The organism is Klebsiella terrigena (assembly GCF_012029655.1).
GTDB classification, from domain to species: Bacteria; Pseudomonadota; Gammaproteobacteria; order Enterobacterales; family Enterobacteriaceae; genus Klebsiella; species Klebsiella terrigena.
On record NZ_CP050508.1, the window covers coordinates 4401062 to 4458447 of the forward strand.

A 57386-nucleotide genomic window follows, 5' to 3' on the forward strand; every position below is an offset into this window, starting at 1 on the left:
TCGTTTCACCGGATGGATATCTAAATCGGCGATAACGTTATCTGGAATTTCTTCAAGGTCACGTTTGTTTTCGTCAGGAATCAGAACAGTCTTAATGCCGCCGCGGTGCGCCGCCAGCAGTTTTTCCTTCAGACCACCGATTGGCAGCACCTGGCCACGCAGGGTAATTTCCCCGGTCATCGCGACATCGGCGCGTACCGGATTGCCCGTCAGACAGGATACCAGCGCGGTACACATCGCAATACCGGCGCTTGGGCCATCTTTCGGCGTTGCCCCTTCCGGTACGTGGACGTGGATATCACGTTTTTCGTAGAAATCTGAGTTAATACCCAGCTTATCCGCACGAGAACGCACCACGGTCAGCGCAGCCTGAATGGACTCCTGCATCACTTCACCGAGCGAACCGGTGTAGGTGAGCTTGCCTTTACCCGGAACGCAGGCGGTTTCGATGGTCAGCAGATCGCCGCCCACTTCCGTCCACGCCAGGCCGGTCACCTGACCTACGCGGTTTTCGCTATCCGCACGACCGTAGTCAAAGCGCTGAACGCCAAGGAAGTCGTGCAGGTTATCGCCGTTGATGGTGATGTGCTTGAGCGATTTATCCAGCAGCAGCTGTTTAACCGCTTTACGGCACAGTTTGGAGATTTCACGCTCCAGGCCACGCACGCCCGCTTCACGGGTGTAATAGCGAATGATGCCGACGATCGCGCTGTCTTCAACGGTCAACTCGCCTTTTTTCAGCGCGTTACGCTCAATTTGCTTCGACAGCAGATGCTGTTTAGCGATGTTCAGCTTTTCATCTTCGGTATAGCCGGAGAGACGAATCACTTCCATACGGTCCAGCAGCGGCGCTGGAATATTCATGGAGTTAGAGGTCGCCACGAACATCACGTCGCTCAGATCGTAGTCCACTTCCAGATAGTGGTCGTTAAAGGCCACGTTCTGTTCAGGATCCAGCACTTCCAGCAGAGCTGACGCCGGATCGCCGCGCATGTCGGAGGACATTTTGTCGATCTCATCGAGCAGGAACAGCGGGTTTTTAACCCCCACTTTCGCCATTTTCTGGATCAGTTTACCCGGCATTGAGCCGATGTAGGTCCGGCGGTGACCGCGGATTTCCGCTTCATCACGCACGCCGCCCAGCGCCATACGCACGTATTTACGTCCGGTAGCTTTGGCGATGGATTGACCCAGAGAGGTTTTACCCACCCCCGGCGGCCCAACCAGGCACAGGATCGGCCCTTTGAGCTTGTTCACGCGGCTCTGCACTGCGAGGTACTCAAGGATGCGATCCTTCACGCGTTCCAGACCGTAGTGGTCGGTATCGAGGATCTCCTGAGCCTGGCGCAGATCTTTTTTGACCTTGCTGCGGGCGCTCCACGGCACCTGCACCATCCAGTCGATGTAGCCGCGCACGACGGTGGCTTCCGCCGACATCGGCGACATCATCTTCAGCTTTTGCAGTTCCGCTTCGGTTTTTTCTTTCGCCTCTTTCGGCATTTTCGCCGCGTCGATTTTACGCTTCAACGCTTCGTTTTCGTCCGGGGCGTCGTCCATCTCGCCGAGCTCTTTCTGGATGGCCTTCATCTGCTCATTCAGATAGTACTCACGCTGGGACTTTTCCATCTGCTTTTTAACGCGGTTGCGAATGCGCTTCTCAACCTGCAGCAGATCGATTTCTGACTCCATCATCGCCATCAGATACTCCAGACGTTCGTTAACGTCTGACATCTCCAGCACGGACTGTTTGTCCGCCAGCTTCAGCGGCATGTGCGCCGCGATGGTATCCGCCAGACGCGCGGGATCGTCGATGCTATTCAGCGACGTCAGCACTTCTGGTGGGATTTTTTTGTTCAGCTTGATGTAGCCTTCAAACTGACCGATAGCCGTGCGAACCAGTACTTCCTGCTCGCGCTCTTCAATAGCAGGCGATTCGAGGTACTCCGCTTTCGCTGAAAAATGCTCGCCGTCGTCGGATAACGCGGAAATACGCGCCCGCTGCAGGCCTTCAACCAGCACTTTTACCGTGCCATCAGGCAGCTTCAGCATCTGTAAAATTGACGCCACGGTCCCGACGGTGAAAAGATCATTTACACCCGGCTCATCCGTTGAAGCTTCTTTCTGCGCAACCAGCATGATTTTTTTATCATGGTCCATAGCCGCTTCAAGACAACGGATAGATTTTTCCCGCCCTACAAACAGGGGTATGACCATGTGCGGATAAACCACCACATCGCGCAATGGCAATACGGGGATTTCAATGCGTTCAGAACGCTCAGGATTCATAGAGCTCTCTCTTAGTTTAAAGTCCGCCAGGTAGCCGGCGGCACGACTCTTGATCGCGTCGCCGTTAATATGTAATCCAGTATATGGGGATGTAATCCACACATTCAACGGCAGGAATGCAGGAAAAACAAAAGGGGAGATAAAATCCCCCCTTTTTGGTTAACTGCTTGAGCGAGTTGGCTAATTATTCACCAGACGCCTGCTGCGCTTCCGGTTTCCCGTAAATCAGCAGCGGCTTGCTTTGTCCGTCGATAACCGAGGCGTCGATAACCACTTTTTCGACGTCTTCCATCGAAGGAAGATCGTACATGGTATCGAGCAGCGCCGCTTCTACGATAGAACGCAGGCCGCGGGCGCCGGTTTTACGCGCCATCGCTTTTTTGGCGATAGCATCCAGCGCTTCATCACGGAACTCCAGCTCAGCACCTTCCAGATTGAACAGCGCCTGATACTGCTTGGTCAGGGCGTTTTTCGGCTCTTTCAGGATTTGAATCAGCGCGTCTTCGCTCAGCTCGTTGAGGGTCGCCACCACCGGCAGACGGCCGATAAACTCGGGGATCAGACCAAACTTGATCAGATCTTCCGGCTCAACCTGAGAGAGCAGCTCGCCTTCGCTGGCCTTGTCGGATTTCGCTTTTACCGTCGCGCCGAAACCAATTCCGGAACCGGTCTCTACACGATGAGAAATCACTTTATCCAGGCCGGCAAACGCACCGCCGCATATAAACAGAATCTTGGAGGTATCAACCTGCAAGAACTCCTGCTGCGGATGCTTGCGCCCGCCCTGAGGCGGAACGGCGGCGATGGTGCCTTCGATAAGCTTCAGCAGCGCCTGCTGCACGCCTTCACCAGAAACATCGCGGGTAATCGACGGGTTATCCGATTTACGGGAAATTTTGTCGATTTCATCGATATAAACGATGCCGCGCTGCGCTTTCTGCACGTCGTAGTCGCATTTTTGCAGCAGTTTCTGAATGATGTTCTCGACGTCCTCACCCACATAACCGGCTTCGGTCAGGGTGGTGGCGTCAGCCATGGTGAACGGTACATCCAGCAGGCGAGCCAGCGTTTCCGCCAGCAGAGTCTTACCGGAGCCCGTCGGCCCAATCAGCAGAATGTTGCTTTTACCCAGCTCTACGCCGTTGCTGGTGTCGCCATTGCGCAGGCGCTTGTAGTGGTTGTATACCGCAACTGCCAGCACTTTTTTCGCCGGTTCCTGGCCGATAACGTAATCGTCAAGATGGTGGCGAATCTCGTGCGGAGTCGGCAGTGCACTGCGCTCGCGATGCGGCGCCACTTCTTTAATCTCTTCGCGAATGATGTCGTTACATAAATCAACGCATTCGTCGCAGATATACACGGATGGCCCGGCGATCAGCTTACGCACTTCATGCTGGCTTTTGCCGCAAAAAGAGCAATACAACAATTTGCCCGATCCATCTTTGCGTTTATCTGTCATGAGTCCAAACCTCTTATTAAGTTCTTTGTGCCGCACACGACGACGCAAATGCCATTCTCAGGCGCAAGCCGCTGGTAAGCGTTGTGCCGCCCTACTTCAGACAAGTATAGCGGCACCCTTGCGCCAGGGGCATCAATTACGATGGGTCAAAATGGAATCGACCAGGCCGTATTCCACCGCTTCTGATGCAGACAGGAAGCGGTCACGCTCGGTGTCGCGCTCAATCTGCTCAAGGGATTGACCCGTATGGTGTGCCATCAGTTCATTCATGCGCCCCTTCACTTTCAGGATTTCACGGGCGTGAATTTCGATATCCGTTGCCTGACCCTGATAGCCGCCCAGCGGCTGGTGGATCATCACGCGGGAATTCGGCAGGCAGAAACGCTTGCCTTTCGCCCCTGCGGTCAGCAGGAACGCGCCCATAGACGCCGCCTGGCCCATACAAATGGTGCTCACGTCAGGCTTGATGAACTGCATGGTGTCATAAATCGACATCCCGGCGGTAATCACCCCGCCCGGAGAGTTAATGTACAGGTAAATGTCTTTTTCCGGGTTTTCTGCTTCCAGAAAAAGCATCTGCGCCACGATCAGGTTCGCCATGTGGTCTTCCACCTGGCCGGTCAGAAAAATGACGCGCTCCTTGAGCAGACGGGAATAGATATCAAAAGAACGTTCACCGCGCGAGGTCTGTTCGATGACCATCGGCACCAGGGCCATATGGGGTGCAAAGTTATCTCGTTCGCCACTGTATGACATTTCCGTCTCCTGGATTAATTTTGAATAAACCTGCTGCACTGATTGTAACCTTATGGACGGATTATCAGCCAGAGTCTTCTGCCCGTCATCATTCGAATTACCGCTGCTTAAGCTGAATTCCTGCGTCCTCAATGATGGCGGCCAGACACGCTTCGTCATTATGCATGATTTCACGCGTGCAGTTACGTTCCCCGGTAATGGGGGCGTTGTCGCCATAATTCAAGCATAACAATCTTTTGTCGTAACGCTATCACTGAAATCGGCTTTTCGCACTCGTCCTAACGCCATCATTGTTCTAAAAAAAAACCCGCAGCCTCTCGGCAACGGGTTTTGCTCGAACCTTAAACCGCCGGGCGAAATTACGCCTGCTGGTTCATCAGCTCGCTGAAGGAGGTCGCTTTCTCGGAAACTTTAGCTTTCGCCAGTACCGCTTCAACAGCCTGCTCTTCCAGAGCTACGTTACGCATGTTGTCCATCAGTTCGTTGTTTTTGCTGTAGAACTCAACAACTTCAGTCGGATCTTCGTAAGCAGAAGCCATCTCTTCGATCAGGCCTTTCACGCGGTCTTCGTCAGCTTTCAGCTCGTTGGTACGAATCACTTCGCCCAGCAGCAGGCCAACAACAACGCGGCGTTTAGCCTGCTCTTCGAACAGCTCACGCGGCAGTTCCAGAGCCTGGTTTTCGTTACCACCAAAGCGCTGAGCAGCCTGACGACGCAGAACGTCGATTTCGCTGTCGATCAGTGCCGCAGGAACGTCGATTTCGTTAGCCTTCACCAGACCTTCGATAGCCTGAGTCTTCACGCGGTTACGCACGGCGCCTTTCAGCTCGCGATCCATGTTTTTACGCACTTCAGCGCGCAGACCTTCTACGGAACCATCTTCAACGCCGAAACGTTTGATGAATTCTGCAGTCAGTTCCGGCAGCTCACGCTCTTCAACTTTCTTCAGGTTAATAACGAACTTAGCCGCTTTACCTTTCAGAGTTTCTGCGTGGTACTCTTCCGGGAAGGTCACTTCGATAGTGAACTCTTCGCCAGCTTTGTGGCCTTTGATACCGTCTTCAAAGCCCGGGATCATACGACCCTGGCCCATCGCCAGTACGAAGTCAGACGCTTTGCCGCCTTCGAACTCTTCGCCGTCAACAGAACCGCTGAAGTCGATGGTTACGCGGTCTTCTGCATCAACAGCGCCGTCTTTGTCTTTCCAGTTCGCCTGCTGCTTACGCAGGGTGTCCAGCATGGTGTCGACGTCAGCTTCGGTCACTTCAACAACCGGTTTTTCAACTTCGATCGCGTCCAGACCCTGCAGCTCAACTTCCGGATAAACTTCGAATTCTACCGCGTAGGTGAAGTCTTCACCCAGCTTGTATTCGCCCGGAACATAGTTCGGTGCGCCAGCCGGATTGATTTTCTCTTTGATGATGGCGTCAACGAAGTGACGGCTCATCAGGTCACCCAGCACGTCCTGGCGAACGGATGCGCCATAACGCTGAGCGACAACATTCATCGGCACTTTACCCTTGCGGAAGCCGTCAATGCGAACTTTTTTCGCTACGTTGACCAGCTCGCTTTTGACAGCATTCTCGATGCTGTCAGCAGCGATAGTAATCGTTACACGGCGCCCAAGGCCCTGAGTGGTTTCAACTGAAACTTGCATCTTGTTACCTCAAAAAAATCACAGTGCTCGGTCAACTCTGGAAGCGCGTGTAGGTTGCTTCGCAGAACCGGGATGCCCTCTTCACTTCAGAAACACATTCCCTGTCGTCAGAATCATCCCGAAGACATTCATATAAGACGCGGCATTATAGCGGCATCACTTTTGTGAGTCGAGAACGGTTGTCGCCCACTGCTGCGGCATTTTTCACATTTCTCGTGCAAATTTACCTGTAAAAGTGTCCATAGCGCACATTTTCCAGGCAAAATAAAACGGCCCGTAGGCCGTTTTCTGATAAATCTTCACGCAACATACTGGAAAAGCTCCGGCGGTTGCAAATAGGATTTCTACGCGATGCTTCCAGCCCCGCGACAGGCAGGGGAGGCAAAGACGGTGTCCTGGAGTCCTTCCCACTCTTTTATCGTATAGGTATGCAGCGCCAGCGCGTGCACGGGGCCAGACAGCTCCTCGGTCAACGTACCGTAAATCATACGGTGACGGCTGAGAAAACGCTCGCCGGTGAAACGATCGCTCACCAACACCACTTTAAAATGACTTTCGGAGCCCGCGGGAACATTGTGGCGATAACTTTCATCCACGACTTCGAGATACACGGGGTCGAACGCTGCCCTAAGTTTTGCTTCGATCTGTTCACGTATCATCATGAATTTTCTCCTCCGACAACGCTGAGATGCCGCCATTCCTTTTAAATGTTAGCCGCTTTTACCGTTTCCATTACCGGAAAACAACAAAAAATTAGCATTTCTCTGATATTTTCATTCAAAAGTATCAAGTTTACTGACTCTGCCTGGCGTAATGTCCGTGCGGATCGCCATAAAAATGGGAAGACGGCCAGAAAACGCACAGCGCGATGAATTTACATACGTTGCCACTTCCCCTCGCCGTTGGCGATGTTATGATGACGGCAATTTTCCTCATAACAACACCATGCCTTGAGACCCCTGAACATGTTTAAGAAAATTCTTTTCCCGCTGGTCGCAATGTTTATGCTGGCAGGATGTGCCACACCGCCGACCACTATTGATGTCTCGCCGAAAATGTCCCTGCCTCAGCAGGACCCAAGCCTGATGGGCGTTACCGTCAGCATTAACGGCGCCGATCAGCGTCCGGACCAGGCCCTGGCCAAAGTGACCCGCGATAATCAGCAGGTCACCCTGACCGCCTCCCGCGATCTCCGCTTCCTGCTGCAGGAAGTGCTGGAGAAACAGATGACCGCTCGCGGCTATATGATTGGGCCGAACGGCGCCGTCGATCTGCAAATCATCGTGAATAAACTGTACGCCGACGTTTCCCAGGGCAACGTGCGTTACAACATCGCCACCAAGGCGGATATCGCCATCATCGCCACCGCGGCGAACGGCACGAAGATGACCAAAAACTACCGCGCCAGCTATTCCGTGGAAGGCGCATTCCAGGCTAGCAATAAGAATATCGCCAATGCGGTGAACAGCGTTCTGACCGATACTATCGCCGACATGGCGCAGGACACCAGCATCCACGACTTCATCAAGCAAAACGCGCGTTAATAAAACCACGAACCCGGCCAGCGGTCGGGTTCGTGCTACAGGCCCATGTCCAGTCACTACTTACGTATTTTTCAGCAGCCTAAATCAGCTATTTTGCTGATCCTTGGCTTTGCTTCCGGTTTGCCTCTCGCCCTCACCTCCGGCACGCTGCAGGCGTGGATGACCGTCGAGAATATCGATCTGAAAACCATCGGTTTCTTTTCGCTTGTCGGCCAGGCCTACGTCTTCAAGTTCCTGTGGTCACCGGTGATGGACCGCTACACGCCGCCGTTTCTCGGCAGGCGCCGCGGCTGGCTGCTGCTGACGCAGTTTTTGCTGCTTATCGCCATCGCGGCCATGGGCTTCCTTGAACCCTCGACGCAGCTGCGCTGGATGGCGGCGCTGGCGGTGGTTATTGCCTTCTGTTCTGCATCGCAGGATATCGTCTTCGACGCGTGGAAAACCGACATTCTGGCCGCCGAGGAGCGCGGAGCCGGCGCCGCGGTTAGCGTGCTGGGCTACCGCCTGGGCATGCTGGTTTCCGGCGGACTGGCGCTGTGGCTGGCCGACCGCTGGCTCGGCTGGCAGGGCATGTACTGGCTGATGGCCGCGCTGCTGGTTCCGTGCATTATCGCCACCCTGCTGGCGCCGGAGCCCAGCGACGCGATCCCGGTACCGAAAAGCCTTGAGCAGGCCGTCGCGGAACCGCTTCGCGATTTCTTCGGCCGCAACAACGCCTGGCTGATCCTGCTGTTAATCGTCCTTTATAAGCTCGGCGACGCTTTCGCGATGAGCCTGACGACCACTTTTCTGATCCGCGGCGTCGGTTTTGACGCCGGTGAGGTGGGAATGGTGAATAAAACGCTGGGGCTGTTTGCCACGATCGTCGGCGCCCTGTACGGCGGCGTATTGATGCAGCGCCTGACCCTGTTTCGCGCCCTGCTGATTTTCGGCCTGCTGCAGGGGGTCTCCAACGCCGGCTACTGGCTGCTGTCAATTACCGATAAGCATATCTACTCGATGGCCACGGCGGTATTTTTTGAAAACCTGTGCGGCGGGATGGGGACCGCGGCGTTTGTCGCGCTATTAATGACGCTGTGCAATAAATCGTTCTCCGCCACCCAGTTTGCGCTGCTGTCGGCGCTCTCTGCCGTCGGGCGCGTGTACGTTGGGCCGATTGCCGGCTGGTTTGTTGAAGCCCACGGCTGGCCGACGTTTTATCTCTTCTCGGTCGTGGCGGCCGTTCCCGGCATCGTGCTGCTGCTTATTTGTCGGCGTACCCTGGAACATACCCAGCGCACGGAGACGTTTATGCCGCGCACGCACTATCGGCAGGCCTATTCCCTGGCCCTGATGGTGTTGGCTATCGGCTGCGCCATGCTGGCGGTCTGGCTGCTGCTGCTGGTGCTGAACGCCCTCGATTACACCGCGTTCTCCTTCTTAACCGGCCTGCTGGAGATTGCGGCGCTGACCGCCATTAGCGGCATTTTGCTCGGCAGCCTGCTGGACTACCTGGCGCTGCGCAAAACGGAGCTGGCTTAGGGCTGCCGCGTTCTGCGGGGCCCAGCGCGCCTGGACCCGCGTCTGTCGGCGGCGGGAATAAGCCGTTTTAATCACTAAACGTAATTATAACGGCTTATTAACGATTTTATATTTTCCTTTTTTCATTTGTTGTTTTGTGCGTTTTACATTTTGGGAAATTATTGACAACTTTTATTCAATTCATTAAATAATTTAAACGATTCAGCAAAGGCCATTTATTTCCTCTCGCCGTCGATGTCTTTTATTTGATAATTAAATGTTAATTAGTTGTGCTATTTTATCGATAGTTATACTCATTACCCCATAAGCAACTTCATTCTTATCCCTTTCGTTATAGATCCAGCGCAAATCAGGCTTTGCAAGCGACAGCGTCACACTCGGTTACATATGTGACAAAGCAAGCAGAACCCACTAACACGGAACTGACACAGCTCCAATCATGTTTACAGTAATGCAACCTTCCCGTAAAATGCCCGCACACTTTAAGCGCCACCAGATTCCGTGGAATTGAGGTCGTTCAATGAGACTTAGGAAATACAATAAAAGTTTGGGATGGATGTCATTAATCGCAGGTACTGTATTACTCAGTGGTTGTGATTCTGCGCTCCTTGACCCAAAAGGACAGATTGGACTGGAGCAACGTTCTTTGATACTGACGGCCTTTGGCCTGATGATGATTGTCGTTATTCCCGCCGTCTTAATGGCAGTAGGATTTGCCTGGAAGTATCGCGCGAGCAATAAAGATGCGAAGTATAGCCCGAACTGGTCACACTCCAACAAAGTTGAAGCTGTGGTCTGGACGGTTCCTATCCTGATCATCCTGTTCCTGGCCGTTCTGACCTGGAAAACCACTCACGCATTAGAGCCAAGCAAACCGCTAGCTCACGAAGAGAATCCGATCGTCATCGAAGTTGTTTCGATGGACTGGAAGTGGTTCTTTATTTATCCGGAACAGGGTATTGCTACCGTCAACGAAATCGCCTTCCCGGCGAACGTACCGGTACACTTCAAAGTGACCTCTAACTCCGTGATGAACTCGTTCTTTATCCCACGTTTAGGCAGCCAGATTTACGCAATGGCCGGGATGCAGACTCAGCTGCACCTCATCGCGAACGAAACTGGTACTTATGACGGTATCTCCGCAAGCTATAGCGGCCCGGGCTTCTCAGGAATGAAGTTCAAAGCTCTCGCCACGCCGGATCGTGCATCTTTCGATCAGTGGGTAGCGAAAGTAAAACAGTCTTCGAACACCATGGACTCCATGGCTGCCTTCGAAAAAGTGGCTGCGCCTAGCGAATACAACAAAGTGGAATACTTCTCTAACGTGAAGCCAGATTTGTTTAAAGACGTTATCGGCAAATTCATGTCTCACGGCAAGAGCATGGACATGTCCCAACCTGAAGGCGAGCACGCAGCGCACGAAGGAATGGAAGGCATGGACATGAGCCACGCGGAAACCGCTCACTAAGGGACCGAGGAAGAAAACGATGTTCGGAAAACTAACACTGGATGCAGTGCCCTATCACGAACCTATTATCGTGATTACGGTAGCTGCAATCATCATCGGGGGACTGGCGCTTCTGGCGGCAATCACTTACTTCGGTAAGTGGTCCTACCTGTGGAAAGAGTGGCTGACTTCGGTTGACCACAAACGACTCGGTATCATGTACGTCATCGTAGCAATCGTTATGCTGCTGCGTGGCTTTGCTGACGCCGTCATGATGCGTAGCCAGCAGGTGCTGGCCTCGGCCGGGGATGCGGGCTTCCTGCCTCCTCACCACTACGATCAGATCTTTACCGCCCACGGCGTTATCATGATCTTCTTCGTAGCGATGCCGTTTGTTATCGGTCTGATGAACCTCGTTGTTCCGCTGCAGCTCGGCGCGCGCGACGTGGCGTTCCCGTTCCTTAACAACCTGAGCTTCTGGTTCACCGTTGTTGGCGTTATTCTGGTTAACCTCTCTCTGGGCGTCGGTGAGTTCGCGCAGACCGGTTGGCTGGCCTACCCGCCGCTATCGGGAATCGAGTACAGCCCGGGCGTTGGGGTCGATTACTGGATCTGGGCTCTCCAGCTGTCCGGTATCGGGACAACCTTAACCGGTATTAACTTCTTTGTGACCATTATCAAGATGCGTGCCCCTGGCATGACGATGTTCAAGATGCCCGTGTTCGCCTGGGCTTCTCTGTGCGCCAACATCCTGATTATTGCTTCCTTCCCAATTCTGACCGTCACCGTCGCGCTGCTGACCCTGGACCGCTACCTGGGCACCCATTTCTTTACCAACGATATGGGTGGCAACATGATGATGTACATCAACCTGATTTGGGCCTGGGGTCACCCGGAAGTGTACATTCTGGTTCTGCCAGTATTCGGCGTGTTCTCCGAAATCGCGGCAACCTTCTCGCGTAAGCGTCTGTTCGGCTATACCTCGCTGGTATGGGCAACCATTTGTATTACCGTTCTGTCGTTCATCGTTTGGCTGCACCACTTCTTCACCATGGGTGCCGGTGCGAACGTCAACGCCTTCTTCGGTATTACAACCATGATTATCGCCATCCCGACCGGGGTGAAGATCTTCAACTGGCTGTTCACTATGTACCAGGGACGTATCGTCCTGAACTCTGCCATGCTGTGGACTATCGGCTTCATCGTCACCTTCTCCGTAGGCGGCATGACCGGTGTACTGCTGGCGGTTCCGGGCGCGGACTTCGTTCTGCACAACAGCCTGTTCCTGATTGCCCACTTCCATAACGTTATTATCGGTGGTGTGGTCTTCGGCTGCTTCGCAGGTCTGACCTACTGGTGGCCAAAAGCCTTCGGCTTCACGCTGAACGAAACCTGGGGCGTACGCGCGTTCTGGTTCTGGATCATCGGCTTCTTCGTAGCGTTTATGCCGCTGTACGTGCTGGGCTTCATGGGGATGACCCGTCGTCTGAGCCAGCAAATCGATCCGCAGTTCCACCCGATGCTGGTTGTTGCAGCATGCGGCGCGGCGCTGATCGCTTGCGGTATCCTCTGCCAGCTGATTCAGTTCTACGTCTCCATCCGCGATCGTGAGCAAAACCGCGACCTGACCGGTGACCCGTGGGGCGGCCGTACTCTGGAGTGGGCAACCTCTTCACCTCCGCCGTTCTATAACTTTGCTATCGTTCCGAACGTCCACGAGCGCGATGCGTTCTGGGAAATGAAAGAAAAAGGCGAAGCGTACAAGAAACCTGCAGGCTATGAAGAGATTCATATGCCGAAAAACAGCGGCGCCGGCATCGTTATTGCTGCCTTCGCTACGGTGTTTGGTTTCGCGATGATCTGGCATATCTGGTGGATGGCGATTGTTGGCTTTGTCGGCATCGTTGTCACCTGGATTATTAAGAGCTTTGACGAAGACGTGGATTACTACGTGCCTGTTGCAGAAGTCGAAAAACTGGAAGGTCAGCATTTCGATGAAATTAACAAAGCGGGGCTGAAAAATGGCAACTGATACTCTTGCGCATAACGCCCACGGACACGACCACGGGCATCACGATACAGGGCCGATGAAGGTATTCGGCTTCTGGATCTACCTGATGAGCGACTGCATTATCTTCGCCACCCTGTTCGCTACCTATGCCGTTCTGGTGAACGGCACGGCGGGCGGCCCGACCGGTAAAGATATTTTCGAACTGCCGTTCGTTCTGGTTGAAACTGCTCTGCTGCTGTTCAGCTCCATCACCTACGGCATGGCGGCTATCGCCATGTACAAAAACAACAAGAGCCAGGTCGTTTCCTGGCTGGCGCTGACCTTCCTCTTCGGGGCAGGGTTCATCGCGATGGAACTCTATGAATTCCATCACCTGATTGTTGAAGGTATGGGCCCGGATCGCAGCGGCTTCCTGTCAGCGTTCTTCGCGCTGGTCGGCACGCACGGTCTGCACGTCACCTCCGGTCTGATCTGGATGGCGGTGCTGATGTTCCAGGTTTCGCGTCGCGGCCTGACACCAACTAACCGTACCCGTATCATGTGCCTGAGCCTGTTCTGGCACTTCCTGGACGTGGTGTGGATCTGCGTGTTCTCTGTTGTTTATCTGATGGGGGCAATGTAATGAGTCATTCTACCGATCATAACGGCGCTTCTCACGGCAGCGTTAAGAGCTACATGACAGGGTTTATCCTGTCGATCATTCTGACGGTCATTCCGTTTGCTATGGTGATGAGTGGCTCCGCATCGCATGCGGCTATTCTGGGAACTATCCTGGTCACTGCTGTTGTGCAGATCGTGGTACACCTGGTGTACTTCCTGCACATGAACAGCAAATCTGACGAAGGTTGGAACCTGACCGCGTTTATCTTCACCGTAATCATCATTGCTATCGTTGTTATCGGCTCCATCTGGATTATGTGGAACCTGAACTACAACATGATGATGCACTAAGAGCGGCGAGTATGTTTAAGCAATACCTGCAAGTAACGAAACCTGGCATCATTTTCGGCAACCTGATCTCGGTGATCGGCGGTTTCCTGCTGGCCTCTAAGGGCCACATCGACTATCCGCTGTTCGCCTGGACGCTCCTTGGCGTGTCCCTGGTGGTCGCCTCGGGTTGTGTATTCAACAACTACATCGACCGTGATATCGATCGCAAGATGGAACGGACGAAAAACCGGGTGCTGGTCAAAGGGCTGATCTCGCCAGAAGCTTCGCTGGTATACGCCACCTTGCTGGGTATTGCTGGCTTCATGCTCCTGTGGTTTGGCGCTAATCCCCTGGCCTGCTGGCTGGGGGTGATGGGGTTCGTGGTTTATGTCGGCGTCTACAGCCTGTACATGAAGCGCCACTCCGTTTACGGCACGCTGATTGGTTCTCTCTCCGGCGCTGCGCCGCCGGTGATTGGCTACTGTGCGGTTACCGGTAATTTCGATAGCGGTGCCGCCATTCTGCTGGCTATCTTTAGCCTGTGGCAGATGCCTCACTCCTATGCCATCGCGATTTTCCGCTTCAAGGATTATCAGGCGGCAAATATTCCGGTTCTGCCGGTAGTGAAAGGTATCTCGGTTGCCAAGAACCATATCACCGTCTACATCATTGCTTTCGCCGTCGCGACGCTGATGCTCTCTCTGGGTGGCTACGCCGGGTATAAATACCTGGTCGTGGCGGCCGCGGTGAGCGTCTGGTGGCTGGGTATGGCGCTGCGCGGTTACAAAGTGGCCGATGATAAAGTCTGGGCGCGCAAGCTGTTCGTCTTTTCCATCGTCGCCATTACCGCGCTGTCGGTGATGATGTCCGTCGACTTTATGGTGCCGAACTCGCACAATCTGCTGGCCTACGTCGGATAAGATTGGCTCTGTGACAAACCCCGCTTCGGCGGGGTTTTTTATTTGTACCGCTAGCTAATCAACATCGCCTGCGCGCTGTAGAGTAAATCAAGATGATCGCGGCACAGGGCATCAAGCGAGGTCCGCGACAGATGACTGGTCAAGCTCAGCGCCCCCCAGTACACCCCTTCCCTGTCCGCCAGCGGCACTGCCAGCACTAACATCCCAATTTCAAACTCCTGCTCAATCGCGGCGTATCCCTGCCGACGGATCTGGGCAATCTTTTCCATTAGCGGAGCAATATCGGTCACCGTATAAGGGGTGCGCTGTTCGCGCCTGATGCGCTGCAGGACCGCTTCGCACTCAGCCTCAGCCAACGATGCCAGCCACAGACGTCCGCCGGCTGTGCAGTAAATCGGTACCCTCTCACCCAGCCGAACCGAGGTGGAGTTAAACGGCGTATGTTTGCTGCGGGCGATATAAACCAACTCGTCATCATCAATCACCCCAACCGAGGCGTGCTCCTCCGTGCGGCTGGCAATGTACTCAACAATCGGCCGCACCATCCGCGGGAACTGGGCCGAATCAACATAGGCCTGCCCCAGGCGCAGCGCTTTTGGCGTCAGCCAGTAGTAGCGTCCGTCGGTCTGCAGGTAGCGCTCATGCAGCAGAGTGAGAAAGAACCGCCGCGCCGCGCTTTGCGTCAGCCCGCTCATTTTTGCCGCCTGCGGGACGGAGAGACGGGGATACTCTCTTGAAAAAAGCTGGATCAGCGCCAGCCCTTTTTGCAGTCCGACGATCAAATCGCGTGGATGTATTTGGTTTTGCATAGTTGTTCACACTTTTGCAACAAGACACTCAGTTTAGTGCGATTATCGCAGTGATGGTGCGATTAACAACCAACACGTCCGAATTCTGCGTTGCCGCTCCCAGCGTCCACTGAAATACTTTCACAACATTCATTTAACAAGTGAGGTTTGAAATGGTCAGTGGATTCACTCAGGTTGTTGCCGTTATCGGCCACCCTATTACACAGGTTAAATCACCGGAGAATTTCAACCGTTACTTTGCCGGGCAGGGCCAGGACAGCGTGATGATCCCGGTTGATATCGTGCCGGAAGCGGTGGCTGACTACCTGAACGCGTTACGTGGATGGCAGAATATGAGCGGCGTGCTGGTTACCGTTCCGCACAAGCAGCGCGTCGCCTCCCTGGTCGATGAGCTCACCCCGCGAGCGCGCCACCTCAACGCGGTAAACGTAGTGCGTAAGCTGCCGGACGGCCGCTTACAGGGCGATATGCTGGACGGTGTCGGCTTTCTGCTTGCCGCAAAAATGCGGGGATTTCAGGCCTGCGGAAAAAAAGCGCTGCTGTCAGGCTGCGGCGGCGTAGGGAGCGCCATCGCATGGGGCCTGTGCGAAGCGGGTATCAGCCACCTGACTCTCCACGACCAGAATTCGGCCACTCTGCAGCTGCTGCATAACCGCCTGGCCACTCGCTTTCCAGAGCTGCACCTCGCCACGCTGCCGGACACCCTTAACGGCTTTGATTTGCTGGTCAACGGCTCCCCCGCCGGAATGAGCGGCTTTGACGCGCTGCCGCTGCCGCAAACCCTGCTGGATACGCTGGAGGCCACCACCTATGTCGCTGATGTCGTCACCGCGCCGGTGATGACTCCCCTGCTGACCTTCGCTCAAGCCCGGGGCTGCGTGGTGCAAACCGGGCCTGAAATGGCCTTAGCGCAGATGAAGCTGATGGGGCAGTTCATTGGCGCCATCGCTCATGAAGAAGGGGTGGTCGCATGAAAAGCTGGGACGTTATTGTTATCGGCAGCGGCGCGGCAGGTTTTGCCGCAGCGGTGACGGCGTGCTGTAAAGGGCTCTCGGTGCTGATGCTGGAGAAAGCGCCTCAGTTTGGCGGCACCTCGGCTATTTCAGGCGGAGCCGTATGGATCAACGATAGCGATCAGGCGCGCCAGCAGGGAAAAAGCGGCCCGGAACAAACCATAAAAACCTACCTGAAGACGATTATCGGCGAGCAGCACTACCGCCCGGAGATGGTGGATGCCTTCGTCAGCTCAGGGCGCGAAGCGCTGGCCTTTCTGGAAAAAGAGGGCGCGGTGAAATACAGCCTGCGCCCGCTCTCTCCCGACTATTACCCGGATGAGCCCGGCGCCGTTGACGTTGGCCGCGCGCTTGAGGTCGTCGAATACGACGGCCGCAGGCTTGGCGACCGGTTTCGTGAACTGCGATCGCCTCCACCGGGGATGCTGCTATTCGGCGGCATGATGGTCAACCGCGTCGATATTCAGCATTTTCTCGATATGCGCCGCTCGCTACGCTCATTCACCCACTGCACAAAGCTGCTGCTGCGCTATGGCCGCGATCGCCTGAAATATCCTCGGGGAACCCGGCTGGCGATGGGCAATGCCTTAATTGCGCGGATGGCCACCCTCGCCTTTCGCAAGGGTATGAGCCTGCAGCTGAACGTCAACGTAACGTCGCTCATCGAAAGCAACGGTGAAGTCACCGGCGTCGAGATTGAGCATGCGGGCCAGAAAAGCGTACTCCATGCGCACCAGGGCGTGGTGCTGGCCGCCGGGGGATTTGCCGCCGGTCGACTGGCCGCACAATACCGGCCGAAAACGCGCCAGCACTACACCATGTCACCCGACGCCAATGACGGCGCGGCTTTTCGCCTGACGGCGCCCCTGAACGCCCGGCAGGGGGCCGATTTACCGTCAAACTTTTTCTGGGCGCCGGTCTCCGTCCTGCGTCATGCGGATGGCAGCGAAGAGCGTTTCCCGCACCTCGTCACCGACCGCGCCAAGCCCGGCGTCATTGCCGTTAACCAGCGCGCCGTACGTTTCGTGAATGAATCTAACTCCTACCACCATTTCGCCAGCGCGATGCAAAGTCTCGAGGAAAATGCGCCCTGCTATCTGATTTGCGATGCGCTGGCCATGAAGCGCTATGGACTCGGGCTGGCGCGTCCCGCCCCGGTCAATAACGACGCGCTGATAAAGGCCGGCTATCTGCACAAAGCGGATTCTCTTGCCCAGCTCGCGCAGGCGCTAGGGATCGATGGACAAACCCTGACCGCTACCGTCAGCCGATATAACCACGATGCCGCCAGCGGCAGCGATACGGAATTTGCCAGAGGGGGTAACAGCTATAACCGCGTAATGGGCGATCCCGGCCACCAGCCTAACCCCTGTAACGCCCCGCTCACCGCGGCACCCTTTTACGCCATCACGCTCTATACCGGTGATTTGGGCACCTCACACGGGCTGGTCACCACCGCCGATGCTCAGGTCATTAATCAACAAGGTCAGCCCATTAAAGGGCTGTATGCCGTAGGCAATGATATGGATTCACTGATGGCCGGGACCTACCCCGGCCCCGGAATCACTCTCGGCCCGGCGCTCACCTTCGGCTATCTCTGCGCCACCCACATGGCGCAACAACCCGCACTTTAATCAGGAGAATGTCATGATCTACGAAAAACGTACCTACACCATCAACCCATTAAAAATGGCCGACTGGCTGGCGCTCTATAAAAGCGATGCCTACGCAGTACAAACCGAACATCTCGGCAAGTTGATTGGCTTCTTCTTTACCGAGATTGGCGTCGTTAATCAGGTGGTGCATATCTGGGCTTATGAAAGTCTTGACGATCGCCTGGTGCGCCGCGCGCGCATGGCGCAGGACGAACGCTGGCTCACCTTCTCTCGCAAAAACCGCGAGCTGGCGGCCGTCGAGCGCCTGGAGTCCGTTCTGCTGCGCCCTACCGATTTTTCACCGCTGCAATAAGGAGTCATAGATGAGCAGGCATGTGAAAGTAGATGTGCTGGTTGTCGGTTCCGGTGCGGCGGGTCTCTCAGCCGCCGTCACCGCCGCCCTCAACGGCGCCAGCGTGCTGGTGGCGGAAAAAGAGTCGGTGATTGGCGGCACCAGCGCCTGGTCCGGCGGCTGGCTGTGGATCCCCCGCAATCCGCTGGCCCGCGAGGAGGGCATCGAAGAGGACGCCAGCGTGCCGCTCACCTATCTTCAACACGAAATGGCGGGGCAACCCGCCGATGCCCGCCTGCTCACTTTTCTGCGCTACGGCCCGGAAATGATCGATTTCTTTCGCCACAACACGGTAGTGCAGTTTATTTCCGGCAGCCGGATGCCTGATTTTCACGACTCGCCAGGCTACGCGCAGGGCGGACGTTCCGTCACCGCCCAGCCGTTTGATGGCCGCCTGCTCGGTGACTGGCTGCATCGACTGAGGCCGCCGCTCGAGACAATCAGCCTTGCGGGAATGGGGATTGCTGGCGGCGCCGACATGGCGCATTTCTTTAACGCCACGCGCTCTCCGCGTTCTGCGCTGTATGCCGCACGGCGCCTGCTGCGCCACGTCTGGCAGCGCTTACGCCACGGTCGCGGACGGCATCTGGTCAACGGTAACGCGCTGGTGGCGCGCCTGCTGCGCGCGGCTCTGGATGCCGGCGTTAACTTCCAGCTGAATGCGCCGGTAGAACGCCTCTTAACGTCAGCAGCCGGCGTGACCGGCGCGGTATTACGCAGCGATGAGGGTCAGGTTCAGGTCAGCGCCAATGCGGTTATTCTCGCCTGCGGCGGCTTCCCCCACGATAAGCAGCGCCTGGCTCAGCATGTCGCCCACGCGGCAAGCGGCTACGGCCACTTCTCGGCCGCCCCGCCGGGCAATGAAGGGGATGGGATCCGCCTGGGAGAGTCGGTCGGCGGCCAGTTTGACGACTCGCTCAGACACGCGATGGCCTGGGCGCCGGTTTCCCGCGTCACCCTCGCCAGCGGCCTGCAGCTGCCGTTCCCGCACCTGGTTGAACGTGCTAAGCCGGGGTTTGTCGCCGTACTGCCCAACGGCAAGCGCTTCACCAACGAAGCTGACTCCTATCACGACTTTATTGCCGCCCTGCTGGAAGCCACGCCGCCTGGAGAAACTCCGCAGGCGTGGCTGCTTGCCGACAGCCTGGCACTGCGCCGCTATGGACTAGGCCAGGCTCGTCCAGCCCCTTTCTCAGCCAGGGCATGGCTGCGCACCGGCTACCTGCAGTCAGGCGAGACGCTGGAGGCGCTGGCAGAAAAATGCGCTATCGATAGCGCCCAGTTGAAGGAGACCATCAGCCGCTTTAATACCTTCGCCGCCTGCGGCAGGGACGATGAATTCCAGCGCGGAGCCTCGGCCTATAACCAGGCCCAGGGCGACGCTGCCAATCCTCACCACCCGACCTTAGGCGCGCTGAGTCGCCCTCCTTTCTATGCGGTTCGCATCCTGCCGGGTTCACTCGGATCCTTTAGCGGCTTGAAAACCGATGAACAGGCTCGCGTGCTGGACGCACAGCAGCAGCCCATCGCCGGCCTGTACGCCATCGGTAACGATATGTCGAGCGTGATGCGGGGATACTATCCCAGCGGCGGTATTACGCTCGGTCCGGCGATGACCTTTGGTTATATTGTGGGTAAACATTTGACAGAAAATATAGATAAAACAATGCAGTAAATTAAAACTAACCCGGGAAGGTCGTCTACATAACTACAACCGCCTGCCACTGTACTGGAGTCTTTATGAACATGCGTACCCTGTCACTCGCCGCCCTGACCGTGCTGGATGTTTCGCCGCCGGAACAGGTGCGGATTGCCGCTCAAACCGGCTTTACTCACGTCGGACTGCGGCTACTTCCCGCCACGCCATCCGACCCAAACTACGACATGCTCGGCGATACCGCCACCGTTCGCGAAACCTTAGCCGCGCTGCGCGATACCGGTATTCATGTTTCCGATGTTGAAATTGTTCGCCTGACGCCAGACTTTGCTCTGGATGCGCAGCTGCATCTGTTTATGCAGACCGCCGAGCGCCTGGGGGCAAAACAGGTGCTGGTCGCCGGCAATGATAGCCATCTGAACCGCAGCGCGGAGAGCCTCGCGGCGCTGGCGCAGGCGGGTAAAGAGTATGGCTTAACGATGAATCTCGAACCCATGCCCTGGACCTGCCTGCGTACTATTGCCGACGCCCGCAGCGTGATTGGCGCCAGCGGCAGATCGGATGTGGGTATTCTGATCGACGCCATCCATTTCTGGCGAGCAGGCGAATCGCTCGAGACGCTCTCCAGCCTTCCGCACCATTACCTGAACTATATGCAGCTGTGTGACGCTCCGTCAGCACTCCCAAACAATGAGCAGGAGCTTATCCATCAGGCCCGCGCCGCGCGTAACGTTCCCGGCGAGGGCGGCCTCGATCTATCGGGTCTGATGGCAGCCCTTCCCGCGACGCTCGCCGTCTCGCTCGAGGTGCCGTTAAGCGGTGAGCGGGGCGCCTTACCCGCACTTGAGCGCGCGCAGCTGCTGTTCAATGCCGCGCAGTCCTATCTGCAGCCATCCGTCTGAGGGACGCGCTATGACACAGACTCAACGCCTGGATGTCAGAGAGTTAATTAACCATAACCCCTTAAGCCGCTATCAGAAGCTGGTGGTTTTCTTAGGTTTCTGCGTGATCGCGCTGGATGGTTTTGATATCGCGATTATGGGTTTTATCGCCCCTACCTTGAAGCAGGAGTGGGGAGTAACCAACCATGAGCTCGGCTTTGTCATTAGCGCCGCGCTGATTGGCCTGGCGCTGGGCGCTATTTTTTCCGGCCCGCTTGCCGACTGGCTGGGGCGGAAAAAAATCATCGTTAACAGCGTCTTTTTCTTTGGCTTCTGGACCATCGCTACCGCATTTTCGCAAAATATCGATCAGATGATCTTCTTCCGCTTTATGACCGGGCTCGGGCTGGGGGCTGCGATGCCGAATATGGGTACTCTGGTCTCAGAATATGCGCCGGAGCGGCGGCGATCGTTCATTATTACGATTATCTTTTGCGGCTTCACCTTCGGCGCGGCGGCAGGAGGATTTTCCGCCTCGTGGTTGATTCCACGCTTTGGCTGGCACTCCTTAATGGCCTTAGGCGGCGTGCTGCCTATTTTGTTTGCGCCGGTGCTTATCTGGAAGCTGCCGGAATCGGTGCGTTTTCTGGTGATTAAGGGCGCTCCTGCCGCGCGGGTCCGCACGATTTTGCGGCGGCTTTATCCCGGGCAAATCGCCGATGACGCGGAGTTTACCCTGCCAGCGCAGCCCGTCAGCGGCAGCGCAATGCGCATCGTGCTCTCCCGCCGGTATCGCTTCGGCTCGCTGATGCTGTGGCTGGTCTATTTTATGGGACTTTTTCTGGTTTATCTGCTGGGTAGCTGGCTGCCGACGCTGGTTAAAGAGGTCGGCATGACGGTAAGCCAGGCGGCAATAATGACCGCCATCTATCAGGCCGGCGGGACCCTCGGCTCGCTGTTTGCCGGCTGGCTGATGGACCGCATTAACCCGCACCGTGCGCTGGCGGTTATTTTTGCCGTTGGCGGATTGTTTACCATGGCAATGGGCTATGCCGCGGCCAGCTTTACTCTTCTGTGCCTGCTGGCCTTTATTAGCGGGGCCTGTCTGAACGGCGGCAATACCGGAATGAACGCGCTCTCTGCGCGTTTTTATCCGACCCAGGCGCGGGCCACCGGCTCCAGCTGGATGCACGGCATCGGCCGCGTCGGGGCTATTATCAGCGCCTTTGCCGGTGCCGAAATGATGGCGCTAAACCTCAGCTTCGAAAGCGTCTTTTTGATCCTCGGTATTCCGGCGGCCCTGACCGTGGCTGGACTGATTGCCAAAGAGCTGTTTGCCGATTCTCCCCACGCCGACGATAGCGCATCACCCGCCGCAGCCGGGAGCGCATCGTGAATAAAACAGCTACGCCCGCTATTGCCGTCGGAGCCGCTGCCTCCTGGCATACTGCGGCCCTCCATCAGCCCGCCATGCGTACGGTCTGAGAAGCAGGCGGTGCGGCAGCAAGCCGCACCGCCTTACGTAACACCTCACACTATCTCCTGTCCGTATCTCACCGGAGTGCGGCCATTTTTCGATCGGCCTCGCACAAACGAAAAATAAATTTCAAATTAACAATAAAGTGAAATAAACAATTCCATAATGTGGAGGCCGAAATATGCCCGTCGACGGCGCAAGCGGCAGGAATCACTCAACGTCCCCTCTGACACCCGTGTTTTTGAAAGGAGAGCTCCATGTTAAACGGCATGAAACCCCTGCCCCGTTCCCTGCGCTGGGGGATGGTCGGCGGCGGCGGCACCAGCCAGATTGGCTACAGCCACCGCTCTGCGGCGCTGCGCGACGACGTCTTTACCCTGCTGGCGGGCGCGCTTGATATCGATGCCGAACGCGGACGCCGGTTTGGCCAGCAGCTCGGCATCGCGCCAGAGCGCTGCTACGCCGATTATCAAACCCTGTTCCGCGAGGAGGCGCTGCGTCCCGATGGCGTCGAGGCAGTGTCGGTCACCACGCCAAACAATACCCACTTTGCGATCGCCAAAGCCGCGCTGGAAGCCGGGCTGCACGTTATCTGCGAAAAACCGCTGTGCTTTACCGCCGCCGAAGCCAACGAGCTGCTGGCGCTGAGCCGCCGGCAAAACAAAATCGTCGGCGTCACCTACGGCTATGCCGGATATCAGATGGTCCAGCAGGCGCGGCAGATGATCGCCGAAGGGCTGCTCGGCCAGATTCGGGTGATCACCATGCAGTTCGCCCACGGTTTTCACAACGAAGCGGTCGAGCTGCAGGCGGAATCGACCCGCTGGCGGGTGACGCCGGAGTACGCGGGCCCGAGCTACGTGCTGGGCGATCTCGCAACGCATCCGCTGTTTATCGCCGAAACTATGGTGCCGCAGATCAGCATTAAGCGCCTAATGTGCGCCCGCCAGAGCTTCGTTAAGTCCAGGGCGCCGCTGGAAGATAACGCCTTCGTGCTGATGGAGTACGACAACGGCGCGGTCGGTTCGATGTGGACCAGCGCGATCAACAGCGGCGCCATGCATTCGCAAAAGGTACGCGTGGTCGGTGAAAAAGCCAGTATCGAATGGTGGGATGAGCGCCCCAACCAGCTCAGCTACGAGGTGCAGGGCGAACCGGCACGGGTCCTTGAGCGCGGAATGCCCTACCTCAGCCGAGAGGCGCTGGCGGACGATCGCATCGGCGGCGGCCATCCTGAGGGCCTGTTCGAAGCCTGGGCAAACCTCTACCGCCGCTTCGCTATCGCCATGGATGCGACGGATCGCGGCGACGCTGAGCTGCTGGCAGACTTCTGGTACCCGAACGTCGAGGCCGGCCTGCACGGCGTCTACTGGGTTGAACAATGCGTGAAATCCGCCGACGCCGGCGGCCAGTGGGTTGACTTTAATTTACAATAAATGCTGCATCCCGGTGGGGCTTCCTCCACCGGTTTCTTTATTTCTACCGCACTTACCTCGCCGCGCAACAGACCGGTAATATCTGTTAAACAAACATTTATTTACGCTTCCGGCTCCCCCCACTACACTATGCGCAGTTTTTAGATTGAGGTGGTAATGAACGATAACAAAATGACGCCAGGCGAACTGCGCGCGACCTGGGGTTTGGGAACCGTATTCTCGCTGCGTATGCTCGGCATGTTTATGGTTCTGCCGGTTCTCACCACCTACGGTATGGCATTACAGGGCGCCAGCGAGGCGCTTATCGGTCTGGCGATTGGTATTTATGGACTGGCCCAGGCCCTGTTTCAGATCCCGTTTGGCCTGCTTTCCGACCGCATCGGCCGCAAGCCGCTGATCGTAGGCGGACTGCTGATCTTCGTTATTGGCAGCATTATCGCCGCGCTCAGCGACTCCATCTGGGGCATTATTCTCGGCCGGGCGCTGCAGGGCTCCGGGGCGATTGCCGCTGCGGTCATGGCGCTCCTTTCCGATTTAACCCGCGAGCAGAACCGCACCAAAGCGATGGCCTTTATTGGCGTCAGCTTCGGCGTAACCTTTGCTATCGCCATGGTACTGGGGCCGATAGTCACCCACCAGCTGGGCCTGCACGCCCTGTTCTGGATGATCACCGGACTGGCGTCAATAGGCATTCTGCTCACCCTGTGGGTGGTGCCCAACAGCCATAATCACGTGCTGAACCGCGAATCAGGCATGGTAAAAGGCTGCTTTAGCAAAGTGCTCGCCGAGCCAAAGCTGCTGAAGCTCAATTTCGGCATTATGTGCCTGCACATCATGCTGATGTCGACATTCGTCGCCCTTCCCGGCCAGCTGGAGGCCGCAGGCTTCCCCGCCGCTGAGCACTGGAAGATTTATCTGGTGACCATGCTTATCTCTTTTGTCTCGGTCGTGCCGTTTATCATCTATGCCGAAGTGAAGCGCAAGATGAAGCAGGTCTTTGTGTTCTGCGTTGCGCTGCTGCTGGTCGCCGAAATCGTCCTGTGGGGCGCGGGCGGATACTTCTGGGAGCTGGTAGCGGGGGTTCAGCTGTTCTTCCTCGCCTTTAACCTGCTGGAAGCGCTGCTGCCGTCGTTGATTAGCAAAGAGTCGCCGGCCGGGTACAAAGGCACCGCGATGGGCATCTACTCCACCAGCCAGTTTCTCGGCGTGGCGATTGGCGGCGCGCTCGGCGGCTGGGTTGACGGCTTCTTCGATTCGCAGACCGTGTTCCTGCTCGGCGCGCTGCTGGCGATGCTGTGGCTACTGGTGGCCGGAACGATGAGCGAGCCGCCGTACGTCAGCAGCCTGAGAATTGAAATCCCGGGTGAGGTGGCCGTAGATGATTCGCTGCAGACGCGTCTGCTGACACTCGACGGGGTGAAACAGGCGCTGGTGGTTGCCGAAGAGCGTTCGGTCTACGTCAAAATCGACAGCAAGCTGACCAATCGCTTCGAGGTTGAGCAGGCGATAAAAGGAAGTTAAAAAAAGCGGGGATAACCCGCTTTTTTATTAGTCGCGGAAGTTCTTGAACTGGAACGGCTGGCCTAAATCGCCGCCGCGCACCAGCGCCATTACCGCCTGCAGATCGTCACGCGCCTTGCCGGTCACGCGGATCTCTTCGCCCTGAATCTGCGCCTGCACCTTCAGCTTGCTGTCTTTGATGAGCTTAACGATTTTTTTCTGCATCGTGCTCTCAATGCCCTGCTTCAGTTTGGCATCGACAAACCAGGTTTTACCGCTGTGCACGAACTCTTCCGGCACCTCGAGAGAGCTGCCCTCAATGCCGCGCTTCAGCAGCTTAGCGCGCAGAATATCCAGCAGCTGGTTAATCTGGAAATCAGACTCGCTGAGAACCTTGATGGTCTCATTTTTTTCGTTCAGCTCAAAACTGGCTTCCACGTTACGAAAATCAAAACGCGATTCAACTTCACGGGTCGCATTCTCTACGGCGTTTCGAACTTCCTGAAGATCGACTTCAGAGACAATATCGAAAGATGGCATCTTTTCCTCTCCTTTCGTTTCTTTTGCGTTGCATAATACCTGCAACACGGCATAACTCAACTGGTTATCCCGCAAGCATAGCTAACGGCGCTATGCTCCAGGTTTTTCCAGCCGCGGCGGCATTGGCTGCAGCAGGAAGGACAACGAGTATATACTTTAGTTATGAGTGCCTGGGATTGTCGCAGGTGAGGAGGATTAATGAAGGTAACCGTACTCGGATGCGGTGCGCTTGGGCAGCTCTGGCTGACCGCGCTGTGTAAACATGGACACGAAGTCCAGGGGTGGTTGCGCGTCCCACAGCCTTTCTGCAGCGTCAATCTGGTCGAGAGTGACGGCAGCATTTTCAACGAATCGTTAACCGCTAACGATCCCGATTTTCTCGCCAGCAGCGACCTGCTGCTGGTTACCCTGAAGGCCTGGCAGGTCTCTACGGCGGTAAAGAACCTCGCCGAGCGCCTGCCCGCCTCCTCCCCGATACTGCTTATCCATAACGGAATGGGCACCGTCGACGAGCTCAAAGGCGTCACCCAGCCCCTGCTGCTGGCGTCGACCACCCAGGCCGCGCGGCGCGACGGCAACGTTATCGTTCACGTCGCTAACGGGACCACCCATATTGGCCCGGCGAAGGGCTATCCGCAGGATTACAGCGTGCTTGCCGATACGCTGCAAAACATCCTGCCCGACGTGGCCTGGCACAATAATATTCAGCCGGCGCTCTGGAGCAAGCTGGCGGTCAACTGCGTGATTAATCCGCTGACGGCGCTACGAAACTGTAAAAACGGCGACCTGCACGATGCGGCGGGGGAAGTAGAGACTATCTGCCGGGAAGTCGCCGCGGTGATGGAGCGCGAAGGCATACATACATCGCCGGAAAACCTGCTATTTTATGTCCATCAGGTAATTGAAAGTACGGCAGAAAATATCTCTTCGATGTTGCAGGATATCCGCGCTCAGCGTCATACGGAAATCGACTATATCACCGGTTTTCTGCTCAAGCGCGCCCGCGCCCACGGCCTTGCCGTACCGGAAAACGCCCGCATGTTTGAACTGGTCAAGCGTAAGGAGAATGAATATGAGCGCGTCGGCACTGATTTGCCTCGCCCCTGGTAGCGAAGAGACGGAAGCGGTCACCGCTATCGATTTATTAGTACGCGGCGGCGTGCAGGTTACCACCGCCAGCGTCGCCGGCGACGGCAGCCTGACCGTTGTCTGCTCGCGCGGCGTTAAGCTGCTGGCCGATGCGCCGCTGGTCGAAGTTGCCGACGGCGACTATGACATTATCGTTCTGCCCGGCGGCATCAAAGGCGCGGAATACTTTCGCGATAGCCCGCTGCTGGTCGAAACGGTCCGGCAGTTTCACCTCTCCGGGCGGATCGTCGCCGCCATCTGCGCCGCTGCCGCCACGGTGCTGGTTCCGCACAACCTTTTCCCCATCGGCAACATGACCGGCTTTCCGGCGCTGAAAGAGCAAATTCCCGTCGGGCAGTGGCAGGATAAGCGCGTCGTCTGGGACCCACGGGTTAACCTGCTCACCAGCCAGGGGCCGGGAACGGCGATTGATTTTGCGCTCAAGATGATCGATCTGCTGGTCAGTCGTGAAAAGGCGCACGAGGTCGCTTCACAGCTGATAATACCGGCGGGAATATATAACTACTACGAAGCCTGATCCGCGACGGGTCAGGCTCGGTCGCCCGGATAAGGCATCGCTGCCGCTATCCGGGATTTCCCCCGCTCGCGCCGGGCGGCGCTTGACGGGGTGACCGTCACGCTTCGCGGGCTACGGGCGATAGACCTTCACGTTCTCAAAGCCCTGTTCGCGCAGATAGAGCGCCTGCAGGCGACTCATTACGCCACGCTCGCACCACAGCAGCCAGGTTTTGCTCTGGTCGAGGTCACCAAACTGGGTGCTCAGCTTGTAGAACGGCAGCGAAACCACCTCGACGCCTTCGACCTTCAGCGGTTTCTCATCCTGCTCGTCAACCGAACGAATATCCAGAATCACGTCGTTGGGGCCAAAACCGCTGACGGTTTCAACTTCCACCACTTCCTGCTGAGTCTGCTGAGCGATATCGCGAATATCGACGTTGTTGGCTTCCGCCACCACCTTCTCAAGGATGCTGAAATCGAAGTTCTGCTCTTCCGCTTCAATCTTCGCCTTCACCGCCTTCACGGTCGGGCTCTTCGAGATCACGCCGCAGTATTCCGGCATGGTGCGGGCAAAATCTTCGGTACCGATTTCGCGCGCCAGGTTGATGATGTGCTCTTTATCGTGAGAGATCAGCGGACGCAGAATCAGCGTATCGGAGACGTTATCGATCAGCCGCAGGTTGGTCAGCGTCTGGCTGGATACCTGGCCCAGCGCTTCGCCGGTCACCAGCGCCTGCACGCCGTAGCGTTCGGCTACCTGCGAGGCCGCGCGAACCATCATGCGCTTGAGCACGACGCCCATCTGGCCATCGTCAACTTTTTCGAGGATCTCACCGACTACCGGCTCGAAGTTAATCGCCACAAAACGCACGCGATGGGAGCTGCCAAAGCGGTTCCACAGGTAGTGCGCAACCTGACGAACGCCGATTTCGTGCGCCGCGCCGCCGAGGTTAAAGAAGCAGTAGTGCACGCGACAGCCGCGACGCATCAGCATGTAGCTGGAAACGCCGGAGTCGAAGCCGCCGGAAATCAGCGACAGCACGTCTTCCTGGGTGCCGATAGGGAAACCGCCGATGCCTTCATAGCGCCCTTTCACCAGCAGCAGGCGATCGTTTTCGATCTCCAGATTGACGGTGATATCCGGGTTAGTCAGCTTAACGCGGGCGGTCTCGATATGCTGGTTGAGGCCGCCGCCGACGTAGCGTTCCACTTCGATAGAGGTAAACTCATGCTTACCGCGACGCTTCACGCGCACGCAGAAGGTTTTGCCTTCCAGCGTCTCACGCCACAGCGGCAGCGTTTTCTCGAAAATATCGTGCAGCGAAGTGAAGGGGACGTCTTCGACTTCGAGAATATGGTGAATACCGGGAATTCGGGTCAGCGCATCGCGAATAGCCGGACGCTGATTTTCGTCTTTCGCGCGAACTTCGATATGATCCCAATGACGAACGACGGCGAGCGTCTCATCATAGTTTTTGAGAACGTTACGAATGTTCCCGGTTAAGATTTTAATGAAGCGCAATCGCACAGATTGGCTTTTGATGGTGATTTCCGGGAACAATTTAATGATAAACTTCATGGCGACAATAGTTCGTTGGCAAGCCCGACAGGGCTTTAAGCAAAAGATGTACTGCAGTGCACCGCGGTGCCTGCATCCAGGGCGCGAAGTATACCACTAATGGAAGCTTTTCACCTGGCATTGCGTGTTTTACGCTAAATCATCAGCCGCAGTCGGGACGATACGTTCGCCGGGAGCGCATCAGGCTTAGGCCAGGCCGCTTGCCGGATAAGGCGCATATTTGCTTAACCACGTGACTTCGTTACCATACTGCTGTCGCGACATAACAAGAGTCTATATTCACTATGCCAAAGAAAAATGAGGCCCCTGCCAGCTTTGAAACCGCCCTGAGCGAGCTGGAGCAGATCGTCAATCGTCTGGAAAGCGGCGCTCTGCCGTTAGAAGAAGCGCTCGGCGAGTTTGAGCGCGGCGTGCAGCTGGCACGTCAGGGACAGGCAAAGCTGCAGCAGGCCGAGCAGCGCGTACAAATTCTGCTGGCAGAGAGCGAAGATACGCCGCTGACGCCTTTTACACCGGACGCTGAATAGATGGATTTCCCGCAACAGCTTCAGGCCTGCGTTGAGCAGGCCAACGACGCGCTGCGCCGTTTTCTCGCGCCGCTGCCGTTTCAGAACACTCCGCTGGTAGAAGCCATGCAGTACGGCGCATTATTAGGCGGCAAGCGCCTGCGCCCCTTCCTGGTGTACGCCACCGGTGACATGTTTGGCGTCAGCCGTGCAACCCTGGACGCGCCGGCCGCGGCCGTTGAATGCATCCACGCCTATTCGCTGATGCATGACGATCTGCCGGCCATGGACGATGACGATCTGCGTCGCGGCCTGCCTACCTGCCATATTAAATTTGGCGAAGCCAACGCAATTCTTGCCGGAGATGCCCTACAAACGCTGGCGTTTTCTATACTCAGTGATGCGGCGATGCCGGAAGTACCGGATCGCGACCGGCTGGCGATGGTTTCCGAGCTGGCGCAGGCCAGCGGCGTTGCCGGGATGTGCGGTGGTCAGGCGCTGGATCTCGAAGCCGAAGGCCATCAGGTTGACCTTGAGGCGCTCAAGCGCATTCATCGCCATAAGACCGGGGCGCTGATTCGCGCGGCGGTACGCATGGGCGCCCTGAGCGCCGGCGAACGCGGCCGTGCGGCGCTTCCGGCGCTCGATCGCTATGCGGAAAATATCGGCCTCGCCTTCCAGGTCCAGGATGACATTCTTGACGTGGTAGGGGATACTGCGACCCTTGGCAAACGTCAGGGAGCCGATCAGCAGCTGGGCAAAAGTACCTACCCCGCGCTTCTGGGTCTTGAGCAAGCCCGAAACAAAGCGCACGGCCTGATTGAAGACGCCCGCCGGTCGCTAAATGAGCTGGCCGCGCAATCTCTGGATACAACGGCACTGGAAGCGCTCGCGAATTACATAATTCAGCGTGATAAATAAACAATAAATGAGTCTCTGATGAGTTTTGATATTGCCAAATACCCGACCCTGGCGCTGGTAGATTCCACCCAGGAGCTGCGTTTGTTGCCGAAAGATAGCCTGCCGAAGCTGTGCGACGAACTTCGGCGCTATCTGCTGGACAGCGTCAGCCGTTCCAGCGGGCATTTTGCCTCCGGCCTCGGCACGGTCGAACTGACCGTGGCGCTTCACTACGTCTATAACACCCCTTTCGACCGCCTGATTTGGGACGTTGGCCACCAGGCCTACCCGCATAAAATTCTGACCGGCCGCCGTGACAAAATCGGCACGATTCGGCAGAAAGGCGGGCTGCATCCGTTCCCGTGGCGCGGCGAAAGCGAATATGACGTGCTGAGCGTCGGACACTCATCGACCTCCATTTCTGCGGGCATTGGCGTCGCCATTGCTGCCGCGAAGGAAGACAAGCAGCGGCGCGCGGTCTGCGTCATTGGCGACGGGGCGATCACCGCCGGGATGGCGTTTGAGGCCATGAACCACGCGGGCGATATCAAACCCGACCTGCTGGTGGTGCTGAACGACAATGAAATGTCGATTTCTGAGAACGTCGGTGCGCTGAATAATCATCTCGCGCAGCTGCTTTCCGGAAAGCTGTACTCGACCCTGCGCGAAGGCGGCAAGAAGGTCTTCTCAGGCGTTCCGCCGATTAAAGAGCTGCTCAAACGCACCGAAGAACATATCAAAGGCATGGTGGTTCCCGGGACTCTGTTTGAAGAGCTGGGCTTTAACTACATCGGGCCGGTGGACGGTCACGACGTGCTCGGGCTGGTCAATACGCTGAAGAACATGCGCGATCTGAAAGGGCCGCAGTTCCTGCATATTATGACCAAAAAAGGCCGCGGCTATGAGCCGGCGGAAAAAGACCCGATCACCTTCCACGCGGTGCCGAAATTTGACCATACCAGCGGGGTGCTGCCAAAAAGCAGCGGCGGCCTGCCCTCTTATTCGAAAATTTTCGGCGACTGGCTGTGCGAAACTGCGGCGAAAGATAGCAAGCTGATGGCCGTGACGCCGGCCATGCGCGAAGGCTCGGGGATGGTCGAATTTTCGAAAAAATTCCCTGACCAGTATTTCGATGTGGCTATCGCCGAGCAGCACGCGGTGACCTTTGCCGCCGGGCTGGCTATCGGTGACTATAAGCCGGTGGTGGCCATTTACTCCACCTTCCTGCAGCGCGCCTACGATCAGGTGATTCACGACGTCGCTATCCAGAAGCTGCCGGTGCTGTTTGCCATCGACCGGGCCGGCATCGTCGGCGCCGACGGGCAGACGCACCAGGGCGCCTTCGATCTCTCCTTCCTGCGCTGTATTCCGGAGATGGTCATCATGACGCCGAGCGACGAGAACGAATGTCGCCAGATGCTGTATACCGGCTATCACTACGGCGACGGCCCAAGCGCGGTGCGCTATCCGCGCGGAACCGGTACCGGCGCGACGCTGGAGCCGCTGGCCTCGCTGCCGATCGGCAAGGGCGTGGTGAAGCGCGAAGGCGAGAAAATTGCGATCCTTAACTTCGGTACCATGCTGAAGGAAGCCGCTCAGGTGGCGGACAAGCTCAACGCTACCCTGGTGGATATGCGCTTTGTGAAACCGCTTGATAACGCGCTGATTTTGCAGCTGGCCGCCGGGCATGAGGCGCTGGTCACTCTGGAAGAGAACGCGATCATGGGCGGCGCGGGCAGCGGCGTTAATGAACTGCTGATGGCGCATCGCCGCGCGGTGCCGGTGCTGAATATCGGTCTGCCGGACTTCTTTATTCCCCAGGGAACCCAGGAAGAAGTTCACGTCGACCTCGGTCTCGATGCCGCCGGTATCGAAGCCAAAATCAACGCCTGGCTGGCCTGATCCCTCCCCGATAGCGCTCCTGCTATGCTTAAAGGAATTCCATTAAGCAAAGAGCAGGAGCGCAGCTATGCAATATATCACCCCAGAAGCGACCGACCTCCGGGTTTCCCGACTTTGCCTTGGCTGCATGACCTTCGGCGAGCCGGATCGGGGCAAACACGCCTGGACGCTACCGGAAGAGAGCAGCCGCCCGCTGATTCAGCGCGCTCTGGAAGGCGGCATCAACTTTTTTGATACCGCCAACAGCTACTCCGAAGGCAGCAGCGAAGAGATCGTTGGCCGCGCCCTGCGCGACTTTGCCCGCCGCGACGAAGTGGTGGTCGCCACCAAGGTTTACCACCAGGTGGGCGATCTGCCGGAAGGCCTCTCCCGGGCGCAAATCCTGCGCTCTATCGACGACAGTCTGCGGCGCCTGGGAATGGAGTATGTTGACCTGCTGCAAATCCACCGCTGGGATTACACCACGCCGATCGAAGAGACCCTCGAAGCGTTGAACGAGGTGGTTAAGGCGGGTAAGGCGCGCTATATCGGCGCTTCGTCGATGCATGCCCGCCAGTTTGCCCAGGCCCTGGAGCTGCAGGAGCGTCACGGCTGGGCACGCTTCGTCACCATGCAGGATCATTACAACCTGATATACCGCGAAGAAGAGAACGAGATGCTGCCGCTGTGCAACCGCGCAGGGGTCTCGGTCATCCCCTGGAGCCCGCTGGCGCGCGGCCGTCTCACCCGGCCGTGGGGAGAAACCACCGCGCGGCTGGTCTCCGATGAGTTTGGCCAGTCGCTGTATAGCGCCAGCGATAGCAACGATGAGCTGATCGCGGCGAATCTCGCGGAAGTGGCGGAGGAGTTGGGCGTCGGACGGGCGCAGGTGGCGCTGGCGTGGCTGCTGAGCAAGCCCGGCGTAGCCGCGCCGATTATCGGCGCCTCGCGTCAGGATCAGCTGGATGAACTGCTGAACGCCGTCGATTTAACGCTGACGCCGGAGCAGGTAGAAAAGCTGGAAGCCCCGTACAGGCCGCATCCGGTGGTCGGATTCAAATAGCCCGCCGACGGCGTTAAGCCGCAACCCCGGCAGACAGCGCGCCGCCGGGGTTATGCCGTCAGATAAGGCCGATCGGCCAGTGGTGGCCTATGGCGTAGAGCACGCCCGCCGAAATCACGCCGGCGACGATATCATCGACCATGATCCCCATTCCGCCGTGAATATTACGGTCGAACCAGCGAATCGGCCACGGCTTCCACATATCGAAAATGCGGAAAATGACGAATCCGGCGGCCACCCACTGCCAGTCGAGAGTCGGCAGCGCCATCAGGGTTATCCACATCCCGACAAACTCATCCCAGACGATGCTGCCGTGATCGTGAGTGCCCATATCTTTCGCCGTGCGGTGGCAGATATAGACCCCAATACAGATGCTCATCATCACCACCAGCGAATAGATCTGCCAGGGCAAAAACGTCATCAGGTACCAAAACGGAATCGACGCCAGCGACCCCATGGTTCCGGGAACGATGGGGCTTAGCCCGCTACCGAAGCCGGTCGCCAGCAGATGCCAGGGGTTAAGCAGGTTCAGCCGACTTTTTGCACTATCTTTACTGCGCACCAAAATGATCGTACCCCTTTAAATCAAGCTTCACCGCCTTACCTGCCTGCAAAAACTGCAGGCCGTCGGCTTCGGCGCAAACCTGCCCGATGCAGGTAAATCGCGCCCCGAGCTGGCCGATAGCCACGTCGAGCGCGCCGCGATTGAGCTCCGGTACGGTAAAGCACAGCTCATAATCTTCGCCGCCGGCAAGCGCCCAGCGCAGGGCCGTCTCCGGCTCAACCTGACGCTGCATCGCCTCGGATAGCGGCATCGCGTCAAGATCGATGCGCGCCCCGCAGCCGCTGGCTTTGAGGATATGGCCCAAATCGGAGACCAGGCCGTCGGAGAGGTCGATAGCCGAGCTCGCCAGATCGCGCAGCGCCTGGCCCTGCAGCACACGCGGCATCGGGCGCAGATGGCGCGCCAGCAGATAGTCGGCGTCGGCGGCGTCACCCACCGCCAGCCGCTCCTGCAGTATTGCCAGCCCCGCGGCGCTGTCGCCGGGCGTACCGGTCACGTAAATCCAGTCGCCGGGCTTCGCCCCGGAGCGCTTCAGGGCGCGTCCCGGCGGCACAAAGCCGTGGATACCCAGCGTCATCGACAGCGGACCGCGGGTGGTATCACCGCCGATCAGCTGCATGTCGTAATAGTTGAGCAGCATAAACAGGCTATCGCTGAAGGACTCCAGCCACGCCTCGTCCACCTCCGGCAGCGTCAGCGCCAGCGTTAGCCACGCCGGCTCCGCGCCCATCGCCGCGAGGTCGCTCAGATTAACGGCCAGCGCTTTATAGGCCAGATCGGCAGGATCGATATCAGGTAAGAAATGGTTGCCCGCCACCAGGGTGTCGGTGCTGATTGCCAGCGTTTTTTTCTCGGGAATGTTCAGGAGTGCGCAGTCGTCGCCAATGCCGGTTTCCACATCGAGACGCATGCTTTTTACGCGATCAAAATAACGGGCAATCAGGGAGAATTCGCCGCATGCCATACGTTATGCCTCAGCAAAAGAAAAAAATGAGAGCCTACCGAAATAGGCTCTAAGGCCGGGTTCACGAGGATGAGTCCTGCAAAGCCCGACCTGGAGTTTACTTTTTGTTGGGACGAATTGCCGGAGCTGCTTTATCCAGCACGCCGTTGACAAACTTATGACTATCTTCAGCGCCGAAGGTTTTCGCCAGCTCAATGGCTTCATTGATGGCGACTTTGTACGGCACATCGTCACGTTTTGACAGTTCGAACAGCGCGATACGCAGTACCGCCTTCTCAACCTGGCCCAGCTCTTCAAGCAGGCGGGACAGGTACGGCTTCATCAGGCCGTCGAGGTATGCGCTGTTAGTCGCCACTCCGGACAGCAGTTCGCGAAAATACGGAACGTCGACATCTTTAACGTCCTGTTCCGCCAGGAACTGGTATTCAACATCAGAGATGTCGTTTTTCGACAACTGCCAGGAGTAAAGCGCCTGGACAGCACACTCACGGGCGCGGCGACGAGCAGCAGGTTTCACGGAATTCCCCTTACAAAAAAATTCAGGCCTTAATGGCTTTCAATACGTTAATCATTTCCAGCGCGGTCAGCGCAGCTTCTGCGCCCTTGTTACCGGCTTTGGTGCCAGCGCGTTCGATGGCTTGCTCAATGCTTTCGGTGGTCAGAACACCAAAGGCTACCGGAACCTCGCTTTCCTGGGCGACGTGCGCCAGGCCATTGCTTGCTCCGCCAGCCACATATTCAAAGTGCGCGGTACCGCCACGGATCACCGTACCCAGCGCAATTATCGCGTCATATTTACCGGTTTTTGCCAGTGCGCCAGCCGCCAGCGGCAGCTCATACGCGCCTGGAACCCAAACAACGGTAATATTGTCATCTTTCACCTGACCGATGCGCTTCAGGGCGTCGATAGCACCTTCCAGCAGGCTGTCATTGATAAAGTTGTTGAAACGCGCAATGGTGATGGCGACGCGAGCGTCCGGGGTAGCAACGTTAGCTTCAATAATGTTCATACTCTTCCTTCGGGTTCATTTGGCCCCGCAAGGGGGGCGGATTCTACCATAATATTTTATACACTTCATCCTGCAAACTGCTCTGACGTGAGCTGCGGCTGACCCAGCCTCTCTTCAGGCTGCGTCCCTCGCTGACCGTCTCGTCGCATTCTGAATAATCAGGCGTACCGGCACGGTTTCCCCGCCTGGCAGGGCGATCATGCGCTGACTAAATGCAGGCAAACGTCCGGGCCTACATGACGTATCTCGTTGAATTTGAAATGGGGAGCATCGGCCAGCTTCTCAAGCCCCGGCAGTACGCAGAGTCCGCGCGCGTCGCTTCCTAACAGTTTAGGCGCAATGTAGACGATAAGCTCGTCCACCAGCCCCGCCTGCAGCAGCGCGCCGGCCAGAGCAGGACCGGCCTCCACCCAGATGCTGTTAACCTGCTGCTTGCCCAGCAGCATCATCAGCACCACCAGATCGAGATGGCCTTTATGCTCCGGGACCTGGAGAGTGCGCACGTTCTCAGGCCACTCGCGGGAGTCCTGACGGGTGCGGGCAAACAGCGTTTCTCCCGCCTGCTGCACGATGCGGTGCTGCGGCGTCACGCGGTTTTGGCTGTCGATGACAATACGCAGCGGCTGGCGCAGATTCTCCTGCGGATAGCGTGCCTGAATATCAGGGCTGAGCTCGTCCCAGCGCACGGTCAGCGCCGGATCGTCCGCGAGGACGGTGGCGCTGCTGGTGAGGATCGCGTGGCTTTGCGCGCGCAGGCACTGCACGTCGCGTCGCGCCTGCGGGGAGGTGATCCACTGGCTTTCGCCGCTGGCCATTGCCGTGCGGCCGTCAAGCGAGGCGCCCATTTTTAGCTGAATATAGGGAAAGCCGGTGCGCATTCGCTTCAGGAAGCCCTTATTCAGCGCTTCGGCCTCGCCCATCATCAGGCCGTGGCTGACGTCGATACCTTCCTGCTGCAGGCGATACAGACCGCGCCCGGCGACCTGCGGGTTGGGGTCCTGCATCGCGGCCACCACCCGCACAACGCCTGCGGCAATCAGCGCATCGCAGCACGGCGGCGTGCGTCCGTGATGGCTGCAGGGCTCCAGGGTGACGTAGGCGGTGGCACCTTTGGCCTTTTCACCGGCCATGCGCAGCGCGTGCACTTCGGCATGCGGCTCGCCGGCGCGGTAGTGGAAACCTTCGCCAACAATTTCGCCGTCTTTAACAATGACGCAGCCGACGTTCGGGTTTGGATGGGTGGTGAAGCGACCGCGCGCGGCGAGCCTGAGCGCGCGTGCCATGTATATTTCGTCATGCATGGCTTAATCCTGTAAGCGGGCGATCTCTTCGCCGAATTCTTTGATGTCTTCAAAACTACGATAGACGGAAGCGAAGCGGATGTAGGCGACTTTATCGAGCTTCTTTAGTTGCTCCATCACCAGGTTACCGATCATTTTGCTGGGAACTTCGCGTTCACCGGTGCCGCGCAGATGCGTTTTGATGTGGTTGAGCGCCATTTCTACATCGTCGGCGCTGACCGGACGCTTTTCTAACGCTTTGAGCATCCCGCTGCGCAGCTTATCTTCGTTGAAGGGTTCGCGGACGTCGTTGCTTTTTACCACTCGCGGCATCACCAGCTCGGCCACTTCGAAAGTGGTAAAGCGTTCATTGCAGACCAGGCACTGCCGACGACGACGTACAGAAGAGCCCTCCCCCACCAGGCGAGAGTCGATCACTTTAGTATCTACGGCGAAACAGAAAGGGCAGTGCATAGCGCGTCCTGGCATCAAGTTAAACTGGCAGGTAGTTTACCGCGAAGTGACCCGACTACAAAGAAAGAGCTTTTGAGACAAAGGATCTATAGTGCGCTTATGCAAACGATCTACCATTAAGCATCCCTCTGTTAACGGAATCCCGACCATGACAAGACGTTATTTGCAGCTGGCGATTGTGGGTAGCCTTTTTACGCTCAGCGCCTGCGCTCAACAAAGCGAAGTTCGCCAGATGAATCAGAGCGTGAGCACGTTGAGCAAGGAGATGACCCAGCTCAATCAGCAAACGGTGAAAATTACCCAGCAAAACGCCCTTAACGCGAAGTCCAGCAGCGGCGTTTATCTGCTGCCCGGCGCGAAAACCCCGGCGCGGCTGAACAGCCAGATAGGCACCCTGCGGATGTCGCTGCGCGATATCGTTCCCGACGGCGACGGCACCCGCCTGACGCTGCGTATTCAGGGCGAATCAAACGATCCGCTGCCGGCATTTAGCGCAACCGTGGCCTCTGGGCAGATCAGCGGTACCACCGAGAGCTACCGGGAAGTCAACGTCCGCGACCAGCTGATTAGCGCTCCCGCCAGCATTCTGGCACCGAGCGACGTCGATATTCCGCTACGCCTCAGCGGCGTCACGCCGGAACAGTTAGGTTTCGTGCGCATCCACGATATTCAGCCCGCAGACGCGCAGTAAACCGCTTCCACCGGGTGTTTCTGACGCCCGGTTTTCCCCGCCTAAAATCCACTTACAACTTTTCACAACAGTTCAGTAAAAATGGGTCTCACTGATGAATTTCAGTGGCATTCTGTCAAGAAATGCATAGAATCGTGAACGCAATCGATTACGTATGTTTCCGATCTGTGAAACAACACGTATTTTTGTGAGCAATGATTTCTATAATAGACGCCACAGAAATACGAAATATTTAGAAACGCTTCGGCAACTTTCTTCACGCCTTTTGGCTCAATTTAAACAGTGGCATCATTATGAAAAAAACATTACTGGCAGCAAGCGCCGTTGTGGCGCTCTCCGCATCTTTCACTGCCGGCGCGGCAGAAAACGACAAACCGCAGTACCTGTCTGATTGGTGGCACCAGAGTGTAAACGTGGTGGGTAGCTACCACACCCGTTTTGGGCCACAAATCCGTAACGATACCTACCTGGAATACGAAGCGTTTGCCAAGAAAGACTGGTTTGATTTCTATGGTTACATGGATGCACCGGTATTCTTCGGCGGTAACAGCACGGCCAAGGGTATCTGGAACCACGGTTCCCCGCTGTTTATGGAAATTGAGCCGCGTTTCTCTATCGATAAGCTGACCAATACCGACCTGAGCTTCGGTCCGTTTAAAGAGTGGTATTTCGCTAACAACTACATCTACGACATGGGCCGCAACGCCTCCGGTCGTCAGAGCACCTGGTATATGGGTCTCGGTACCGACATCGATACCGGCCTGCCGATGAGCCTCTCCCTGAACGTCTATGCAAAATACCAGTGGCAGAACTACGGCGCATCCAACGAAAACGAGTGGGATGGCTACCGCTTCAAGGTGAAATACTTTGTTCCGCTGACCGACCTGTGGGGCGGCTCGCTGAGCTACATCGGCTTCACTAACTTTGACTGGGGCTCCGATCTGGGCGATGACAACTTCTACGACCAGAACGGCAAACACGCGCGCACCAGCAACTCCATCGCATCCAGCCATATCCTGGCGCTGAATTACGCGCACTGGCACTACTCGGTAGTGGCTCGTTACTTCCATAACGGCGGTCAGTGGGCTAACGACGCGAAGCTGAACTTCGGTGACGGCGACTTCAACGTTCGCTCTACCGGCTGGGGTGGTTACTTCGTGGTGGGTTACAACTTCTAATCCTGCCTGATGGTCCCCGGCCTCTGCGCCGGGGATATCGATTGACCCGCATTATGACTCACGATCTTCGCACCTCACCTTCCGCAGAAAATCACTCAATGAACGGTCGGCCCGCTCGCTGAAAAGGCGCCCGGTAGCCGCCACTTCCAGGCAGCGGTCGAGACGAAAGCAGCGGTAATCATCGCGCAGCTCGCACCAGCTCACCAGCAGCCAGCGCTCGCCCCAGAAAAAGAGCCCCAGCGGCAGCACTTCACGCTGCGACACCTTTCCTGCTTCATCGCGATAGTGCAGCGCCAGCACCCGCTGACCGGAAACCGCCCGATGCACCAGATCGAACTGCGTCTTGCTGTAGCCCTGAACGCCAAAGTCCGGCGCAAACAGCCGCGACTGCTCGGCCTTGCGCCGGCTCTCCTCAGGTAAAATCGCCAGCACCTTTTCCTGAGCCGACTCCAGCGCCTGGGACAGCGATTCGCCGCCCCAGGTTTGCAGCAGCCGAATGGCGGCCACCAGCGCTTCCGACTCCTGGGTCGTCAGCATTAGCGGCGGCAAGCTGTAGCCGGCCAGCAGGCGATATCCGCTGCCGGCCTCACCCTCCACCGGCACGCCGGAGAGCGACAAATCGCGGATATCCCGGTAGATGGTGCGCTCCGATACGCCGAGCCGCTCCGCCAGCAGTCCGGCGGTGGTCAGCCTTCTCCCCCGCAGGATCTGCACGATTTGAAAAAGGCGGTCGGCGCGTCGGCTCATTCTCTCTTCTCTTACTGTTTAGGGCCTGTCCCGCAGGCGTCTTTGAGCATTAACGGGACAGGTTCTTCGGTTGATGCAGGCCAATCCGATTACCTTCGCTGTCAATAAACAGCGCGATGGTGCCAATATCCTTCGCCAGCTCAAGCGGGCCAAAGACGCAGCGCCCGCCGGCGGAGCTTACGCGGTCGAGCGTCGCGGCCAGATTGTCAGTATGCAGATAGATAATACATCCCTGATCGGCAGGTTTAACCCCGTCAAATTTTGCCAACGCGCCGCCGGGAGCCGGGTCCTGGTACGGGAACACGGCCATTTCAGCACAATCCATATTTTCCCGACGCAGCGTCACCTGCAGCACCGGCTCGTAAAACGCCACCGCACGATCCATATCGGCGACCGGAATTTCAAACCAGTTAATTACGTTGTTCATACATCCTCCTGTCCATTGTTTGGGTTCAGGAGAAGTCTACGACAGGGCTACTGACAGCGTAGTGTCAGTAGCGATTGGCTTCCATGGCGGTTAACCCGCCTCTGCGCTACCCGAAGCCTGTACGGCTTTGCGCAGGCGCAGGGTCACGCCGTGCCGGAGGGTCGGTTGGGGAGTGCGAAGAGGGTTATGACGGCCACTGGCGTTACTCCATGTCACAACATGCGGATAATGGAGAGTAGCCAAAACTGGCGACGCTGTAATAAAAAAATCCCGGCCTTGCGACCGGGATTGCGTTATCAGAACGGGACTGCCTTACGGCAGAATTGACGGCTGATCCGCCCCTTCTTTCTCAACTTTCTGCTGCAGCATATGCTCGCGCTTCATGCCCAGCTTCAACGCCAGCGCGGACGCCACGTAGATAGAAGAGGCCGTACCGATGGAGACACCGATCAGCATCGTCAGCGAGAAGCCTTCGAGAACCGGACCGCCAAAGAGATACAGCATCAGGATCACCACTAACGTGGTCCCGGATGTGATCAAGGTACGGTGCAGCGTCTGGGTCAACGACACGTTGAAGATCTCGTACGGCGTACCGCGGCGGATCTTACGGAAGTTTTCACGAATACGGTCAGATACCACGATACTGTCGTTCAGCGAGTAGCCGATAACCGACATCAGCGAGGCAACGATGGTCAGATCAATCTCGATATGGAACAGCGAGAGGATACCCATCGTAATGACCACATCGTGCGCCAGGGCGATGACCACCCCGGCAGCAAGACGCCATTCGAAACGGAAACCGACGTATACCAGGATACAGATCAGCGCCGCCAGCAGCGCCATCGCACCGCTTTGCGCAAGATCGGCCCCGACGCTCGGCCCCACGAACTCGATTCGTTTAACCGTCGCTTCCTGGCTGGTCGATTGGTTAATCACGCTCACGACCTTGCTGCCCAGCTCCTGGCTGACGTTGGTATCATGTACCGGCGGCATACGTACCATGATGTCGCGGCTGCTGCCGAAGTTCTGCAGCTGCGGCTCTTCAAAGCCCGCCTTCTGCAGCGCTTCGCGCATCTGGTCCAGATCGGCGGGTTTTTCGAGGGTAATTTCAATCACCGTACCGCCGGTGAAATCGAGACCCCAGTTAAAGCCACGCACGCCCATCACGACAATGGCGGCAATCAGCAGAAAACCGGAAATGCCGAAAGCCCAGTAGTCCCAGCGCATAAAGTCATAGACTTTACGGCCGTGGTTCAATTGTTCAACAGTATATTCCTGTGCCACAACGCACTCCTCAGATAGACAGCTTTTTAACGCGCTTGCCGCCGTACAGCAGGTTCACGATGGCACGGGTGCCGACGATAGCGGTAAACATCGAGGTTGCCACACCGATACCGGTGGTAATAGCAAACCCTTTAATTGCACCGGTACCGACCGCGTACAGGATGATAACTTTGATCAACGTCGTAATGTTCGCATCGAAGATCGAGCTGAATGCGCCCCTGTAACCTTCATCAATTGCCTGCTGAACGGAACGCCCGTTGCTCAACTCTTCTTTAATACGCTCGTTGATCAGAACGTTCGCATCGACCGCCACCGCAAGGGTTAAGACGATACCCGCAATCCCCGGCATACTCAGCGTCGCCCCAGGCAGCAGGGACATGATACCGACGATCAGCACCAGGTTAGCCACCAGCGCAGAGGTCGCGATCAGGCCGAACTTCTTATAGAAGAAGATCATGAACAGGATAGACACCACCAGACCGGCCAGACACGCTTCCAGGCCCTGCTTGATGTTCTGCATACCCAGGGTCGGGCCGATAGTCCGTTCTTCAACGATCTGAATCGGCGCGATCAGCGCACCGGCACGCAGCAGCAGAGAGAGCTGACGCGCTTCGTTCGGGTTGCTGATACCGGTAATACGGAAGCTGTTACCCAGGCGAGACTGGATGTTGGCGATGTTAATCACCTCTTCCTCTTTCGCCAGAATTGAACGACCGTTGGCATCTTTCTTACCGCTGTCTTTGTACTCCACAAACAGGGTCGCCATCGGCTTACCGATGTTGTCCTTGGTGAAGTTAGACATGATGTTACCACCGGCGCTATCGAGCGAGATGTTAACCTGCGGCTGGTTGAACTCGTCCATGCTGGAAGTGGAGTCGGTGATATGGTCACCGGTCAGAATCACGCGTTTGTACAGCACAACCGGCTGACCTTCACGCGTATTTTTCACTTCAGAGTCGCCAGGGACGCGGCCGGAAGCGGCTGCGGAGCTGTCAACGTTGCTGTTAACCAGACGGAATTCCAGGGTCGCGGTGGCGCCAAGAATCTCTTTCGCGCGCGCGGTGTCCTGAATACCCGGCAGCTCAACCACGATGCGGTCGGCACCCTGACGCTGAACCAGCGGCTCGGCAACGCCCAGCTGGTTTACACGGTTACGCAGAATGTTGATGTTCTGCTGCACGGCGTATTCGCGGGCTTCTTTCAGGCGCTCGTCGGTCATCACCGCTTTCAGGCCGGTGCTGCCCTGAGTGGAGATAACCAGGTCGCGGTGACGCGGGCTAAGATAAGAGATAGCCTGATCGCGCGCGGTAGCGTCACGAAAAGCGATGCTCAGACCAAAATTGTCTTCTTTACGCACGGTGGAGTAAGGAATGCCTTTATCACGCAGCTCGCTGCGCAGGCTGTCGATATTTTGTTCCTGCAGTTTGCCCAGCGCGGTGTCCATATCGACTTCCATCAGGAAGTGTACGCCACCGCGAAGGTCAAGACCCAGCTTCATCGGCTCGGCATGGATAGCCGCCAGCCAGCGCGGGGTTGCCGGAGCAAGGTTCAGCGCCACGACGTATTTATCACCCAACACGTCCACCAGCACTTCGCGTGCGCGGAGCTGGACATCGGTGGTGTCGAAGCGCGCAAGAATTGCGCCCTCTTCCAGTGCCACAGACTTAGCGGTAATTTTTTCTTCTTGTAACGTTTTCTGGACCTGGATCAGCGTTTGCTCACTGGCGGCGACGCCGCGCGCGCCAGTGATTTGAACGGCCGGATCCTCACCATACAGGTTGGGGAGCGCATACAGCAGGCCGACGACAATGACGACGACCAGCATGACGTACTTCCACAAAGGATAACGGTTTAACACGGCAGTTCCCTTAGGGAAAAGTGGATTACAGCGCCTTCATGGTGCCTTTCGGCAGAACGGCGGCTACGAAGTCACGTTTGATAACCACTTCAGTGGTGTCGTTCAGTGCGATAGCGATGTATCCGCTTTCGGCAACTTTAGTGACGCGACCAACCAGGCCACCATTCGTCAGCACTTCATCACCTTTGGCGATGGAGCTCATCAGATTTTTATGTTCTTTGCTGCGTTTCTGCTGTGGGCGCAGGATCATGAAGTAAAAAATCAGACCAAACACCACCAGCATCAGGATCAGAGACATCGGGCTGCTCTGCGCTGCGCCACCGGTTGCTGCTGCCGCATCAGAAATGAAAAAGCTCATTGAAATTCCCTCATTATTAAAATTAATCAACGTTCAAAGGAGGAACGGTTCGTCCCTGACGTTGGTAAAAATCGGCCACGAAGCTCTCTAATTTACCCTCTTCAATAGCCTTGCGTAAACCAGCCATTAAGCGCTGATAATAACGCAGGTTATGAATGGTGTTGAGGCGCGCGCCCAATATTTCGTTGCAACGATCGAGATGATGCAAGTAAGCGCGTGAATAATTGCGACATGTATAGCAATCACACTCGGCATCCAGCGTCGCCGTATCGCTTTTATGCTTCGCATTACGGATTTTTACGACGCCATCGGTGACGAACAGGTGACCGTTACGCGCGTTACGCGTAGGCATAACGCAGTCGAACATATCGATACCGCGACGTACCCCTTCAACCAGATCTTCCGGCTTGCCGACGCCCATCAGATATCGCGGCTTGTCGGCCGGGATCTGCGGGCAGACGTGCTCGAGAATACGGTGCATGTCCTCTTTCGGCTCGCCGACAGCCAAACCGCCGACAGCGTAGCCATCAAAGCCGATATCTACCAGACCTTTAACGGAGATATCACGTAAATCTTCGTAAACGCTGCCCTGAATAATGCCGAAGAGCGCGTTTTTGTTGCCCAGGCCGTCAAAGCGGTCGCGGCTGCGCTGTGCCCAGCGCAGGGACATCTCCATCGAGCGCTTGGCGTAGTCCCAGTCCGCCGGATACGGCGTACATTCGTCGAAGATCATCACGATATCGGAGCCGAGATCGAACTGAATCTCCATCGATTTTTCCGGATCGAGGAAGATAGGATCGCCGTTGATCGGGTTACGGAAGTGCACGCCCTGCTCGGTTATCTTGCGGATATCGCCGAGGCTGAAGACCTGAAAACCGCCGGAATCGGTGAGAATCGGCCCTTTCCACTGCATGAAGTCGTGCAGGTCGCCGTGCAGCTTCATGATCTCCTGGCCAGGACGCAGCCACAGGTGGAACGTGTTGCCCAGAATGATCTGCGCGCCGGTGGCTTCAACTTCTTCCGGCGTCATCCCTTTAACGGTACCGTAGGTCCCGACGGGCATAAATGCAGGCGTTTCAACCACGCCGCGCTCAAACACCAGGCGACCGCGGCGGGCGCGACCGTCGGTGGTATCCAGTTCAAATTTCATTATCACTCCTGCGTCAGAAAAACAGTCTGACGTTAAACAACTCGCTACGGAATGATTCCATAGCTAAAAATACCTGGAGGCGCTATCGGCGCAGCCAGTTTGGGTTGGCCAGCGCGCAGCCACCGGAGCGTACATGCAGTACGTGAGGATGGCGAGCGCTGCCCGGCGTCAAAATGGCAGGTGAATTTGCCTTCTTACGGACGCTCAAAAATAGCCCGCGGATTGTACGTGATAAACATCGCGTCCCCGTAGCTAAAAAAGCGATATTTTTGTTCTACCGCAGCCTTATAGGCGTTCATGGTGTGCTGATAGCCGGCAAACGCCGAAACCAGCATAATCAGAGTAGATTCAGGCAGATGGAAATTGGTGACCAGCGCATCCACCGCTTTGTACTGATATCCCGGATAGATAAAAATCTTCGTGTCGCCGAAGAAGGGTTCGATCAGATCGTTTTTTGCCGCCTGGGCCGCGCTCTCCAGCGAGCGTACCGAGGTCGTTCCCACGGCGATAACGCGGCTGCCGCGCGCTTTGGCGGCCAGCACTGCATCAACCACGTCCTGCGGGACTTCGGCATATTCGGAGTGCATGATGTGCTCTTCGATACTGTCCACGCGCACCGGCTGGAACGTCCCCGCGCCGACGTGCAGCGTCACGAACGCCATCTCAACGCCTTTCTCACGCAGCTTTTCCAGCAGCGGCTCGTCAAAGTGCAGGCCCGCGGTCGGCGCGGCTACCGCGCCCGGCCTGACGCTATAAACGGTCTGGTACAGCTCGCGGTCGGCTTCTTCATCCGGGCGGTCGATATAGGGCGGCAGCGGCATATGGCCGATGCTGTTAAGGATATCCAGCACCGGACGCTCGTCGTTAAACTCGACTTCAAACAGCGCGTCGTGGCGTGCCACCATCGTCGCCTGGATGCTTTCATCATCTCCCAACAGCAGCTCGGCGCCCGGCTTCGGCGCCTTCGAGGCGCGGATGTGCGCCAGGATGCGTTTGTCATCCAGCATGCGCTCGACCAGCACTTCAATCTTGCCGCCGCTGGCCTTACGCCCGAACAGGCGCGCCGGGATCACCCGGGTATTGTTAAAGACCAGCAGATCGCCGGGATTAAGCTTATCGAGCAGATCGGTGAAGGTACCGTGCGTCAGCGCGCCCGTCGGCCCGTCTAACGACAGCAAGCGGCAGCTACTGCGCTCAGGCTGCGGGTAGTGGGCAATCAGGGATTCGGGTAGTTCAAAGGAAAAATCGGTAACGCGCATGACGGTGGCTCAGACTAAATAAAGAGGCGGGTAGTCTAGTGCCGGGGCGTTCTCCCTGCAACCTTTACCCCGCAGCACGGTTATAATACTCTAAATAATTCGCGCTGCAGGACAAGGCGCCTGTGCCTTGAACAGCGCCTGCGCTGGCACCATGAGGGCGAGGCCGTCGGCCGAGTCATGCGGCAACCGGGAGGCAAATTCGTCAGCAACGAATTTAACCTGCCGAGGCCTGGCCTCCGGTGAGGGGCATGGATATCCTTCATTAATCCCGGGCGCTTAGCCAACTCAGCGATCGGGAAGAACAAGGCCCACGACTGGACCGAGTAAAGAAGCCAACGCACATGCAACCGGAAGTACAACGCGTATTATGAATTTTCTCGCACACCTGCACTTAGCCCACCTTGCCGACAGCTCGCTGCCGGGCAATCTGCTGGCCGATTTCGTCCGCGGTAATCCGCAGTCGGACTATCCCCTGGAGATCGTTGACGGCATCTTTATGCATCGGCGAATCGACGTCATGACCGACAATCTGGCGGAAGTTAAGGCTGCCCGAGAGTGGTTTCGTCCGCAGACCCGGCGCGTGGCGCCGATTACGCTCGACGTCATGTGGGATCACTTTCTCTCGCACCACTGGGACCGTATCTCGCCCGATATGCCGCTCAGCGAGTTCGTCCGCTATGCTCATGCCCAGGTGGCAACCATTTTGCCGGATTCGCCGCCGCGCTTCGTCAATCTCAATGAGTACATGTGGTCCGAGCGCTGGCTCGAGCGCTATGAGGATATGGCCTTTATCCAGCGCGTCCTTAACGGAATGGCCAGCCGTCGCCCGCGCCTCGACGCCCTGCGCGACTCCTGGCAGGACCTCGATACCCACTACGACAAGCTGGAGCAGCAGTTCTGGCTTTTTTATCCGCACATGATGGCGCAGGCGAAAAATCGCGAACTCTAACGGTTGCGTTTGCTGACAAAAAGACTATTCTGAAGGTCACACTTCGATATTGATTGATAGGTAAAACCTATCTCATCGATTGTCAGCCTCACGTTGAGTTCGCTCGCTCCTGCCCCTATACTTGCCCGCGTTGCGTTTCAATTAACCTTAGTATTAACAGGAGAATCATATGGTTCTGGTAACTCGTCAGGCTCCGGATTTTACCGCGGCAGCAGTTTTAGGTAACGGCGAAATCGTTGAGAAATTCAACTTCAAACAGCACACCAACGGTAAAGCCACCGTACTGTTCTTCTGGCCGATGGACTTCACCTTCGTTTGCCCGTCTGAACTGATCGCTTTTGACAAACGTTATGAAGAATTCCAGAAGCGCGGCGTAGAAGTTGTTGGCGTTTCCTTCGACTCCGAATTCGTTCACAACGCATGGCGTAACACCCCGGTAGACCAGGGCGGTATTGGTCCGGTTAAATACGCGATGGTTGCTGACATCAAGCGTGAAATCCAGAAAGCCTACGGTATCGAACATCCGGACGAAGGCGTTGCGCTGCGCGGCTCCTTCCTGATCGACGCGAACGGCGTTGTTCGCCACCAGGTGGTTAACGACCTGCCGCTGGGACGTAACATCGACGAAATGCTGCGCATGGTTGACGCGCTGCAGTTCCACGAAGAGCACGGCGAAGTGTGCCCGGCCCAGTGGGAAAAAGGAAAAGAAGGGATGGCCGCTTCTCCGGAAGGCGTCGCTAAATACCTGACCGAGAACGTTTCCAGCCTGTAATCGGCTGCCGTTCTTAAAAAGGCTCGCCACGGCGAGCCTTTTTTGTTGCTTTACGCCCCCTCTTTTTACTGCTGGAAATAGGCTGTGGAGACGGCAAAGAGGTAAAAGCATTCCGCTACGCCTTTTTTTGCAATCCCGTTCAAACTTTGCTGAAAAAGTAGCCTGATATTTGTGACAGGCATTGCATTTTACCATTTTAAATTAAGACACAAGCTCACTTCCCCACGCTTGCCCTTCCTTCTCCGAAAAATCAAAAAATCATAACTAGTTGATATATAACAATATAATTAATTTTATATTTTCAGATAAAATATTTCCAATATCCCACCGATGTGATCAACTTCAATATTTAAAAATCCATATGTGATCTGAAGCCTAATTTTTGTTGATATATTTGTCCATGATCTAGTTCAGGAATATGAACGCATTAAGGATCGGATGATGGACATTATTTTTAACCCTACATTAATTGCGCTTAAGCAAAATATTTCCACCGCCGAGCAGGCGATCGAATTCGCTGGAACGCTGCTTGTCCGGCAAAATATTTGCCGCCCGGAATATATTAATGCGATGGTCGAGGTGTATCGGGATTTTGGCCCGGCGATTGTTATCGACTACGGCCTGGCGATGCCCCATGCCCGACCGGAAAAAGGCGCATTACAAACGGGTTTTTCCTTAGTCACCACCCAACAGCCGATCGCATTTGGCCACGAGGAGTTTGATCCGGTGAACGTCATCATCGCCATCGCCGGGGCGGATGCGAATAGCCATATAAAAATGATCCAGCTGATAGCCTCGCTGATTGAGTCAGATATTGTCACGTTTCTTCAACAGGAGCATGACGTCAATTCAGTATTACATTTCATCCACAAGCAAATGGAGTAGTCATTATGTTAGTTATCAGAACGGTTTGTGGTAACGGTATTGGCAGTTCATTAATGGCTGCGAATAATGTCAAAAAAATATGTGATGAATTAGGTATTAAAGCCGACGTGGCCTCCGTTGATTTTGCCAACGCGGTAGGAGAAAAAGCCGACCTCTACGTCACAATTAAAGAGCTGGCAAACCAGTTTCCTGCGCGCTGTAACGTCGCCATTATTCGCAGCTACGTGCACAAGGCAAAAATCGCCGAGGATATTACTGAAGCACTCACCAAAATTGCTGCAACTCACTCTTAATCATTATTGAGGGAACGACCATGCAGGCTATTCTTAGCTTCTTAGCGGAAATATTTAGTCAACCCGCATTTCTGATGGGGATTATCGCATTTGTCGGTTTAGTGGCGCTGCGCTCCCCGGGTAATAAATTACTGACCGGTACCTTAAAGCCAATATTAGGCTATTTGATGTTAAGCGCCGGCGCCGGGGTTATTGTTGCAAACCTCAACCCTCTCGGCGGCATTATTGAAGCCGGATTTAATATTCGCGGCGTGATCCCTAATAATGAGGCCATTGTTTCCGTCGCGCAAAAAATGCTGGGCGTGGAAACCATGAGCATTTTGCTCTTAGGCTTTATTTTCAATCTGCTCATTGCCCGCTGCACCAAGTACAAATATATCTTTCTCACCGGGCACCACTCTTTCTTCCTGGCCTGCCTGTTCTCCGCGGTGCTGCAGGCGGCAGAGTTCCACGGCTGGATGCTGGTATTAATCGGCGGATTCCTGCTGGGCTCATGGTCGGCCATTTCTCCGGCAATCGGTCAACGCTACACCAAACAGGTTACCGAAGATGGCGGCATTGCGATGGGGCACTTCGGCTCGCTGGGCTATTACATCTCGGCCTGGATCGCCACGAAAACCGGTAATCCGGCAAATTCATTTGCCGATACCGAAATCTCAGAGAAATGGGGCTTTCTGCGCGACACCACGGTCACCACCGGGATCGTGATGTTTGTTATCTACTTCGTCTGCAGCGCCGTCGCGGGCACGGAGTACCTGCGCACGATAACCGACCAGAATATGCTGATCTTCTCTATCCTCACCGGCCTGCAGTTCGCGGTCGGCGTCGCCATCGTCTACAACGGCGTACGGCTGATCCTCGGCGATCTCGTCCCGGCGTTCCAGGGGATTAGCCAGAAGCTGATACCGAACTCCATCCCCGCCGTCGACTGTGCCGTATTTTTTACCTTTAGCCCAACCGCCGTGGTCGTGGGGTTCATCAGCTCGTTCGTTGGTGGCCTGGTCGGCATGCTTTTCCTCGGCGCATTTGGCATGGCGCTGATAATCCCCGGCATGGTGCCGCACTTCTTCTGCGGCGGAACCTCCGGAGTCTTTGCCGATAAGCTGGGCGGCAAACGCGGCTGCATCATCGCCTCATTTATCGGCGGCATATTCCTTGCGTTCCTTCCGGCGATGCTGCTTCCGGCTTTGGGTAGCCTCGGCTTTGAGAACAGTACCTTCGCCGACTTCGACTTTGCGGTCTGGGGCATCATCATCGGTAATGCCTTCACCCAGTTTGGTCAGATAACGATCTATCTCATCTGCCTGGCGCTTCTGGTCGCGCTGCTGGTGCCATTCTGCTTCCGCTCAGTGCGTGTGGTCGGTGACACCCTCAGCTATGAGGAGCTCACTGCGGATAAGAAAAATGAATAAGCGGTTTCATTTTTCGCTGCGGGAAGGGACTTCCTCCCGCAGCTGACAAAATAATCAGGAGTTGTTATGGCTATCTTGTCCATTGGGTTTTCATGTTTCGATCAGTTCTTTTTTCTTAACGAATGGCCGCAGGAGAATACCAAAAATTTCTGCCACGACTTTATCGAGAGCGGCGGCGGCCCGGCAGCAAATGCGGCGTGGCTGCTGGGGCTGTGGGGGGAAGATGTTTACTACATTGGCCATTTGAATAAGGACCTTTACGGCCAGCGTATTATCGATGAGTTTGCCGAGGCCGGGGTCGATACCAGCCAGGTGGTCTTCTCCGATGAAATGATCACCCCGCTGGCGTCGGTGCTGGTGAATCGCCTGTCGGGCTCAAGGACGATTATTACCCGTAAAATGCAGACACCGCCTTCGCTGACCTACGACCAGAAGCTGAAAATTGATGATTTAGCGGCGCGGCTCATTGAATCAGAGGAACCGGTAACGCTATTAGTTGATGGGCATGAAGCGGAACTCAGCGAATATATCATCAAGAAACTGCCAGCCGCAAAGGTAGTTATGGACGGTGGTTCGCTGCGCGCCAGTAATATTAAGCTGGCAGCCTGGACCGATTACTTTGTTGTTAGCGAGCATTTCGCCAGAGACTATATGGGCTATCGCGCCCTCGAAACCGAAGCGGAAATTAAAGCGGCGCTGATCGAGCTAAATAAAATTTGCCGCGGTGACGCCTTTATTACGCTGGGGGAAAAAGGCTGTGCGTTCTTAAAAAGCGGCATGCTGCAAATTGTTCCGGCCTGGCTCTGCAATGTGGTCGATACGACCGGCGCCGGGGACGTATTCCACGGCGCCTTTACCTATGGCGTGCACTACTCGTGGCATATCGACAATATTATTTTGTTTGCCAGCCTGACCGCTGCAATCTCTATTGAGAAAAAGGGGGTACGTGAATCAATGCCCGACCTTGCCATCGTCCATAACTCGCTAAATAACTACGAAAGAAACTTAACGCAATATTTTGGTGAATAATTTTCGTTAATCAATATCGAGAGGTGATCATGTTAGTTTCTATGAAGGACATGCTTCAGCATGCCCTACGGGACGGTTATGCCGTAGGGCAGTTCAATATTAATAATCTGGAATGGGTCGCTGCCGTATTAAGCACCGCACAACAGCTGCGCTCCCCTGTTATTTTAGGCGTCTCCGGCGGTACCGTTAAGCATATGCTGGGATTAAAATGTATTCATGACATCGTGGTCAACGCGATTGATTATTTACACATTGATATTCCGGTCGCGCTGCATCTCGATCACGGGACCACCCGTGAAGCCTGCGAAGCGGCTATTGAGGCCGGATTCAGCTCCATCATGTTTGATGGTTCGCACCTGCCGTTCAGCGAAAACCTGGCCATCACCCGCCATCTGGTCGGGCTGGCGCATGCCAGAGGCATTTCGGTTGAAGCTGAGCTGGGCACCATTGCCGGAAGCGAAGACGGTATCGTCAACTCGACGGTGATCTATGCCGACCCGCAGGAGTGCTACACCCTGGTCAGCGAAACTCAGGTCGATTGTCTGGCAGCGGCGTTAGGCTCGACCCACGGGCTGTACAAAGGCAAAGCAAAGCTCGGGTTTACGGAGATGAAGGCGATTGCGGAGCGGGTCAAGGTTCCGCTGGTGCTGCACGGCGGCACCGGTATTGCCGACGAGGATATGCGTAAGGCCATTGCCTGCGGCACGGCCAAAATTAACGTCAATACCGAAAATATGTATGCCTGGTGCCAGGAGGTGAAGGCCATATTATCTGCCGATACCGGTCATGATGTGAACGACCCGCGTAAAGTGATCGGCCAGGGGCTGAAACCGGTGCGCGAAATGATCGCGCGGCGCATTGAGCTGTTTGGCTCACAAAACCGCTATTAGCCAATTTTCACTTTATCGGCGCCACTTCAGGGAAAACCCAGCCCCGGACAGATCCGGAGGCTGGTTAATCAGAGGGCTAAAACGCGAAGCAGGAGCAGCCCAGCACGCCCCAGAACGCCTGCTCATCGGCAACCGGGATCGACGACCGGCGCGCAATATCGTGCTGGTGGCCGTGGACGCCGCAGCTGCCGCAGCACTGGTGCATCTGCACGATGGCGCCGATTTTTGCCGCCGCGGGCGGCGCCGAGCGGTAGTGACCCGGAACCTTGACCACCGGAGACCACTCCGGCAGCACCGGGATGGGCGGCGGCGCCAGCGGCGAGAAGTGTCCGGCGGCATAAACCACTTTGCCGTCAACCACCGTCAGCACCGATTCGATGCCTTTTATCTCCTCTTCCGGCACGCTGAAATAGTCCTTCGACAGCACCACCAGATCGGCGAGCTGATCCTGCTCAATACGCCCTTTTTTGCCCTGCTCGCTGGAGAACCAGGCGCTGCCCGCAGTCCACAGCTCCAGCGCCACGTCGCGCGGCAGGCGGTTGCTCTCGTCGTACATTGCCATGCCGCCGACGGTGCGCCCGGAAACCAGCCAGTAGAGCGCGGTCCACGGGTTGTAGCTCGCCACGCGGGTGGCGTCGGTGCCGAGCCCCACCGGCACCTCCATTTCCAGCATTTTCGCCACCGGCGGAGTGTGCTTCACCGCATCGATACCGTAGCGGTCGACAAAATATTCCCCCTGGAAGGCCATCCGGTGCTGTACCGCAATCCCGCCGCCCAGCGCCTTCACGCGCTCAATATTGCGCTCGGTGATGGTTTCCGCATGGTCAAAGAACCAGTGCAGGCCGTTAAACGGAATCTCGCGGTTTACCTTCTCAAAGACGTCCAGCATCCGGCTGATGGATTCGTCATAGGTGGCGTGCAGGCGGAACGGCCAGCGGTGTTCGACCAGGTGGTGCACCACCCGCTCCAGTTCGTCCTCCATTCCCGCCGGCAGATCCGGACGCGGCTGCAGGAAATCTTCAAAATCCGCCGCCGAAAAGACCAGCATCTCGCCGGCGCCGTTGGCGCGGAAAAAGTCGGTCCCCTGCCCCGGCTTCAGCATATCGGTCCAGCGTTCGAAATCATCCAGCTCCTGCTTCGGACGCTGGGTAAACAGGTTATAGGCAATGCGCACGGTCATCTGCTGGTTAGCGTGCAGCTGCTCAATAATTTCATAATCTTCCGGGTAGTTCTGGAAGCCGCCGCCGGCGTCAATCGCGCTGGTCAGCCCGAGACGGTTCAGCTCGCGCATAAACTGGCGCGTCGAGTTCACCTGCAGCTCCAGCGGCAGCTTCGGCCCCTTCGCCAGCGTCGCGTAGAGGATCATGGCATTGGGCCTGGCGATCAGCATCCCGGTCGGGTTGCCGTTGCTATCCCGCACAATTTCGCCGCCCGCCGGATCCGGCGTCTCTTTGGTATAGCCCACGGCCTTCAGCGCCGCGCGGTTAAGCAGCGCGCGATCGTAGAGATGCAGCACGAATACCGGCGTATCCGGCGCCGCCTGGTTGAGCTCTTCCAGCGTCGGCATGCGCCGCTCGGCAAACTGGAATTCGCTCCAGCCGCCGACCACCCGCACCCACTGCGGCGAAGGCGTGCGATCGGCCTGCTCTTTGAGCATCCGCAGCGCGTCCGCCAGCGAGGGAACGCCTTCCCAGCGTAGCTCAAGGTTGTAGTTCAGCCCGCCGCGGATCAGGTGCAGGTGGGAATCATTCAGGCCGGGGATCGCCGTATGACCCTGCAGATCGACGATCTGCGTGCCTTCGCCGGCAAAGCTCATGATCCGATCGTGGCTCCCGGCCGCGAGGATCTTACCGTCGGCGATCGCTACCGCGTCGGCCAGCGGATTTTGGCGATCGAGGGTGTGGATCCGACCATGGGTCAGGATCAGTGTGGCAGTTTGTGACATAACGCTCTCCTTGAGGAGGCTGACTCAGTTTTTCTTTAACCAGCCAGCAAACAGGCGGGTCACGATGGGCATCCAGAACCAGACCACCAGCGCGACGACGCAGGCATCGTTTATCAAATGTAGCGGCAGGCTTCCCCGCATCGAGGGCAGCAGCATGCCGGTCAGCCAGGGCACCAGGTTGGTGCTGGGGAAGATAACCAGTAGGGTTATCAGAAACTGCTTCCAGCGCAGCGGCTGGCGCACGTTGGCCGCCGGCGGGGTAAACCAGAAAGCCGGCTCGGTACGGACCTCGGTGCGATCGCCCTCGTTAAGCAGCGGCGCAATTTCAGCAACCAGTTCGCGGCGCGTTTCTGACTGCGTCCAGGCGTAGAGGTGCTCAATGGTGTCGAAGCGAATAATGACGCTCCATAAATTCTGCCCGGCCCCCGGGCGAATGACGTTAGCGCCAAGGTGCCCGGGAAACTCCGCTGCCACCGGCATGATTTTTCCGAGCCACTCTTCATAGCGCTTACCGTGTTCGGGATCGAGCATATGACTGATGACCAGCGTTACCGATTTCTGTTGCGCCATAAGGAGCTCCTTGCTGCAGGGAAGCGGCGGGATTTCCCCGCCATCAGCCATAAATAACAATACACAAAATCATTCAAGCTGCGCCGGGGCAGGCAAACAAAGCCAACCAAGAGGCAGCCTGAAATACACAAAATCATTCAAGCTACGCCGGGGCGGGCAAACAAAGCCAACCAAGAGGCAAGCTTGAAATACACAAAATCATTCATGCTGCATCGAGGCGGCAAGGGAAGAAATCCCCAGGAACATAGGCAACTATGTGACTGGGTTTTCTGAGTGCAGCCAACAAATAGGCAGCCTGAAGGATGATGACAATACACAAAATCATTCATGCTGCATCGAGGCGGCAAGGGAAGAAATCCCCAGGAGCATAGATAACTATGTGACTGGGTTTTCTGAGTGCAGCCAACAAATAGGCAGCCTGAAGGATGATGACAATACACAAAATCATTCATGCTGCCTCGAGGCGGCAAGGGAAGAAATCCCCAGGAGCATAGGCAACTATGTGACTGGGGTTTCTGAGTGCAGCCAACAAAGAGGCAGCCTGAAGGATGAAGTGTATTTAGGCCTGGCGCTCCGGCGCGCCGTGTACCATGGTGTACGCGTAATCCACGCCCATGCCGTACGCGCCGCTATGTTCGCGAACCAGATCCATCACCGCGTCGTAGGTCTCTTTGCGCGACCAGTCGCGCTGGTACTCAAGCAGCACCTGCTGCCAGGTTACCGGCACCGCGCCGGCCTGCACCATGCGGTCAATCGAGCGTTCATGCGCATCGACGGAGGTCCCGCCGGAAGTGTCGGTCACAACGTACACTTCATATCCCTCTTCCAGCGCCATCAGCGCCGGGAACGTCAGGCAGACTTCGGTCCACAGCGCGGAGATAATCAGCTTCTTACGCCCGGCAGCCTTAACTGCCTTAACGAAACCCGCATCTTCCCAGGAGTTCATTGAGGTACGTTCTATCGGTTTAACCTGCGGGTGCACCGCCAGCAGTTCCGGCCAGATATAGCCGCTAAAGCTCTTTGTTTCTACGGAGGTGTAAATCACCGGAACATTAAAAATCTTGCCCGCTTTGGCTAACGCAACGGTATTATTTTTAAGCGTCTGGCGATCGATATTGGCGACACCAAACGACATCTGCGGCTGATGGTCAATAAAGATAAGCGTTGAGTTGGTTGGATCAATCAGTTCCCGAATAGACATAACATACCTTCTTAATCAATAAGTTAAAAAGAGACAATCAGCGCTGTTGTGGGTCTGGATCCTGACGGATAAAGCATGGTGAGTATAGTCAGTAATTTCTAACGAGTTATTAAAGAAATTTTTCTGATTTATTTCAAAAATAAAAGGCAAGAAATAAAAAACCCGCTATTGGCGAAGAGGGTGATAATGATGTTTATCAAAAAATTGCGGGTAACGGTTCTAAATTATTCACTGGTATTGAGCAACTGGCTTCGGTAAAACAGAGGAATTATTTATTACCGGTAAGCCACCGATGCGCCTGAATCTTGATGTCCTGCAGATCCTCGATGCCCTGGAGACCCATGGCTCCTTCGCTACCGCTGCAGAATCGCTCTATAAAACGCCCGCCGCCCTGAGCTACATGATCCAAAAGCTGGAAAGCGATCTCGGTATCACCCTGCTGGATCGCAGCGGACACCGGGCGAAGTTTACCGATACCGGCACAATGGTGCTGGAAAAGGGTCGGCTGCTGCTCAATGCGGCAAAGGATCTGGAAAAGCAGGCACTGCAGCTGAATGCCGGCTGGGAGCGGGATCTGGCCATCGCGCTGGACGCCTCCTTCCCTTTCGATCGTCTACTCCCGCTTATCGACGCGTTTTACGCGCAAAATCCGCAAACCCGCCTCAATTTTACCCACCATACGCTGGCGGGTGCCTGGGAAGAGCTGACCCGTAACGGGGCGGATATCATTCTTGGCGCGATCAACGAACCGCCGACCTCCGCCGAAT

55 protein-coding genes (2 of these 55 running past the window's edge) are annotated in these 57386 nt (G+C 56.4%); 31 read left to right on the forward strand and 24 right to left on the reverse strand.

Translation table 11 applies throughout. From position 1 onward, the window contains the following. From lon to bolA, 5 genes are all read right to left on the reverse strand, one after another. Nucleotides 1–2286, reverse strand: the 5' portion of a protein-coding gene (gene lon / locus HCK03_RS20655; protein WP_041144320.1) for an endopeptidase La. 69 nt of this gene lie to the left of the window's left edge; only the first 2286 of its 2355 coding nucleotides appear in the window; it begins with the start codon at nucleotides 2284–2286; its stop codon lies beyond the left edge, outside the window. 184 nt (nucleotides 2287–2470) lie between these two features. Next, nucleotides 2471–3745, reverse strand: coding sequence for an ATP-dependent protease ATP-binding subunit ClpX (clpX, locus tag HCK03_RS20660; protein ID WP_041144319.1), 1275 nt, complete (start codon nucleotides 3743–3745; stop codon nucleotides 2471–2473). A 132-nt stretch (nucleotides 3746–3877) separates the two neighbouring features. Continuing rightward, entirely contained in the window at nucleotides 3878–4501 is a 624-nt protein-coding gene (gene clpP, locus HCK03_RS20665; RefSeq protein WP_003021624.1) for an ATP-dependent Clp endopeptidase proteolytic subunit ClpP, read from the reverse strand. Between the two features lie 359 nt (nucleotides 4502–4860). After that, complete coding sequence (gene tig / locus HCK03_RS20670) at nucleotides 4861–6159, reverse strand: trigger factor (RefSeq protein ID WP_041144318.1); 1299 nt, start codon at nucleotides 6157–6159, stop codon at nucleotides 4861–4863. Nucleotides 6160–6503: 344 nt separating this feature from the next. Continuing rightward, a complete protein-coding gene (bolA, locus tag HCK03_RS20675; RefSeq protein ID WP_041144317.1) occupies nucleotides 6504–6821 on the reverse strand; it encodes a transcriptional regulator BolA in 318 nt (105 codons plus the stop codon). Between the two features lie 303 nt (nucleotides 6822–7124). Here bolA and HCK03_RS20680 point away from each other — a divergent pair, with 303 nt between their 5' ends. The 7 genes from HCK03_RS20680 (at nucleotide 7125) to cyoE (ending at nucleotide 14532) form a co-directional block, all read left to right on the forward strand. Further along, complete coding sequence (locus HCK03_RS20680) at nucleotides 7125–7703, forward strand: lipoprotein (protein WP_041144316.1); 579 nt, start codon at nucleotides 7125–7127, stop codon at nucleotides 7701–7703. Between the two features lie 45 nt (nucleotides 7704–7748). Then, nucleotides 7749–9224 carry a muropeptide MFS transporter AmpG gene (ampG, locus tag HCK03_RS20685; RefSeq protein WP_041144315.1) on the forward strand — a complete coding sequence of 492 codons (1476 nt, stop codon included), beginning with the start codon at nucleotides 7749–7751 and terminating at the stop codon, nucleotides 9222–9224. A 520-nt stretch (nucleotides 9225–9744) separates the two neighbouring features. Then, nucleotides 9745–10692, forward strand: coding sequence for a cytochrome o ubiquinol oxidase subunit II (gene cyoA, locus HCK03_RS20690; RefSeq protein WP_041144314.1), 948 nt, complete (start codon nucleotides 9745–9747; stop codon nucleotides 10690–10692). Nucleotides 10693–10711: 19 nt separating this feature from the next. Then, nucleotides 10712–12703: a cytochrome o ubiquinol oxidase subunit I gene (gene cyoB / locus HCK03_RS20695; RefSeq protein WP_041144313.1), complete on the forward strand. Its 1992-nt coding sequence runs from the start codon at nucleotides 10712–10714 to the stop codon at nucleotides 12701–12703. Next, complete coding sequence (locus HCK03_RS20700) at nucleotides 12693–13304, forward strand: cytochrome o ubiquinol oxidase subunit III (RefSeq protein WP_041144312.1); 612 nt, start codon at nucleotides 12693–12695, stop codon at nucleotides 13302–13304. The genes cyoB and HCK03_RS20700 overlap by 11 nt, the downstream gene beginning before the upstream one ends. Continuing rightward, nucleotides 13304–13633 carry a cytochrome o ubiquinol oxidase subunit IV gene (locus HCK03_RS20705; RefSeq protein WP_041144311.1) on the forward strand — a complete coding sequence of 110 codons (330 nt, stop codon included), beginning with the start codon at nucleotides 13304–13306 and terminating at the stop codon, nucleotides 13631–13633. Before HCK03_RS20700 ends, HCK03_RS20705 begins: the two co-directional genes overlap by 1 nt. Nucleotides 13634–13644: 11 nt before the next feature. After that, nucleotides 13645–14532 (forward strand): heme o synthase, encoded by an 888-nt coding sequence (gene cyoE / locus HCK03_RS20710; RefSeq protein WP_041144310.1) that lies wholly within the window; start codon nucleotides 13645–13647, stop codon nucleotides 14530–14532. A gap of 50 nt (nucleotides 14533–14582) precedes the next feature. Here cyoE and HCK03_RS20715 read toward each other — a convergent pair whose 3' ends face one another. Further along, nucleotides 14583–15341, reverse strand: coding sequence for an IclR family transcriptional regulator domain-containing protein (locus HCK03_RS20715; RefSeq protein WP_041144309.1), 759 nt, complete (start codon nucleotides 15339–15341; stop codon nucleotides 14583–14585). 152 nt (nucleotides 15342–15493) lie between these two features. On the opposite strand from HCK03_RS20715, the gene HCK03_RS20720 reads away from it, so the two are divergent. The 8 genes from HCK03_RS20720 to HCK03_RS20755 all read left to right on the forward strand — a co-directional run bounded on the left by HCK03_RS20720 (nucleotide 15494) and on the right by HCK03_RS20755 (nucleotide 25333). Then, a complete protein-coding gene (locus HCK03_RS20720) occupies nucleotides 15494–16315 on the forward strand; it encodes a shikimate dehydrogenase family protein (protein ID WP_167692117.1) in 822 nt (273 codons plus the stop codon). Beyond that, nucleotides 16312–17988, forward strand: coding sequence for an FAD-dependent oxidoreductase (locus tag HCK03_RS20725; RefSeq protein WP_167692118.1), 1677 nt, complete (start codon nucleotides 16312–16314; stop codon nucleotides 17986–17988). Before HCK03_RS20720 ends, HCK03_RS20725 begins: the two co-directional genes overlap by 4 nt. Before the next feature lie 13 nt (nucleotides 17989–18001). Continuing rightward, entirely contained in the window at nucleotides 18002–18322 is a 321-nt protein-coding gene (locus HCK03_RS20730; RefSeq protein WP_004099512.1) for an NIPSNAP family protein, read from the forward strand. A 10-nt stretch (nucleotides 18323–18332) separates the two neighbouring features. Further along, nucleotides 18333–20036: an FAD-dependent oxidoreductase gene (locus HCK03_RS20735; RefSeq protein WP_167692119.1), complete on the forward strand. Its 1704-nt coding sequence runs from the start codon at nucleotides 18333–18335 to the stop codon at nucleotides 20034–20036. A gap of 65 nt (nucleotides 20037–20101) precedes the next feature. Beyond that, nucleotides 20102–20920 (forward strand): sugar phosphate isomerase/epimerase family protein, encoded by an 819-nt coding sequence (locus HCK03_RS20740; protein ID WP_167692120.1) that lies wholly within the window; start codon nucleotides 20102–20104, stop codon nucleotides 20918–20920. A gap of 10 nt (nucleotides 20921–20930) precedes the next feature. Next, a complete protein-coding gene (locus HCK03_RS20745) occupies nucleotides 20931–22295 on the forward strand; it encodes an MFS transporter (protein ID WP_041144304.1) in 1365 nt (454 codons plus the stop codon). 338 nt (nucleotides 22296–22633) lie between these two features. Continuing rightward, nucleotides 22634–23812: a Gfo/Idh/MocA family protein gene (locus tag HCK03_RS20750; RefSeq protein WP_167692121.1), complete on the forward strand. Its 1179-nt coding sequence runs from the start codon at nucleotides 22634–22636 to the stop codon at nucleotides 23810–23812. Nucleotides 23813–23968: 156 nt separating this feature from the next. Then, nucleotides 23969–25333 (forward strand): MFS transporter, encoded by a 1365-nt coding sequence (locus HCK03_RS20755; protein ID WP_167692122.1) that lies wholly within the window; start codon nucleotides 23969–23971, stop codon nucleotides 25331–25333. Between the two features lie 27 nt (nucleotides 25334–25360). Here HCK03_RS20755 and HCK03_RS20760 read toward each other — a convergent pair whose 3' ends face one another. Next, nucleotides 25361–25852: a YajQ family cyclic di-GMP-binding protein gene (locus HCK03_RS20760; protein ID WP_041144301.1), complete on the reverse strand. Its 492-nt coding sequence runs from the start codon at nucleotides 25850–25852 to the stop codon at nucleotides 25361–25363. 198 nt (nucleotides 25853–26050) lie between these two features. Here HCK03_RS20760 and panE point away from each other — a divergent pair, with 198 nt between their 5' ends. Beyond that, nucleotides 26051–26962, forward strand: a complete 912-nt coding sequence (gene panE, locus HCK03_RS20765; RefSeq protein WP_167692123.1) for a 2-dehydropantoate 2-reductase — start codon at nucleotides 26051–26053, stop codon at nucleotides 26960–26962. Next, nucleotides 26925–27518 carry a protein deglycase YajL gene (gene yajL / locus HCK03_RS20770; protein WP_041144299.1) on the forward strand — a complete coding sequence of 198 codons (594 nt, stop codon included), beginning with the start codon at nucleotides 26925–26927 and terminating at the stop codon, nucleotides 27516–27518. Before panE ends, yajL begins: the two co-directional genes overlap by 38 nt. A gap of 111 nt (nucleotides 27519–27629) precedes the next feature. Here yajL and thiI read toward each other — a convergent pair whose 3' ends face one another. After that, nucleotides 27630–29078, reverse strand: a complete 1449-nt coding sequence (gene thiI, locus HCK03_RS20775) for a tRNA uracil 4-sulfurtransferase ThiI (RefSeq protein WP_041144298.1) — start codon at nucleotides 29076–29078, stop codon at nucleotides 27630–27632. 284 nt (nucleotides 29079–29362) lie between these two features. On the opposite strand from thiI, the gene xseB reads away from it, so the two are divergent. The 4 genes from xseB (at nucleotide 29363) to HCK03_RS20795 (ending at nucleotide 33428) form a co-directional block, all read left to right on the forward strand. Beyond that, nucleotides 29363–29605, forward strand: coding sequence for an exodeoxyribonuclease VII small subunit (gene xseB / locus HCK03_RS20780; protein ID WP_041144297.1), 243 nt, complete (start codon nucleotides 29363–29365; stop codon nucleotides 29603–29605). After that, entirely contained in the window at nucleotides 29606–30505 is a 900-nt protein-coding gene (gene ispA / locus HCK03_RS20785; RefSeq protein WP_115193457.1) for a (2E,6E)-farnesyl diphosphate synthase, read from the forward strand. An 18-nt stretch (nucleotides 30506–30523) separates the two neighbouring features. After that, nucleotides 30524–32386, forward strand: a complete 1863-nt coding sequence (dxs, locus tag HCK03_RS20790) for a 1-deoxy-D-xylulose-5-phosphate synthase (RefSeq protein ID WP_123550986.1) — start codon at nucleotides 30524–30526, stop codon at nucleotides 32384–32386. Between the two features lie 67 nt (nucleotides 32387–32453). Beyond that, nucleotides 32454–33428 (forward strand): aldo/keto reductase, encoded by a 975-nt coding sequence (locus tag HCK03_RS20795; protein WP_135185128.1) that lies wholly within the window; start codon nucleotides 32454–32456, stop codon nucleotides 33426–33428. A 58-nt stretch (nucleotides 33429–33486) separates the two neighbouring features. Here HCK03_RS20795 and pgpA read toward each other — a convergent pair whose 3' ends face one another. From pgpA to nrdR, 6 genes are all read right to left on the reverse strand, one after another. After that, complete coding sequence (pgpA, locus tag HCK03_RS20800; RefSeq protein ID WP_166793766.1) at nucleotides 33487–33999, reverse strand: phosphatidylglycerophosphatase A; 513 nt, start codon at nucleotides 33997–33999, stop codon at nucleotides 33487–33489. After that, nucleotides 33980–34957, reverse strand: coding sequence for a thiamine-phosphate kinase (gene thiL, locus HCK03_RS20805; protein ID WP_041144292.1), 978 nt, complete (start codon nucleotides 34955–34957; stop codon nucleotides 33980–33982). Before thiL ends, pgpA begins: the two co-directional genes overlap by 20 nt. Nucleotides 34958–35054: 97 nt before the next feature. Then, a complete protein-coding gene (gene nusB / locus HCK03_RS20810; protein WP_041144291.1) occupies nucleotides 35055–35474 on the reverse strand; it encodes a transcription antitermination factor NusB in 420 nt (139 codons plus the stop codon). Between the two features lie 22 nt (nucleotides 35475–35496). After that, a complete protein-coding gene (ribH, locus tag HCK03_RS20815) occupies nucleotides 35497–35967 on the reverse strand; it encodes a 6,7-dimethyl-8-ribityllumazine synthase (protein WP_041144290.1) in 471 nt (156 codons plus the stop codon). A gap of 197 nt (nucleotides 35968–36164) precedes the next feature. Then, nucleotides 36165–37268 (reverse strand): bifunctional diaminohydroxyphosphoribosylaminopyrimidine deaminase/5-amino-6-(5-phosphoribosylamino)uracil reductase RibD, encoded by a 1104-nt coding sequence (gene ribD, locus HCK03_RS20820; RefSeq protein ID WP_167692124.1) that lies wholly within the window; start codon nucleotides 37266–37268, stop codon nucleotides 36165–36167. 3 nt (nucleotides 37269–37271) lie between these two features. Beyond that, nucleotides 37272–37721 carry a transcriptional regulator NrdR gene (gene nrdR, locus HCK03_RS20825; protein WP_004858609.1) on the reverse strand — a complete coding sequence of 150 codons (450 nt, stop codon included), beginning with the start codon at nucleotides 37719–37721 and terminating at the stop codon, nucleotides 37272–37274. 148 nt (nucleotides 37722–37869) lie between these two features. On the opposite strand from nrdR, the gene HCK03_RS20830 reads away from it, so the two are divergent. Beyond that, complete coding sequence (locus HCK03_RS20830; protein ID WP_041144288.1) at nucleotides 37870–38412, forward strand: SadB/YajI family lipoprotein; 543 nt, start codon at nucleotides 37870–37872, stop codon at nucleotides 38410–38412. Between the two features lie 293 nt (nucleotides 38413–38705). Then, on the forward strand, nucleotides 38706–39590 hold the full coding sequence (locus HCK03_RS20835) for a nucleoside-specific channel-forming protein Tsx (RefSeq protein ID WP_041144287.1): 885 nt from the start codon (nucleotides 38706–38708) through the stop codon (nucleotides 39588–39590). Nucleotides 39591–39641: 51 nt separating this feature from the next. On the opposite strand, the gene HCK03_RS20840 is transcribed toward HCK03_RS20835, so the two are convergent. The 7 genes from HCK03_RS20840 to queA all read right to left on the reverse strand — a co-directional run bounded on the left by HCK03_RS20840 (nucleotide 39642) and on the right by queA (nucleotide 46673). Then, nucleotides 39642–40337 (reverse strand): helix-turn-helix transcriptional regulator, encoded by a 696-nt coding sequence (locus HCK03_RS20840; RefSeq protein WP_115193463.1) that lies wholly within the window; start codon nucleotides 40335–40337, stop codon nucleotides 39642–39644. Between the two features lie 49 nt (nucleotides 40338–40386). Continuing rightward, nucleotides 40387–40764: a VOC family protein gene (locus HCK03_RS20845; protein ID WP_041144285.1), complete on the reverse strand. Its 378-nt coding sequence runs from the start codon at nucleotides 40762–40764 to the stop codon at nucleotides 40387–40389. Nucleotides 40765–41076: 312 nt separating this feature from the next. Beyond that, nucleotides 41077–42048 carry a protein translocase subunit SecF gene (secF, locus tag HCK03_RS20850; protein ID WP_041144284.1) on the reverse strand — a complete coding sequence of 324 codons (972 nt, stop codon included), beginning with the start codon at nucleotides 42046–42048 and terminating at the stop codon, nucleotides 41077–41079. A gap of 10 nt (nucleotides 42049–42058) precedes the next feature. Beyond that, nucleotides 42059–43906, reverse strand: a complete 1848-nt coding sequence (secD, locus tag HCK03_RS20855) for a protein translocase subunit SecD (RefSeq protein WP_071844890.1) — start codon at nucleotides 43904–43906, stop codon at nucleotides 42059–42061. 25 nt (nucleotides 43907–43931) lie between these two features. Then, nucleotides 43932–44264, reverse strand: coding sequence for a preprotein translocase subunit YajC (gene yajC / locus HCK03_RS20860; RefSeq protein WP_041144282.1), 333 nt, complete (start codon nucleotides 44262–44264; stop codon nucleotides 43932–43934). Nucleotides 44265–44286: 22 nt separating this feature from the next. Then, complete coding sequence (tgt, locus tag HCK03_RS20865) at nucleotides 44287–45414, reverse strand: tRNA guanosine(34) transglycosylase Tgt (RefSeq protein WP_041144281.1); 1128 nt, start codon at nucleotides 45412–45414, stop codon at nucleotides 44287–44289. 194 nt (nucleotides 45415–45608) lie between these two features. Next, nucleotides 45609–46673, reverse strand: a complete 1065-nt coding sequence (gene queA / locus HCK03_RS20870) for a tRNA preQ1(34) S-adenosylmethionine ribosyltransferase-isomerase QueA (RefSeq protein WP_041144280.1) — start codon at nucleotides 46671–46673, stop codon at nucleotides 45609–45611. 367 nt (nucleotides 46674–47040) lie between these two features. Between queA and acpH the strand changes: the two genes are divergently transcribed. The 7 genes from acpH to fba all read left to right on the forward strand — a co-directional run bounded on the left by acpH (nucleotide 47041) and on the right by fba (nucleotide 52903). After that, entirely contained in the window at nucleotides 47041–47622 is a 582-nt protein-coding gene (gene acpH, locus HCK03_RS20875) for an ACP phosphodiesterase (protein ID WP_167692125.1), read from the forward strand. A 169-nt stretch (nucleotides 47623–47791) separates the two neighbouring features. After that, nucleotides 47792–48394: a peroxiredoxin gene (locus HCK03_RS20880; protein WP_004858569.1), complete on the forward strand. Its 603-nt coding sequence runs from the start codon at nucleotides 47792–47794 to the stop codon at nucleotides 48392–48394. A gap of 441 nt (nucleotides 48395–48835) precedes the next feature. Beyond that, nucleotides 48836–49279: a PTS sugar transporter subunit IIA gene (locus tag HCK03_RS20885; RefSeq protein WP_115193464.1), complete on the forward strand. Its 444-nt coding sequence runs from the start codon at nucleotides 48836–48838 to the stop codon at nucleotides 49277–49279. A gap of 5 nt (nucleotides 49280–49284) precedes the next feature. Continuing rightward, the gene (locus tag HCK03_RS20890) at nucleotides 49285–49572 is read left to right on the forward strand and encodes a PTS sugar transporter subunit IIB (RefSeq protein ID WP_041144277.1); all 288 of its coding nucleotides are present in this window, start codon (nucleotides 49285–49287) and stop codon (nucleotides 49570–49572) included. Nucleotides 49573–49592: 20 nt separating this feature from the next. After that, a complete protein-coding gene (locus HCK03_RS20895; protein ID WP_041144276.1) occupies nucleotides 49593–50984 on the forward strand; it encodes a PTS ascorbate transporter subunit IIC in 1392 nt (463 codons plus the stop codon). 66 nt (nucleotides 50985–51050) lie between these two features. Further along, the gene (locus HCK03_RS20900; protein ID WP_041144275.1) at nucleotides 51051–52013 is read left to right on the forward strand and encodes a carbohydrate kinase family protein; all 963 of its coding nucleotides are present in this window, start codon (nucleotides 51051–51053) and stop codon (nucleotides 52011–52013) included. Between the two features lie 29 nt (nucleotides 52014–52042). Then, nucleotides 52043–52903, forward strand: a complete 861-nt coding sequence (fba, locus tag HCK03_RS20905) for a class II fructose-1,6-bisphosphate aldolase (protein WP_076944649.1) — start codon at nucleotides 52043–52045, stop codon at nucleotides 52901–52903. A gap of 76 nt (nucleotides 52904–52979) precedes the next feature. On the opposite strand, the gene HCK03_RS20910 is transcribed toward fba, so the two are convergent. The 3 genes from HCK03_RS20910 to HCK03_RS20920 all read right to left on the reverse strand — a co-directional run bounded on the left by HCK03_RS20910 (nucleotide 52980) and on the right by HCK03_RS20920 (nucleotide 56619). After that, nucleotides 52980–54848 carry an amidohydrolase gene (locus HCK03_RS20910; protein ID WP_041144273.1) on the reverse strand — a complete coding sequence of 623 codons (1869 nt, stop codon included), beginning with the start codon at nucleotides 54846–54848 and terminating at the stop codon, nucleotides 52980–52982. Nucleotides 54849–54872: 24 nt separating this feature from the next. After that, a complete protein-coding gene (locus HCK03_RS20915) occupies nucleotides 54873–55418 on the reverse strand; it encodes an antibiotic biosynthesis monooxygenase (RefSeq protein WP_041144272.1) in 546 nt (181 codons plus the stop codon). Nucleotides 55419–55977: 559 nt separating this feature from the next. Then, the gene (locus HCK03_RS20920; RefSeq protein WP_041144271.1) at nucleotides 55978–56619 is read right to left on the reverse strand and encodes a hydrolase; all 642 of its coding nucleotides are present in this window, start codon (nucleotides 56617–56619) and stop codon (nucleotides 55978–55980) included. Nucleotides 56620–56911: 292 nt separating this feature from the next. Here HCK03_RS20920 and HCK03_RS20925 point away from each other — a divergent pair, with 292 nt between their 5' ends. Beyond that, on the forward strand, nucleotides 56912–57386 hold the 5' portion of the coding sequence (locus HCK03_RS20925; RefSeq protein WP_115193466.1) for a LysR family transcriptional regulator. Its footprint extends 428 nt past the window's final position; only the first 475 of its 903 coding nucleotides appear in the window; it begins with the start codon at nucleotides 56912–56914; its stop codon lies beyond the right edge, outside the window.

Bases quoted from the DNA above. Each gene is read 5' to 3' on its own strand.
- HCK03_RS20680 (WP_041144316.1), top strand. From the start codon at position 7,125: ATGTTTAAGAAAATTCTTTTCCCGCTGGTCGCAATGTTTATGCTGGCA.
- HCK03_RS20795 (WP_135185128.1), top strand. From the start codon at position 32,454: ATGCAATATATCACCCCAGAAGCGACCGACCTCCGGGTTTCCCGACTT.
- HCK03_RS20755 (WP_167692122.1), top strand. From the start codon at position 23,969: ATGAACGATAACAAAATGACGCCAGGCGAACTGCGCGCGACCTGGGGT.
- HCK03_RS20720 (WP_167692117.1), top strand. From the start codon at position 15,494: ATGGTCAGTGGATTCACTCAGGTTGTTGCCGTTATCGGCCACCCTATT.
- HCK03_RS20830 (WP_041144288.1), top strand. From the start codon at position 37,870: ATGACAAGACGTTATTTGCAGCTGGCGATTGTGGGTAGCCTTTTTACG.
- HCK03_RS20895 (WP_041144276.1), top strand. From the start codon at position 49,593: ATGCAGGCTATTCTTAGCTTCTTAGCGGAAATATTTAGTCAACCCGCA.
- HCK03_RS20845 (WP_041144285.1), bottom strand. From the start codon at position 40,764: ATGAACAACGTAATTAACTGGTTTGAAATTCCGGTCGCCGATATGGAT.
- fba (WP_076944649.1), top strand. From the start codon at position 52,043: ATGTTAGTTTCTATGAAGGACATGCTTCAGCATGCCCTACGGGACGGT.
- HCK03_RS20840 (WP_115193463.1), bottom strand. From the start codon at position 40,337: ATGAGCCGACGCGCCGACCGCCTTTTTCAAATCGTGCAGATCCTGCGG.
- ribD (WP_167692124.1), bottom strand. From the start codon at position 37,268: ATGCATGACGAAATATACATGGCACGCGCGCTCAGGCTCGCCGCGCGC.
- queA (WP_041144280.1), bottom strand. From the start codon at position 46,673: ATGCGCGTTACCGATTTTTCCTTTGAACTACCCGAATCCCTGATTGCC.
- acpH (WP_167692125.1), top strand. From the start codon at position 47,041: ATGAATTTTCTCGCACACCTGCACTTAGCCCACCTTGCCGACAGCTCG.
- tig (WP_041144318.1), bottom strand. From the start codon at position 6,159: ATGCAAGTTTCAGTTGAAACCACTCAGGGCCTTGGGCGCCGTGTAACG.
- HCK03_RS20915 (WP_041144272.1), bottom strand. From the start codon at position 55,418: ATGGCGCAACAGAAATCGGTAACGCTGGTCATCAGTCATATGCTCGAT.
- yajL (WP_041144299.1), top strand. From the start codon at position 26,925: ATGAGCGCGTCGGCACTGATTTGCCTCGCCCCTGGTAGCGAAGAGACG.
- HCK03_RS20740 (WP_167692120.1), top strand. From the start codon at position 20,102: ATGAACATGCGTACCCTGTCACTCGCCGCCCTGACCGTGCTGGATGTT.
- HCK03_RS20910 (WP_041144273.1), bottom strand. From the start codon at position 54,848: ATGTCACAAACTGCCACACTGATCCTGACCCATGGTCGGATCCACACC.
- cyoA (WP_041144314.1), top strand. From the start codon at position 9,745: ATGAGACTTAGGAAATACAATAAAAGTTTGGGATGGATGTCATTAATC.
- HCK03_RS20700 (WP_041144312.1), top strand. From the start codon at position 12,693: ATGGCAACTGATACTCTTGCGCATAACGCCCACGGACACGACCACGGG.
- ampG (WP_041144315.1), top strand. From the start codon at position 7,749: ATGTCCAGTCACTACTTACGTATTTTTCAGCAGCCTAAATCAGCTATT.
- ispA (WP_115193457.1), top strand. From the start codon at position 29,606: ATGGATTTCCCGCAACAGCTTCAGGCCTGCGTTGAGCAGGCCAACGAC.
- clpX (WP_041144319.1), bottom strand. From the start codon at position 3,745: ATGACAGATAAACGCAAAGATGGATCGGGCAAATTGTTGTATTGCTCT.
- thiL (WP_041144292.1), bottom strand. From the start codon at position 34,957: ATGGCATGCGGCGAATTCTCCCTGATTGCCCGTTATTTTGATCGCGTA.
- bolA (WP_041144317.1), bottom strand. From the start codon at position 6,821: ATGATGATACGTGAACAGATCGAAGCAAAACTTAGGGCAGCGTTCGAC.
- clpP (WP_003021624.1), bottom strand. From the start codon at position 4,501: ATGTCATACAGTGGCGAACGAGATAACTTTGCACCCCATATGGCCCTG.
- HCK03_RS20900 (WP_041144275.1), top strand. From the start codon at position 51,051: ATGGCTATCTTGTCCATTGGGTTTTCATGTTTCGATCAGTTCTTTTTT.
- HCK03_RS20745 (WP_041144304.1), top strand. From the start codon at position 20,931: ATGACACAGACTCAACGCCTGGATGTCAGAGAGTTAATTAACCATAAC.
- cyoE (WP_041144310.1), top strand. From the start codon at position 13,645: ATGTTTAAGCAATACCTGCAAGTAACGAAACCTGGCATCATTTTCGGC.
- nrdR (WP_004858609.1), bottom strand. From the start codon at position 37,721: ATGCACTGCCCTTTCTGTTTCGCCGTAGATACTAAAGTGATCGACTCT.
- dxs (WP_123550986.1), top strand. From the start codon at position 30,524: ATGAGTTTTGATATTGCCAAATACCCGACCCTGGCGCTGGTAGATTCC.
- HCK03_RS20715 (WP_041144309.1), bottom strand. From the start codon at position 15,341: ATGCAAAACCAAATACATCCACGCGATTTGATCGTCGGACTGCAAAAA.
- HCK03_RS20835 (WP_041144287.1), top strand. From the start codon at position 38,706: ATGAAAAAAACATTACTGGCAGCAAGCGCCGTTGTGGCGCTCTCCGCA.
- HCK03_RS20725 (WP_167692118.1), top strand. From the start codon at position 16,312: ATGAAAAGCTGGGACGTTATTGTTATCGGCAGCGGCGCGGCAGGTTTT.
- HCK03_RS20750 (WP_167692121.1), top strand. From the start codon at position 22,634: ATGTTAAACGGCATGAAACCCCTGCCCCGTTCCCTGCGCTGGGGGATG.
- HCK03_RS20735 (WP_167692119.1), top strand. From the start codon at position 18,333: ATGAGCAGGCATGTGAAAGTAGATGTGCTGGTTGTCGGTTCCGGTGCG.
- HCK03_RS20730 (WP_004099512.1), top strand. From the start codon at position 18,002: ATGATCTACGAAAAACGTACCTACACCATCAACCCATTAAAAATGGCC.
- panE (WP_167692123.1), top strand. From the start codon at position 26,051: ATGAAGGTAACCGTACTCGGATGCGGTGCGCTTGGGCAGCTCTGGCTG.
- HCK03_RS20890 (WP_041144277.1), top strand. From the start codon at position 49,285: ATGTTAGTTATCAGAACGGTTTGTGGTAACGGTATTGGCAGTTCATTA.
- xseB (WP_041144297.1), top strand. From the start codon at position 29,363: ATGCCAAAGAAAAATGAGGCCCCTGCCAGCTTTGAAACCGCCCTGAGC.
- cyoB (WP_041144313.1), top strand. From the start codon at position 10,712: ATGTTCGGAAAACTAACACTGGATGCAGTGCCCTATCACGAACCTATT.
- thiI (WP_041144298.1), bottom strand. From the start codon at position 29,078: ATGAAGTTTATCATTAAATTGTTCCCGGAAATCACCATCAAAAGCCAA.
- ribH (WP_041144290.1), bottom strand. From the start codon at position 35,967: ATGAACATTATTGAAGCTAACGTTGCTACCCCGGACGCTCGCGTCGCC.
- HCK03_RS20705 (WP_041144311.1), top strand. From the start codon at position 13,304: ATGAGTCATTCTACCGATCATAACGGCGCTTCTCACGGCAGCGTTAAG.
- yajC (WP_041144282.1), bottom strand. From the start codon at position 44,264: ATGAGCTTTTTCATTTCTGATGCGGCAGCAGCAACCGGTGGCGCAGCG.
- tgt (WP_041144281.1), bottom strand. From the start codon at position 45,414: ATGAAATTTGAACTGGATACCACCGACGGTCGCGCCCGCCGCGGTCGC.
- HCK03_RS20920 (WP_041144271.1), bottom strand. From the start codon at position 56,619: ATGTCTATTCGGGAACTGATTGATCCAACCAACTCAACGCTTATCTTT.
- HCK03_RS20760 (WP_041144301.1), bottom strand. From the start codon at position 25,852: ATGCCATCTTTCGATATTGTCTCTGAAGTCGATCTTCAGGAAGTTCGA.
- HCK03_RS20885 (WP_115193464.1), top strand. From the start codon at position 48,836: ATGGACATTATTTTTAACCCTACATTAATTGCGCTTAAGCAAAATATT.
- HCK03_RS20880 (WP_004858569.1), top strand. From the start codon at position 47,792: ATGGTTCTGGTAACTCGTCAGGCTCCGGATTTTACCGCGGCAGCAGTT.